Below are 57671 nucleotides of genomic sequence, written 5' to 3'. Positions count from 1 at the left end.
AGATTGAACAATGTAAGCACTGAAAAACTTTCTGCCCCTTAAAGGGAAGTAGTTAGCAATTGCAAGATGATTTGCGAGTGAACTGCTGCTCAGTAATAGAACTGCCCCATTGATCGCCTTCCCATTCTTTCGCTAACTCAAATCCGAATGATTCGTACAACCGTCTTGCCGCGGTCAGTTTATTGAATGTCCATAATTTTAAAGAGGAGAAGCTCTGCTCATCACAAAATCTCATCGCTTCTCCAATGAGTTTTCTACCCAGTCCGCTGCCACGACAACCATCGTCAAGGATGAACCAGCGCAGATGTGCCTCATGACTTCCCAAGTCCTCGCCGTCTATTGCAACTGAGCCGACTATGCGCTCATTCACCATTGCCAGCCAAATCTGATTGCATGGCTTATCCAACCGAGCTGAAAAATCTGCAAGGCCTGCGGCAACCTTGGCTTCAAAGAAATGGCCGAAATTATGCTCTCTGGCGTAATAGCCTCCATGCATTTCGGTAATACGCCCGATCATACCCGCATGATAACCCGTCACTATTTTGAAGTTACTTTCAAATTTCGCTTCGGTATTTTCGCGACTGGATTTCAGTGCGCAGGAATATGAAGAAAGGCTCTGTGATACAGTCTCTTGTGTTAAGGGATCGAGCTTATCTAAAGCTGCCGCGACGCGCTGATCAGCGTAAGCATTGATACTCTGTACTGTCTTTTTGCCCTTCCCAGTGAGGCTTAAAAGCTTCGCCCTTGCGTCATCAGCAGACGTGTTCTCTTCAAGTTCTCCGGCTTCAATGAGCTTAGCGAGCATGCGGCTGACGCTGGACTTCTCAAGCTCTAAAATCTGCACCAGTTGAGCGGCTGTTAATGACCCATGCGTTTCAACTTCAAGTAATGCGTGAACGGCAGAGGGAGGATAATCTGTTGCAGCCAGACTTTGGTTCATGAAGCCCAACTCTCGCACCATTAAACGTGATGCAGCACGGATGTTTTTTATGTTCTGACTCTCTGAAATCATAATGATTGCCCTGTGAGAATGGTTGTATAATACAACCATTCTCACAGGGTGCTTGTCAATCTCTTACTTAATGTCCGATATTCGCTCAAAGCAGACCTCACCTGGCACACCTCTCCGTTGTGTGCCAAAAGCAGACAGGTTAAATATCCGAATCTATAATCGGGAACATCTAAAAAGGGTTCTGCTATGAGGTTTTCGTTATGACGACTTTTCATCAACTTACCGCAACCAGTTTGCAAGGTCAGAACATCTCTATGGCCGACTATGCGGGAAAGCTGGTTTTGGTGGTAAACACTGCCAGTTATTGTGGCTTCACGCCTCAATACGCAGGCCTGGAAACGCTCTACAAGAAGTACGCCGCGCGAGGGCTGGTGGTGCTTGGTTTCCCCTGTAACCAGTTTGGTAAGCAGGAACCCGGCGGCGCGGAGGAAATCGCGCAGACCTGCCACGTTAACTATGGTGTGAGTTTTCCAATATTTGAGAAAGTAGAGGTTAACGGCGCTGCAACGCACCCGGTGTTTCGTTATTTTAAAGAAGAGTTACCCGGCGTGTTGGGTGGGCGTATCCATTGGAACTTTACTAAGTTCCTGATCGGACGCGACGGCAAACCGCTCAAGCGTTTTGCCCCGATCACCACTCCGGAGAAAATGGAAGCCACGATCCTTGCAGCACTTGAAATCTAAGTGTTCCGATAAGTCGATTGTCTCCGTGTGAGGTCAACGTCCGATCCTCTCGCTCACAACTGAACCGTAAATCACTGCAATAAACGTCGTTGATCTTTGCGGTGGCAGGACAGTGTGCGGAAAAACAAAAATGCCCTTTCGGGCATATATATTTTTGTATGCAACTTTCCTGATATCACGGCTTAAAATGCCGCGTTGTTGCACGCGCATTAATGGACAAACAGCGCAATCAGGATAATGATTGGAATGGGTACGCCTAAAAAGAACAGTAATAATGAGCGCATATTTAACCTCTCACATAATTAAAGATTATAAATCACGTTGACGGCCACCGAAGGTCGCACACAGGCTGGCTACGAAGGCACCCGCCAGCAGAGAAATGAATGTCCAGAGCATGAGGTAGCTCGTTGTTTTGCGTGCGGTATCAGCAGCTTGCTGCGCTTTTTCCTTCGCTTCTTTTAATTTAGCCTGGGCTTTGTCGTAGGTAGTCTGTACCCGCTGTTCAGCCTCTTGCTGACTGATACCCGCATATTGAGCGATTAGCCGACCAACATATTGACGATCTTCCTGCGGTAAGGTGCCGGTGGTAATGCTGTTGGCAAAAATACCTGTTACTTCGCCTAGCTGTGCAGGAGGAACGAGTTGATGAGATGCCGGAGCAGAAGTTGACGAAACGGGATCGGTTGCACCGTTTGCAGGTGTGGCAGGATTGTTCGCCCTGAACATTGAGTTAACGAAATAGTCCATTGACGAACCGGGTACTGAAGACGACTTGTTGGCCATACTCGCTGCACCCGCCGCAGTAGTCATCGCAGCACCCCCGGCAACCGTACCCACGATTTTAGCTCCTCCTCCAACAATGGCACCCACCGTGCTCGTTAATAGCGCAGCAGAGACCAGCGCCGCCACAGCCCAGGTTAAAAACCCATGAGCGGTATCGCGGAAGTAAACTTCATCGGTGTGGGTATCGACCCATTTTGTGCGCAATCGTCCGGCTAAATAGCCTCCCATACCCGACGCCACAATTTGAGTGAACGCCAACCAGGCAATGGCGGCGATACCTACTGTATCGGCGTCAAGCCCGCGACTTTCCCATGGCGAAACGGACGTAAGACCTAAACCGGCTCCCAGCATGAGCAAAATTAAAGAGAGGGCTGCCGCTGCTGCCGCACCAGCAAAAATGGCACCCCATGATACGGCGCTGCTACTTGTTGTGGGCACGGGAAGACGGGTATCGGGATACGTAGTGTTAACTGTAGAGTGTTCGTGAATGTGAGCCATAACTGTTTTCCTTTAATTAATCTTTGCGTTCGGAATCAGGGATTGATTGAAGAAACAGGAAGTATTATCACCTTCAATATTAAGGCTGCTGAAGAGCCTGGGATGTTATTTATAAAAAAGGAAGTCTGTAAAACTTAAAGAAATGAACACTAATAATCACTATGGAAACTTATTCCATGTACTAAGGATAGTAGATGATTTGCACTAAATGGATTTTAAAATTTAAAAAAACGTGACTGATTAAGATGGCGAATTTATGGTGAGATTTAGATTTTCCACGCACGCCAGTGATAGGGGCGTTACTGAGCAACGCCGGTTTGACCGTGAGATCCCCAGAACTGGGGGCGGAGCCGTGCCTGGAGCGGACACTGTTCATTGCTCACTCTCTGAGACTGGCAATATATTTTTCACCTGAAAGACGCACGATTTCATCGGCATTCTCTGTTATATCCCTTCCTTCAAAGGCGCCGTAGAGCTTCTTAAATTTCACTCTACTCAGACGCTGGGTAATGTCACTGACCTTCGCGGCAGGCAACGGCAGTAAATTAGGGTAGCTCCACATAAAAGAGACGGCATTTGCTCCAGGGGTGACCTGAACAATGTCTCCGGAAAGCACCACGCCTTCATCTCTCGCCCAGTGTAAAACACAGCCGCCAGCAAAGTGCCCAGCAAGATGTATCACATGAACGTCGCGGGTTAGCTCTAGTGTGTCGCCTTCCCAGAAGGTGACCCAGGGGCTGTCACGCATGACCCACTGACGGTCATTGGCATGAAGGTATATCGGGGCGTTAAATTCTTGAGCCCAATCTTGCATGGTGGTGTAGTAATGAGGATGCGAGATCGCGATGGCCTTAAGCCCGCCCAGAGCAGTGATGAGCATTTTCGTGGCATCGTCGAGCGTGGCAATGCAGTCCCAGAGAATATTGCCTTCCGGGGTGCGTAGAATAAACGCGCGCTGATTAATCGCAAAATCAGGCACGGTGCGGAGGCTGAGCAGTGAGCTGTCATGTTGCTTCCACTTGTTGGTATGCGAAGCACAAAGGCCGGCAAAATCGACCCATTTCTGCCCATCAGCGGGCACATACTGGCGTTCATCTTCGCAGATGTCGCAATGTGCTGGCGGGGTATCGCTTGTCTCGTAGGAAGTACCGCAGGTTTTGCATAAAGTGATCATAGAGTCCTCTTCATTTCTCTAACTACCTGGCGACTTTCTTGCTCTTACCAAACTCGATAATTTGCGTGCAGGGATATTATACGCTGCTGGATATAAAAGCAGTTTTCTGGAATCGGGAGAATGTTGCGAAATGCGAGGGCGCTTCAGAGAAAAATGGATGCGAATGAAACGTTGCAGGGAAGGGATAATGCGCAGGCTTTGATCGGGCTGCTTATGTTGAATAAAGCCTCTTTTTATATATAAGAGGCTTCGTGTTTCACTTTATTAACTCAGCTTTGGATACCCGCCTGCAATATCGCTGCCGGTGAACTGCGCTATCCAGCCTTCGGGGTTATCGAAAATGCGGATCGCGGTGAAGTTCGGTTCTGAGCCCATATCGAACCAGTGCGGCGTGCCGGCTGGCACGGAAATCAGGTCGTTTTTCTCGCACAACACCTGGAACACTTCGTTGCCAATGTGCAGGCAAAACAGCCCCGCGCCTTCGACAAAGAAACGCACTTCATCTTCGCCGTGCGTGTGTTCGCTGAGGAATTTCTCACGCAACGCGTCTTTCTGTGGGTTGTCGGCGCGCAGGCTAATAACATCCCAACTTTGGTATCCTTTTTCCTGCACCAGTTTGTCGATGGCATGCTGATATGCGCCAATCACCGTGTCGGATGTCGGATTCGCGCCTAAATCGCGGTCGGCCTGCCAGCGCTCAAAACGGACACCTTTGCCGTTCAACTGCTGCTGGATTTCATGCCCGTCGGTACTGTGCCAGGTCGGTTTGCTGGCGTCAGAATCAGAGAAAATTGTCAGTGCACTCATGAGGGGATCTGCTCCGGAAGGATATCGTCGAAACGGGAAACCTGATGATGGTGACAGGCGGTGTCGCCGTCGCCACGGATTAACTGCACGGTACGAAACCCGGCCTGCTCGGCTGCATCCAGTTCCTGATGGATATCGGAGAGAAATAAAATCTGTCCGGCAGGTTGCCCGATTTGCTCCGCAATGGTGTGGTAAGACTGCACCTCGCGCTTGGCGCCGACGTGCGTGTCAAAATAACCGCTGAACAAATGAGTAATATCACCTTCGTCACTGTAGCCAAATAACAGTTTTTGCGCAGCCACTGAGCCGGAGGAATAAACATACAGATCAATACCCTGTGACTTCCATTTTTCCAGGGCCGGTAAGACATCCGGGTAAAGATGCCCGGTGAAATCTCCGTTCACGTAACCGTCGTGCCAAATCAGCCCCTGTAAGGCTTTCAGCGCTGTGGATTTACGGTCTTCATCCATAAACGCGAAAAGCGTCTGAGTGAGTTCATCGGCGGTAGCTTGTGGTTGGGCGATTTCTTCTCGCAGCGAATCCAGTGTCGATTTAACCGGTTCGTCAAATTGTTGGGCGCTGATAAACCCCGCCAGACGCTCGCGCGCGTACGGAAACAGCACGTTGTGGACGAAGCGAATATCGCTGGTCGTGCCTTCAATGTCGGTGACAATGGCGCGGATCATGATTTCTCCAGTTGGCGTAAACGCAGTTCACACTCAAATAAAAATTCCAGCCCTTCAAGGTGGCGATGGGCTTCGGCGACGTCACGCCCCCAGCAGGTCAGGCCGTGGCCGCGTAGCAGGAAGCCGTAGTTCAGCGGGCGTTCTGCACTGTAGTGTTCAATGCGGCGGGCGAGGGCGTCAATATCCTGGTCATTATCGAAAATCGGAATGGCGACGCTGTCGAGGTGGCTGGTTTGCCCGCGCAGGGATTTTTGCATTTCATAGCCGCGTAGAACCAGCTCTGCGGCTTTCTCCACGCGTGACAGCACGGTCGCATTGACGGTGTGTACGTGTAACACCGCGCCCGCTTCCGGGAACAGGCGATAAATCAGGGTATGCAGCCCGGTTTCGGCAGAAGGTTTGCGCCCGGATGGGGCCGCGTTGGTGGCAATCTCGACCTGCAAAAAATCCTCGCGGGTTAATCCGCCTTTGTCTTTGCCGGATTCGCTGAGCCAGCAGAGGTGGTCATTTTCCCGCACCGACATATTGCCGCCGGTCGCAGGGGCCCAGCCTTTGGCGCCAATCCAGTGGCAGGCGTCGACGAGGGCGTTGAGTGGCAGGTTTTCGGTCATCTTACCTTTCTCCGGCGGGGCTGGAATATCGTTATCGTTTAGACGTCTAAGCGTCTTGATTGCCAAATACTAACATCGTGTTATAGTGGCAGCAACAACCGTATTACATTCTGGTAAAACGATAATGAGCCATCATCGCCTGATCCCCCAAAGCAAACTCCCTAATCTCGGCACTACCATTTTTACGCAAATGAGCGCGCTGGCGCTGGAACACCAGGCGATTAACCTGTCGCAGGGATTCCCCGATTTTGACGGTCCGCGCTATTTGCAAGAACGTCTGGCGCATCATGTGGCGCAGGGAGCGAATCAGTACGCGCCGATGACCGGCGTTCCGGCGCTGCGTGAGGTGATTGCGGCGAAAACGGCAGAACTTTACGGTCACTTGCCGGATGCCAATACCGATATCACCGTGACGGCGGGCGCGACGGAAGCACTGTACGCGGCGATCACTGCGCTGGTTCGCGAGGGTGATGAGATTATCTGTTTCGATCCGAGTTACGACAGTTATGCGCCCGCCGTTGAACTTTCTGGCGGCATCCTCAAACGTATTGCGCTCCAGCCGCCGCATTTCCGCGTTGACTGGCAGGCGTTTGCTTCGCTGCTGAGTGACAAAACGCGTCTGGTGATCCTGAATACACCGCATAACCCTTCGGCGACGGTGTGGCAGAAAAGCGATTTTGAAGCATTGTGGCAGGCCATTGCGAGGCGTGAAATTTACGTGCTAAGTGATGAGGTGTACGAGCATATCTGTTTTGCAGCCGACGGGCATGCCAGCGTGCTGGCGCACCCGGATCTGCGTGAGCGCGCGGTGGCTGTCTCTTCCTTCGGCAAGACGTTCCACATGACGGGCTGGAAAGTGGGCTACTGTGTGGCTCCGGCGGAAATTAGCGCTGAACTGCGCAAGGTGCATCAATATCTGACCTTTGCGGTGAACACGCCTGCGCAACTGGCGCTAGCCGATATGCTGCGCAACGAGCCGGAACACTATCGTGAACTGCCAGACTTTTACCGTGCGCGTCGGGATCTGTTCATTAATGCACTTGGCGACAGTCGCCTGGAAATTCTGCCGTGTGAAGGCACTTATTTCCTGCTGGCAGACTACAGTGCGATTTCCAGTCTCGACGATGTGAGCTTCTGTCAGTGGCTGACAAAAGAGGTGGGCGTGGCGGCCATTCCGCTGTCAGTATTCTGCGCCGATCCTTTCCCGCACAAACTGATCCGTCTGTGCTTTGCGAAACAGGAATCGACGCTGCTGGCCGCCGCTGAAAGGCTGTGTAAACTGTAGTTATTTCACCGTCCAGGCTTCGGAGAATTGACGGTCGCCGAACATATCGAGCAGACCGTTAATTTGCCGTAAGCGCAGCACCTCATCGGCGTCCATCCCTAGCTCTTCACTGATTTTGACATCCGTCCAGCCGAGTTGGGTAAGTTCGCGCACGATTTCTGACATAGCGTTGATTTGATGGCGGCCTCTGGCGCGGTTGTGGCGAATAGTAGAGGCCATACGGCCTGACACTTCATCTGATTCGCACTGCAAAATACTGACCGGCAGATAACCTTTCAGGCGTGTTTTCAGGGTCTTCTTCGATCGCGCCAACACATGGCGGTGAAAGCCGTCGATAATTTCATACTGCTTGTCGTGCGGCCCGTGAACCACAATTGGCTGCGTAAACCCGTCTGTTTCCAGCGATTTTAGCAGGAGTTTTTTTTCCGGTGGCGCGACGTTATTGGGGTTGTAGTCGTTCGGGGCGATGTCGTCATATTTGACCCACAACACGCAGTCCACAGGATTCTCTTTAAACGGGCTTTCCTGGTGGATGGCCTGGCGAAGCGCGTTAATGCCTTCAATACGTTCCGCTTCTGGCAGACTTTTCAGCCAGGCTGTTACCTGTTCAATTATTTGATTTTTCATAAAATTCCCCATTTCTGACGTTTTTGCGAAATGCGCTGGGTATAGCGCTTATAATGTTGCGATTTTGTCGGGCTAAACGAGAGCATTCGACACCAGTAATCGTTGTTTAACAGCACCTTGCAGATGCGCCGCCAGGACGGGATGTCTTTCGAACCTGTGTCACCTTGTTGGGTATCCGGAATGTCATCCATGCCTTGTTTTGCATACCAGTGAAGATAAACCGCGATTTTGTTGCGATAGTGCTCTGAGGTGGGCGAGGGGATAGTTTCCAGTAAGAACAGCGCGTAGGTTTTCCAACTGTAACCGTCAGGCTTTTCCAGCTTACGATGCCCGTAGAATTGATTGTCGTGTCCGGCATAAATGCCACCGCAATGCACACCGCTGACGCGTTCACACATGGCAGCCCAACGATCGGGTTCGAGCACATGGTAAAGCCAAAGACCTTGGCGTTGCTCTGGGCCAAAGGGTTCACAGATGCGCATATAACGAAGCGGGACCCCAGCCTGATACATCAGGTTATACAGCGGGTTATAGCAAAGCCCGCTACGGGAAAACCAGGTCCAGATATCAGCCGTTTTCCAGTCATAAATGGGGTAGACGTACCAGGCGTGCCCACGAGGAGCCATGCTGGTCCAGGGTTTGTCATCGGCAAACCGCGATTTGCGCTGAGAAGCGACGGCTAAAAACCGGGTGTAGGACTCATCTGCCCGTATGCCAATCGTCACTGCCGCAGGGCGTTTTTGTGAGAACCATTCGGCAAATTCACGCACGAATTGCTCGAATGAGATCCCTGTTTGGTAGAAGGGAAAGAACTCGGGATCGGTGATCGCATCGGCGGGAGGCTGGCGAACCCAAGGGGTATTGGGTTCCCAGCAGCACCATTCGGGAGTGAACTGGGTTAAAGCATTGGGGGTGGTTAACGGCAGCGCAACCCAATAAAACGTTTCTATGACGTCTGCATATTCGGCGCGCATTTTTTCACAATGCTCAATGGTGCTACTGAACTGTGCTTCCCAATCAATAAATAATACGCTGAACTTTTTATTATATTTCCGGGCTAGCATCCCCGTCAGATGCAGCATGACCGTGGAATCTTTTCCGCCGGAAAAGGAGACGCAAACGCGATCAAAATTATTCAGTGTCCAGGTAATTCTTTCGGTGCTCGCTTCCAGTACCGAGTGTTCCAGTGGAAGTTTATACAGCGACATTCCATTTGCCTTCGTGTTTTTAGTTTATTTATCGGATGAAAATATACAAATAAATGATATAAGTAAATGTAATTGTTGAATATTTTAAATATTCACTTAATCTATTTTTAATTGGAATTTATATTATTTGTGAATGTTTTTTAATACTTCCAGTTAATAGGTTTGCTGAATTGAAAATAGGGCAAGGCTTACCAGGATAAGCCTTGCCCATTTTGTTATTTTTCGCCCATCATCGCTTTTAGATTTTCGGCATCAGGTAAACCGACGACTTGCTGGAGCATGTTGTCGTCATTGAGGTAGTAAATTGCCGGAGTGGCATTTGCGCCTAATGCATCCATGAGTTTCTGGTTATTGTTTAATACTTCCATTTGCGCTGGGGCAACGGCAGCAGGAACGTCCAGTTTCAATTTTCCGCCAGATTGCTCGTAATCATGCCAGGTCTTTGCTGGATCTTTGCTTGTCAGGATTGCCGCTGCAGTCGCAGGGCTTTCTGGCTTGATAACGCCGACCATCAGCGTGCGCAGTTGCACTTTGCCGGACTCCACCCACGGGCGCGCCTGCTGCCAGAACTGTTTGCAGTACGGACAGAACGGGTCGGCGAAGACGTAAATTACGCGCGGCGCGGATTTCTTGCCGTCGAGGATCCAGTGCGCTTTTTCCATTTTTTGCCATAGCTCGCGCCCGGCAGGGGCATAAATATCTTTTTGAATCATCTGCTCGCTGAGATTGGTGCCTTTCTCATCGTACATGTAGCCCGAGATGGCCTGTTTGCCGTCCGGCGTAACGTAAATCGTCACGCCCATGTCCTGATATTTACCGAGATAACCTTTCATCCCACCCGGCGCATCGAAGGATTTGATTATCGTAATCCCTTGTTTCTCTATCGCTTTCACGGGCGCGGGCAGTTCTTCCGCGTTCACAGCAAGCGGCAGCAACGTGAGGAAGAGGGCGAGTTTACGCATAATAACTCCTTGTAAAATAAGTGAATGATGCCTGATGAATGGTAGAGCCTATCACAACCATAGAGAAGACCCCGCTGCGGTGCAATTGCTCTTACAGAAAGTGAATGGTCTAATCGCTCCGCTATTACGACCTTGCATGAGGTTCTGTAGAGCGCAACGCACAGCCAGCTTGCTGGCACTGGATTGCCCTTCGGGTTTTTCAGGTAACGGGGCCGCCTGAAAAGGTGGCCTTTTTACGTTCTGGCGGCTTCGCGTTGCCCCGTGAGTTTGTTAGCTATTGCTTATTGATTTGATACAGCAAACGCATTAGCCCAATCAATCGAAGTTGGTTACCTTAGCCCTCAACGACAACACGGAGGAAGTACAGATGTCTTTAATTAACACCAAAATCAAACCTTTCAAAAACCAGGCTTTCAAAAACGGCGAATTCGTAGAAGTCACTGAGAAAGACACCGAAGGTCGCTGGAGCGTGTTCTTCTTCTACCCGGCTGACTTTACTTTCGTTTGCCCGACCGAACTGGGCGACGTAGCTGACCATTACGATGAACTGCAGAAACTGGGCGTGGACGTTTACTCTGTTTCCACCGATACCCATTTCACTCACAAAGCGTGGCATGGCAGCTCCGACACCATCGCTAAAATCAAATACGCGATGATCGGCGACCCGACTGGCGCCCTGACCCGTAACTTCGAAAACATGCGTGAAAACGAAGGCCTGGCTGACCGTGCCACTTTCGTAGTTGACCCGCAGGGCATCATTCAGGCCATCGAAGTCACCGCTGAAGGCATCGGCCGCGACGCGTCTGACCTGCTGCGTAAAGTGAAAGCGGCTCAGTATGTAGCTTCCCATCCAGGTGAAGTGTGCCCGGCTAAGTGGAAAGAAGGCGAAGCGACGCTGGCTCCCTCTCTTGATTTAGTCGGTAAGATTTAAGTCTGTCTGCCCGGCGGCGTAGCGCCACCCGGCGATTAACGGGTGCTCAGGCACCCGTTTCATCCCAAACCCCATGATGCAAGCCGCATTCAGGCAGCCCATAAGGCCGCTTGCATGATGATGTTTTTAGAGAAGGATAACGACATGCTCGACACCAACATGAAAACCCAGCTCAAGGCCTATCTTGAGAAACTGACCAAACCTGTTGAGCTGATTGCCACGCTGGATGACAGCGCAAAATCGGCAGAGATCAAGGAATTGCTGGCGGAAATCGCCGACCTGTCGCCGCAGGTGACCTTTAAAGAAGACAACAGCTCAGCGGTGCGTAAACCCTCTTTCCTGATAACCAATCCTGGTTCCACTCAGGGGCCGCGTTTTGCCGGTTCGCCGTTGGGCCATGAGTTTACTTCTCTGGTGCTGGCGCTGCTGTGGACCGGTGGTCATCCGTCGAAAGAAGCGCAGTCGCTGCTGGAACAAATTCGCGATCTCGACGGCGATTTTGAATTCGAAACCTATTACTCGCTCTCATGCCATAACTGCCCGGATGTCGTGCAGGCGCTGAACCTGATGGCGGTGCTGAACCCACGCATTAAACATACCGCCATTGATGGCGGCGTGTTCCAGAATGAAATCACCGATCGCAACGTGATGGGCGTTCCGGCTGTGTTTATGAACGGTCAGGAGTTTGGTCAGGGCCGTATGACGCTGACTGAAATCGTGGCAAAAGTGGATACCGGCGCGGAAAAACGTGCCGCAGAAGAGCTGAACAAGCGTGATGTTTATGATGTGCTGATTGTCGGTTCCGGCCCTGCGGGTGCGGCGGCAGCGGTATATTCCGCACGTAAAGGCATTCGTACCGGCCTGATGGGCGAACGTTTTGGCGGCCAGGTACTGGACACCGTGGACATCGAAAACTACATCTCCGTTCCGAAAACCGAAGGCCAGAAGCTGGCGGGCGCACTCAAGCAACACGTGTCCGATTATGACGTGGACGTTATTGATTCCCAGAGCGCCAGCAAACTGACGCCAGCCGCGGTAGTTGGCGGGCTGCATCAGATTGAAACCGCTTCCGGCGCGGTGCTGAAAGCGCGCAGCGTGATCATCGCGACCGGCGCGAAATGGCGCAACATGAATGTGCCGGGCGAAGATCAGTATCGCACCAAAGGCGTGACCTATTGCCCGCACTGTGACGGCCCGCTGTTTAAAGGCAAACGCGTGGCGGTGATTGGCGGTGGTAACTCTGGCGTTGAAGCGGCTATCGATCTGGCAGGTATTGTTGAACATGTGACGCTGCTGGAGTTTGCCCCGGAAATGAAAGCCGACCAGGTGTTGCAGGATAAAGTCCGTAGCCTGAAAAACGTCGATATCATTTTGAACGCGCAGACCACCGAAGTGAAAGGCGACGGCAGCAAAGTGATTGGGCTGGATTACCGCGACCGCGAAAGTGGCGATGTGCACCATGTGGCGCTGTCCGGCATTTTTGTACAGATTGGTCTGCTGCCGAATACCACCTGGCTGGAAGGCGCGATTGAGCGCAACCGCATGGGGGAAATCATCATTGATGCGAAATGCGAAACCAGCGTCAAAGGCGTGTTTGCTGCAGGTGACTGCACCACCGTGCCATATAAACAAATTATCATTGCGACCGGTGAAGGCGCGAAAGCGTCGCTGAGCTCGTTTGATTATCTGATACGCACCAAAACGGCGTAATACAAAAAAGTAAGACTCCACCTGCAATGTGAAGAGGCTACCGAAAGGTAGCCTCTTTTTTTGTTTCGAGTTCGTGAATAGCCCAGCGGTGCGTGGCTTGCATGGGCCTACAAAACTGATGATTCATGCATGTTATCGCACGACTAAAACCGGAATATGCGCATGACGGATCACGCTGGATGCGTTCGAACCGAGCAGATGTGTGGCAATGGACGGATTGCGTGAGCCAATCACCACCACATCAGCGTGGAGCTCTTCGGCAAGATCGTTCACCACATCTCGCACACTCCCCATCAGCACGTGCAGTTTGATGCGCGACGGGTCAATGCTGAAATGGTCGACCATGGTTTTCAGGCGGGTTTCCGCTTCCTGATGCAGGTGCTCTTCGAAGCGGCGTAAGTCGGCGGCAAAGCGGCTCATGGTCATACTGGCGGAGCCGGGCAGTACATGTAAAAGGTGGATAATACCTTCCTGCTGAGCCAGAAACTCCGCATGCTTCACGGCCTTGTCGCTCAGCGCCATTTCAAAGACATCTACCGGCATAATGATCGTGTTGTACATATGCTCTCCTCCTTGTGATAGTTGCTTTTATACAAGCATATTCGGCGATTTATTTGTGGAATTCAGGTCGCAAATATCACCCTAAGACGGCAGGGGAAGGGTAAAGTTTTGTCGATGGGATAGAGAAGACGAGAAACGGAAAGAGGATGTGGAGAACATCCTCTGAGAAGACGGGTCAGAAGCGATTAACGGTGAAATTCACCCGCGGCTTCTGGCTGGTAAATCAGCTCCAGCACTTCCAGATGCGTCTCGGTGCCATTCGGCAGCGACCAGTGAATGGTATCCCCGACGCGCAGGCCCAGCAGGGCGGCACCCACCGGAGCCAGAACGGAGAGTTGCGTCGCGCTATCGGTCATGTTGGCCGGGAACACCAGCGTGCGAACACGCTCTTCGTTGGTGCTTAAATCGCGGAACCGCACCTGGCTGTTCATGCTGACAACGTTGTGCGGCATCTCTTGCGGGGAGCACATCTGCGCACGATCCAGTTCGTCATTCAGCGCGCTCGCAACCGGGGAGGTCGCCCACTCGGGCCGTTCCAGCAGGCGGTCAATGCGTTCAGCATCGAACTCATTAATGATAATGGCGGGTCTGGTCATTGTTGACTCCATGTTGTCCAGGTTGAGATCCAGTCGGTTGTTTCCAAAAGAAAACCCTCGTCGTTCAGGACGAGGGTTTAGGGTCTGACCATAGTACTGACTGTGGTCGGATCTTTGAAGTGATTTAGCTCACATTAGAAGATCAAGCTACCAATTAGCGCGAACAGGAAGGCGAGGCCGCCGAGCAGCGTTTCCATTACCGTCCAGGTTTTCAGGGTGGTTTTTTCATCCATTTCGAGGAACCGGCCAACCAGCCAGAAACCAGAGTCGTTCACGTGCGACAGCACCGTTGCGCCACCCGCGATTGCGACCACAATGAAGCACAAATCGAGCTGGCTGATGCCGGTTGTGGCATGGACCATCGGCGCGACCAGTGCGGCGGTTGTGGTCAACGCGACGGTTGCGGAACCTTGTGCCACGCGTAGAGCGGTAGCAATCACAAAGGCGGCGACAATAACCGGCATGCCGGTGTTGGACAACACACCTGCCAGTGCATCACCAATTCCGCTGGCGCGCAGTACGCCACCGAACATCCCGCCAGCACCCGTCACCAGAATGATGCCGCAAATTGGGCCTAACGCGCCGTCGCAGATTTTTTCCAGATGTTTGAGGCTGTGCTGACGGCTAAACACCATCAGGGCGAAGAACACGGTGATCAGCAGGGCGACCGGGGTTTTCCCGAGCATACGCAGGAAGTTAACCAGCGTGTCGTCTTTGGCAACCCAGCCCAGCACGATAGCGGTGTTCAGACCGGTTTCGAGGAAAATCAGCACCAGCGGCATCAAAAGGATGGTCAGGACCATGCCGAATGATGGCGGCTTGTGGTTGGCATCCGCTTCAACCGCGCCGAGGAAAGAAGACGGCAGTTTGATGTCGAATTTTTTACCGGCGTACAGGCCGTACAGATACGCGCCGATGTACCAGGTTGGCAGAGCGATAATCAGACCGACGATGACCAGCAGACCAATGTTCGCGCCGAGCAATTCAGATGCGGCAACCGGACCTGGGTGTGGCGGAACCAGCGCATGCATGACTGCAAACGCACCCGCTGCCGGGAAGGCATATTTCAGCGTGGAGCCACCAAACTGCTTAGCGACGCTGAAGATGATAGGCAGCATCACCACCAGACCGGCATCGAAGAAGATTGGGAAACCAAACAGCAGAGAAGCGACACCCAACGCGAACGGTGCGCGGTGTTCACCAAATTTACCGATTAGCGTATCGGCCAGCACTTTTGCGCCGCCGGACACTTCCAGCAGGCGACCAATCATCGCGCCGAGGCCGACCAGCAGTGCAACGCCTGCCAGCGTGCCACCGAAGCCTGTGAGCAGCGTCGGGACTACTTTATCAAACGGAACTTTTGTCAGCAGAGCGACCACGATGCTGACCAGGGTTAAGGCTAAAAAGGCATGCACTTTGAAGCGCATGATCAAGACCAGCAGCAGCGCGACGGCACCTGCAGCAATACCGAGCAGCGTACCGGCTCCCAATGCGTTCGTAACTTCTGTCATCTTTATATCCTCTGTAACGTGACAGCCAAAGTGTAGTGATAGCCTGGCTAAATCCCTGCGTTTATCACTGATACCGGTAACATGATACGGGTAACAGGGCGGTGGTTGTAAATACGCGATGACACATTTATTAACACTTTGCGACGGGGCTCAAATATCCGGAAGATTTCTCTCTTTGGATAATTTTTATGCGCAAAACGTGATCGATTTCAAATCTGGCATATCCTTGTTAAGCACCGCTGCGCCGTCCGGCGTCAGCATTTTCGAGAAACAGGAGATCCCATGAGTGGTTATGACAAATTGACCCTGAAAGATGGCAGCACGCTCTATTTCAAAGATTGGGGAAGTGGGCAACCGGTGGTGTTTAGCCACGGTTGGCCGTTGACGGCAGATGCTTTCGAAGATCAGATGCTGTTTTTGGGATCCAAAGGCTACCGGGTAATCGCCCACGACAGACGAGGTCACGGGCGATCTTCGCAAACCTGGGATGGCAACAACATGGATCAGTACGCCGATGATTTAGCTGAACTGACCGCGCATCTGAATTTGAAAGACGCGATTCATGTTGGGCATTCTACGGGCGGGGGAGAAGTCGCGCGGTATATCGGGCGTCACGGAACCGACCGGGTGGCAAAAGCGGTGTTAATCAGTGCAGTCACGCCGATCATGGTGAAAACCGATTTTAACCCGAACGGTGTGCCAATTGAGGTCTTCGATGGGATCCGTGACGGCGTGGTGAAAGACAGAGGGGCGTTTTTCCACGAGCTGACGATGGCTTTCTATGGTTATAACCGCGCAGGGGCGAATGTGTCGGAAGCGGTGCGGGCGAGTTTTGTTGCCCAGGGATTACAAGGTTCGATCAAAGGGCTTTATGACTGCATTGAAGCGTTTTCAGAAACGGATCTGCGTGAAGATCTCAAACGGATGACCATCCCGACGTTGGTTATTCACGGTGATGACGACCAGATTGTGCCTTTTGAAACGTGCGGAAAAGTCGCGGCGGAGATATTGCCGCACTCGGAACTGAAAGTGTACAAAGGCGGTTCTCACGGGATTTGTACAACCCACAAACAGCAGATTAACGAAGATTTGCTGGCGTTCCTGAAAGCGTAAATATTCTGCCCGGCGCGTGATGTGCCGGGCAGATATGACGTGTTTTAGTAGCCTGCTTTATCAATCACAAATTGCTGACCACAGTTGCCCGGATGTGGCTGGGGTAACAGCGAGCCTTCGGACAGCGGCGAGTTGATGGCATCCGCTTTAATCGCAATCTGCATTTCGGTCAGATACGCGGGATTACCGTTACAGGTCAGTTTGAAGGCTTTCACGCCGTCGTTACCGTAGCTTTGGGCGACTGCGTCATTGAACGCATTGCGGGACACGGTTTTGCCATAATTTTGCGCCAGGAAGTTGCCTAACGCGCTCTGCTTAATCTCGCCATTCATGCGCACCATGGTGCCAAAATAAGCGTCCGGATCGAAGCCAAAGCACACGCCATGCTTGGCGTATTCGTAGCGTTCCAGACAAGATTGACCGCCGCTTCCCGGCATCACGTTGTTCAGTTTGTTAGCCATTTCGAGCGAAAGTCCCGTTTGTGCGGCGGAACATTTTTGGCTGGCACGGACATCGGGCAAATTCGGCACAGGACGTGTTGCACAGCCGTAGCGCATCCAGCGACGGTTATCGACGCCGCGTGCGGCAATGGATTTTGGCAGACTTGGCCACAGCCCATGAACGGTCAGGTAATTCTTTTTATCCTGCACCTCTTTTTGCAACCGACATTCGTCAGGCTCATTGCGATTGCGTTCCTGCATGCTCTGGCAAAAGCCAGTTTGCCAGGAAAGCGCCAGCACGTAGCTGTCAAAATCACCGTATTTCGTTGCGGTAAGCGGGTCGGCGTGTGCGAGCGGCGCGCCAAGCATCAGCGCGACAGCGCAGAGGGCAGCAATATCCTTCCTGAACATGGTTTATCCTGATATCGGTATGAAAGATTTCAGGAAACATTAAAGCACAAAAAAGGCGCCTCAAGCGCCTTTTCGTTGCTACCCGTGATTAATGGACTATGCCTGCTGGCACCATCAATTCGGTAGCGATGATGACGACAACCAGCCCGACAAGCACGGGAATGGAGGTGCGTTTCACTACTTCAAAGGGCGATATTTTTGCCATCCCGGATACGGCAACCACAACACCAGAAACCGGCGAAATGGTTCGGCCCAGGTTGGACGCTTGCAGCATCGGAATCGACAGATAGGCCGGATTGATGCCAGAACTGTGTGCCAGTTTCGGGATCATTTCGACGAAAGCGTAGAACGGCGCGTTACCCGAGCCGGTGGTCATCGCTGCCAACATCGTCAGCACGACCAGCACCAGCATCAGGATAATGCTTGCAGAGCCGAACGAGGTGGCGATAGAGATCAGGCTATCGATAAAGCCAATGGTGCTCAGGCCCTGGGCAAACACGCCCGCCGCAACCAGCAACATTACAACGCCTGCAAAGGCATCCGCCATGCCGCGATACGCGACTTCGAGACCGGAGAAGACTTTCTGCGTGTTGAATCCGCGGAAAAATTCCAGAATCGCGGCCAGCAGCATGCAGATAACCAGAATAGTGATGATGTGCAGTTCCGGACCCCATTTTCCGTCAAAAATCAGCACGCCGATAATCGGGGTGAAGGGCAGGATCGCATAGAACGACGGCGCGTCGGTGGTGATTTCGCTGACATCGAGCATTTCGTGGGAAATGTTTTCTTTTTTGTCGAGATAACGCTGCCAGAAGAAATGCGCTACCGCCATGCAGACAATTGCGGCGATTGAAATCGGCAGCGTGGTCTTGAAAGCAAAATCGATCAGCGGCATTTCGGCGGCTTTTGCAGCCAGAACCACATCGCCAGACGTTGGCGAGAGAATGATCGCAGCCGGAGAGGCACAAATCGCGGCGGCAGCGCCACGGCTGATACCGACGTTGACCATGACCGGGAACAGCGTCCCCATCAGTAAGACACCAAGGCCCGTAGCGGATGAAACGGCAAGCGACATCAGACATGCCACAAAATAGGCGGCAATCATCAGGATATACGGTGAGTTGATAAGGCGCAGCGGTTTGGAGGTCAGCTTAACCACCATGTCATTTGCGCCGATGTGCGTCATGTAGGCCGCAAATCCGCACAGCATCATAATCATCATACCGAGGTCGCCACCACGGCTCATCAGCAGAATTTTAATGTATTCAACAATATCGGTTGCTGAATAACCCGTGCTGCTGGCACTTGCAGGCAGGATTTTATGCCCCATCAGGGCGCTGGCGATAAGTAACGCCAGACCGCCGACAAACAACACGCCGGTAGCGGAATAGCCTTTGATGATATAGCGGGCAACACCCGCAATGACGACCACTCCGATAAGGAGTTCAAACAACGTTAGCATGATGGATTCCTGTCTTACTGCAGCCCAAAGAAAATTCTGTCAAATAGGTTTATCAAAAAAAAGAAGTCTGGGAATGTGCCCAATAAACGGTCAAGGCTCACTGACTGAAATCAATAAACTGACGACCCCGGCCTTCCTTAAAGCCAAAACATAAGCGGCTATCACATTATATCTATTTATCCTGTGAATGTTTTATGTTCTTTTGATGCGCAATTGCAAAATAAAAGTTAATAAAAATCATCGGTTTTGCTGTGTCGCATAGAGCATTTCGTCTCTGTTTTGCCCGAACCGTTTTACGGTCAAAAAAAGCTCTGTTTGTACTGATGACATGAGAGCCCGGCTCGGCGATGGAAGCGGCAAACATTCCTTCATTTTCTTCATCTCGCCAGAAAATTTAAATATCTGGAATGTACTCTTAAGAAACTTAAATGGTTTTTTAGGGATCGTTTCGGTAAATATATTAAACGTGATGGGCGATTTCCCTATGTATTTCAGAACCGTTTTTGCGGGCACTTGTTGGCGACATGATGCAAGCAAATAGATGTTGCCTTAAAGACCACGGTACATGCGTGGCTTAGCCCTGCATGACATTCAATTATCCTCATAAAATAGGTGCTTACTTTTTGTCGGCAGAGTTTCAACAAAGCCTGGAGGGATGAAGAGTAATCTTAAAAAAGGATTATTCCGGTGTTGTTAAGGTTTTATTAATTTTACGCTGGGTACTCTGTTCAGGTACGAACTCAAGTGGTTATATTCTGTGTTTAAATCCATTAAATATTTAGTGCTTGCGGGCGTGGTTTCATGCCAGTTGATCTTAGCCTCTTTCGCACAGGCGAACATGACGTCCACCGTTAGCGACGCATTTTCCACGCTAGGGGAGAATATTACGCAAACCTGGCACTCACCGGAGCATTACGATTTGTACGTTCCGGCGATAACCTGGCATGCCCGCTTCGCCTATGACAAAGAAAAAACGGACAAGTACAACGAACGTCCTTGGGGGGCGGGGTTTGGTCAGTCCCGGTGGGATGACAAAGGAAACTGGCATGGCCTGTACTTGATGGCCTTTAAAGACTCTTTTAACAAATGGGAACCGATTGGAGGCTATGGTTGGGAGAAGACCTGGCGTCCGTTCACTGACGAGAAGTTCCATTTGGGCCTGGGTTACACGGTCGGGGCGACGGCTCGTGACAACTGGAATTACATTCCAATCCCTGTTGTGCTGCCTCTCGCGTCGGTAGGGTATGGGCCTGTCACTTTCCAGATGACTTACATTCCAGGGACTTATAACAACGGAAACGTCTATTTTGCGTGGATGCGCTTCCAGTTTTAGGGTATAAAAGAGATGATTAACGGCAGTGGTGCCAGAGTCGCGTGTAAAAACAACGACTAAGTCTCAGTTTTATAAAAATTAGCGATTTTTATCACTTTTTCGCTAAGTTAAGCTGGACAAAAGGCACCACAATTGCTGTACTGTTAGCCGACACAGCATTTGTGTCCATTTTCATGTAAAGGTAATATTGATGTCTAAGATTAAAGGTAACGTTAAGTGGTTTAATGAGTCCAAAGGCTTTGGTTTCATTACTCCGGAAGATGGCAGCAAAGATGTATTCGTACATTTCTCTGCAATCCAGTCCAACGGTTTCAAAACTCTGGCCGAAGGCCAGCGTGTAGAGTTCGAAATCACTAACGGTGCCAAAGGCCCATCTGCTGCAAACGTAATGCCTATCTAAGCATTTCGACAGTAGAATACAAAAACCCGTCATTGACGGGTTTTTTTTTGCCTGTTTTTAACGCGCCGCAGAGAAAATCCACATCGCCGCAGCCGTCATGGCGAACGATCCCAGCAGATTGATAGCCACATTCAGCAACGCCCAGCCAAAACGCCCATCCTGCAACAAAAACACCACTTCCGCCGAAAAGGTCGAGAAGGTGGTTAAGCCGCCGCAGAAGCCCGTGGTGATCAGCAGCTTCCACATCGGGTCAATGTGGGTCATCCGATTGAACCACGCCAGCCCTGCGCCAATGATAAATGCGCCCAGCAGGTTAGCGGTTAATGTGCCGATGGGGATCGCATGATGCATCGGGTTCAAACGCATACCGAGCAGCCAGCGCAACACGCTGCCGGTCCCTCCGCCAATAAAAACTGCTAAAAGGATTTGTAACACCGTCAATTCCTGCTATTTGAATACTGAAGAGAATATCTTAGCGCCGGGCTTCGTTGATAGCTACGGTAAGAATCAGAGAGAGGTTTTATGCGCGTCGCTGCCGGACAATTTGCGGTTACTCCAGACTGGCCCACCAATGCCCGCACCTGTGTTTCACTGATGCAGCAGGCGGCAATGGCACAGGCCGCCCTGTTGGTGCTACCAGAGGCTTTACTGGCTCGGGATGATAATGACCCCGATATGTCGGTGAAATCGGCTCAGGGGCTGGATGGTGGCTTTCTACGGCTATTGCTGGATGAAAGCAGACTCAACACAATGACAACGGTGCTGACCGTACATGTCCCCACCACGTCAGGGCGTGCGGCTAATACGCTGGTGGTGCTGCGTGCGGGTGAGATCATTGCGCAGTATCAGAAACTGCATCTGTACGACGCGTTTAACATTCAGGAATCGAAACGTGTTGATGCCGGGCATGCGTTGCCACCGTTGGTTGACATTGATGGCATGAAAATCGGTCTGATGACCTGCTATGATTTACGCTTCCCAGAAATAGCATTGGCTCATGCGTTGCAGGGGGCTGATGTTCTGGTGCTGCCCACCGCGTGGGTGCGTGGGCCGTTGAAAGAGCACCACTGGTCGACGCTGTTGGCTGCAAGAGCGCTCGATACCACTTGCTACATCATTGCGGCGGGAGAGTGCGGCAATAAGAATATCGGTCAGAGTCGCATTATCGACCCGTTGGGTGTCACCCTGGCGGGAGCGGGTTTCGCAGAGCAGTTGATTTATGCTGACCTCGAACGCGGCTTTTTGCAGCAGGTGAGGGAGCAATTACCGGTGCTTAAAAACCGTCGCTTTGCGCCACCTCAATTAATGTGATGTTTTTTTAATCAACGCTTGATTCACCTTGTTACAGATTGCTATTGTGTGCCCTCGCTAAATGACCGTTAATTAGCTACGGTTTTATTGGCGCGTTCTGTAGCTTGTTTTAATCAAGAAGGTATCTATGGGTGAGATTAGTATTACCAAACTGCTGGTGGTTGCCGCACTGATTGTCCTGGTGTTCGGTACCAAGAAATTGCGTACGCTGGGCGGAGACCTGGGGTCAGCAATTAAAGGCTTTAAGAAAGCCATGAATGATGACGATACCAGCGCGAAAAAGAGCGCGGAAGACGACATCCCGGCAGAAAAACTCTCTCATAAAGAGTAATGGCACCGCCAGAAACGACATGCAACGCGCAGGTCATTTCTTACACGCCAACGAGTTAGCCAGAGAGGCCGCAACAGATTCCGTTGCGGCCTCTTGTCATTTTTATCGCCCGATACGCAGAAAGTTGCAACTAACTGTTTCACCGCTGGGTTGAATACGCGTTAGTCCGAACTCCGCTTCATATACAGACCGACATCTGAAAATAAAAAAGGCCGCAGCGGTTAAGCGACGGCCTCTCATTTCTACGGGCGAAGATTACTTCACTTCAAGACCTTTGGCCTGCAGATCGGCGTGGTACGAAGAACGCACGAACGGGCCACAAGCTGCATGGGTAAAGCCCATCGCCAGCGCTTCCGCTTTCATCTCTTCAAACTCATCCGGGCTGACGTAGCGCTGAACCGGCAGGTGATGACGGCTCGGTTGCAGGTACTGACCCAGCGTCAGCATCGTTACGCCATGGCGACGCAGGTCGCGCATAACTTCGATGATTTCAGCGTTGGTTTCGCCCAGGCCCACCATCAGACCCGATTTGGTTGGGATTTCAGGATGCGCTTCTTTGAAACGTTCGAGCAGTTTCAGCGACCAGTTGTAATCAGCACCCGGACGGACCTGGCGGTAGACGCGTGGCACGTTTTCCAGGTTGTGGTTAAACACATCTGGCGGCGTGGCGGTCAGGATTTCCAGCGCTTTGTCCATGCGTCCACGGAAATCCGGGACCAGGGTTTCGATTTTGATGGTTGGATTTTTTTCACGGATAGCTTTGATGCAATCCGCAAAGTGCTGTGCGCCACCGTCACGCAAATCGTCGCGGTCAACGGAGGTGATCACCACATAACGCAACGCCATATCGGCGATGGTCTGAGCCAGTTTCTCAGGCTCGTTGACATCCGGTGCAACAGGACGACCGTGGGCCACGTCGCAGAACGGGCAGCGACGGGTACAAATCGCACCCAGGATCATAAAGGTGGCGGTGCCGTGGTTAAAACATTCCGCGAGGTTAGGGCAGGAGGCTTCTTCGCACACCGAGTGCAGGCCATTTTTACGCATGGCTGCCTTGATCCCCTGAATGCGGGTGGAGTCAGCCGGAAGTTTGATTTTCATCCATTCCGGTTTTCTCAGGAGCGCTTCGCGCTCAGTAGCCACGTTTTTAACCGGGATAAGGGCCATTTTATCGGCGTCGCGGTACTTAACACCGCGTTCCATCACAATGGGTTTACTCATAGCGTGCGTGTTCCAGTTGCGAGTAACGAAGGAAAGCGTTTCAATTCAAGGAAATGTTGTACTTATCAACTATTTTTGAATTTGATGGCTGGCAGTATAGCATCAATCAGGGCGATAAAGCAGCCTGCCAGCTCGGCAAATTGTAAACCAGTTGTTGCTTTATGTGCTTAATGACGTTCAAAGCAGCAGAAAAATGTGGGTTTGCGGTGACTCAAAATGCCTGACGGATAGCCGTGATGACGCTTTGAAGCACCGGATCACGCATGCTGAGTTTGTTGTAATGCAGTGAAAAATCGACGGATTCATCACGAAGCGGCAGAAAGTCGATCACCTTCAAAGGCCAGCAACGTGCAAACAATGTGAAGCAACGAGCGGGCATGAGTCCGACCAGATCACTGCTGCCGATAAGCGCAGCAATCGTCACAAGGTTGTAACTGCTAAAGCTAACACGCCTGTCCGGGAACATCTCATGTACGCGTTTACGCAAGTCGGTGTGCGCCGCGCCTTCCATCATCAGCAGGGTGTATTCATACTGGCTCAATGATTCTGGCGTGTGAGGCGTTTTAAAGACCGGATGCCCTTCGCGGGCGACCAGCACGATCCTGTCGTTGTAGAGCACATGATGGCTTAACGCGCGCGCATTGTGGATGTTGCTGTCGATAACAAGATCGGTCTGGAACTGGCTGAGCTGTAGCCCTACGTCAGTGACCGGAATGTTGCGTATCAGCAACTGAGGGAATTTCTCTTTTATCGTCTGATAAATGGCCGGCATCACCACCGCACCCACCGTGGGTGAAGTCCCAATGGTGATAGTGCGCTGCTTGTCATAGCTTCCCGTGAGATCCAGTGCACCAAGGATAGATTCTAAACCCTGGCTGATGTACTCGTGCAGGTGAGTCGCATAAGCCGTCGGTGTCACGCCCTGGCCTTTACGGATAAAAAGCGGGTCAGGAAATATGGTCCGCAGCTTCTGAATTGACTGACTAATAGCGGATGGGGTGAGATTCAGAATTTTCGCAGCATTAACGATGCCTTTATGTACATATACGGCCTCGAAAATCGTCAGTAAATTGAGGTCAATATTTCGCAATGTTCGAAAAATTTGCGGCGTATCACTCTCAAGGCGAGGATTTATTCGGCTTTCCGGCTGGTCGTTATATTCCACACTTGCACCTCGTATACATTCACAATATGAATGATAGTTGAAAAAGTATTTATTGTTATTATGCTTTCAAGAGGCTTTTTAACGCTAAGACAGGATTTAGTTCACGTTGAACAATGAGTTACATCTTGAGCTGCGGAGCCGTCTCGGTTTTATCGTGGCGCGTTAACGTAAATCTTTGTATGCGACGAAGCCATTTTTCCATCAGGCGGAGAAAAAATATAGAAACTTGTGAATAATGTAAAGAAAAACAAGGCAAAAGGCGCATGGACCCGACAAAATATCAGGTCCAGTGTATTATATATTAAGCCACAATATATTCATGAGGTGGATTGTTTAGCAGTGCTAAAAATTGAGAGACCAGCACGGGGGAAATATTTTCCGTTTTTGCGTCAGAATACCAGTCCTGAATTTGTGCCATTTCCATACCCGCATAGCCGCAGGGGTTAATGCGTAAAAACGGCGATAAATCCATAGCGACGTTCAACGCCAGTCCGTGGAATGAGCACCCTTTGCGGATACGTAATCCCAGCGAACAAATCTTCTTCTCACTCACATAGACACCCGGGGCATCTGCTCGTGGATGTGATTCAATACCGAATTCAGCAAGCGTGTTGATGACAGTTTGCTCAAGCAGGGTGACCAGTTCACGCACCCCGAGTTTGCGCCGCTTTAAATCCAACAAAACGTACATCACCTGCTGGCCTGGCCCATGATAAGTCACTTGACCGCCGCGATCGCTTTGAACGACCGGAATATCACCGGGAACCAGCACATGCTCCGCTTTTCCGGCCTGACCCTGCGTGAAAACGGGATGATGCTCAACCAGCCAGATTTCATCCAGCGTAGTTTCATCACGGTGGTCGGTAAAGTCATGCATAGCCTGCGAAACGGGCTCATAGGGTTGTACGCCAAGCTGGCGAACGAGGAGGGTGTTCAAATCCAAAACGACATCTCCGCGGGACGGGAATACAGGGCGAAGAGTATATCACAGAGCAGAAGAGGTATTGCCCGGAGGGCTCCGGGCAAAGGGATTACAGCACCATTCGAACGATGTCGATATTACCCAACTCTTCGTACAGGGTTTCGACCTGCTCGATATGGGTTGCGTTAATGGTGATGGAAACCGAGTGGTAGTTGCCTTTGCTGCTCGGTTTTACCTGCGGAGAGTAATCACCTGGCGCATGGCGCTGCACCACTTCCACCACCTGGTCAACCAGCTCAGGCAACGCCTGCCCCATTACCTTGTAGGTAAATGAAGTAGGGAATTCAAGCAGTTCGTTAAGTTTGGTTTTCATGTCAGCTCCGGTGGTTTAAAAAGAACTGCTCCCGCGCGAGGCACGGGAGCAGTTATTGTCATGCTTAGTATATGGGGATAGAAATCACACTTTCAAGTGTGTAATTTTTAACCAAACCAGTGGTGGAACATTAATTTAATGTAATCAACCATCTTACCGAAGAAGTTGCCTTCAGGAATTTCCTGCAACACGACCAGAGGGCGCTGTTCAATGGTTTTACCGTCAAGCTGGAAGTTGATGGTACCGACCACCTGGTTTTTCTGCAGCGGTGCGTGCAGTTCAGGATTGTTCAGCACGTAGCTTGCTTTCAAATCTTTCATGCGGCCACGTGGAATGGTCAGGTAAACGTCTTTATCCACGCCCAATGAGGCGCGATCGGTGTCGCCAAACCAGGCAGGCTCAGAAGCAAATTCTTTGCCGACTTTCAGCGGGCTTACGGTTTCAAAGAAGCGGAAGCCCCAGGTCAGCAGTTTTTTACTTTCGGTTTCGCGACCTTTAAAGGTGCGACCGCCCATGACCGCAGACACCAGGCGCATTTGGCCTTCAGTTGCCGACGCAACAAGGTTATAGCCTGCTTTATCCGTGTGACCGGTTTTGATGCCGTCCACGTTCAGGCTGTTGTCCCACAGCAGGCCGTTACGGTTCATCTGACGGATGCCGTTGAAGGTAAATTCTTTCTCTTTATAGATGGTGTATTCGTTCGGCACATCGCGGATCAACGCCTGACCGATCAGCGCCATGTCGCGCGCCGAGCTGTACTGACCATCAGCATCCAGGCCGTGAACAGTCTGGAAATGGGAGTTTTTCAGGCCAAGTGCAGCCACATAGCTGTTCATCAGGCCAACGAACGCATCCTGGCTGCCAGCGACATAATCGGCCATCGCCACACAGGCGTCGTTACCGGACTGGAGGTTGATACCACGGATCAGCTGCGAAACGGGAACCTGCATGCCTGGTTTCAGGAACATCAGAGATGAGCCTTTGAATACCGGGTTGCCGGTCGCCCATGCATCAGTACCGACGGTAACCAAATCGGATTCTTTGAATTTACCCGCCTTCATGGCCTGCCCGATAACGTAGCTGGTCATCATTTTGGTCAGACTGGCAGGGTCGCGGCGGGTGTCAGCATTCTGTTCGGCCAGGACTTTGCCTGAGTTGTAGTCGATCAGAATATAGGATTCAGCATCAATCTGCGGAACGCCTGGGATCATGGTTTTGATGTTCAGGTCATCAGCGTGAGCAGCGGAGGTCAGTGCCGCGACGGACAGAGCCGTGATAAGTAAACGAGCAGAAAAAGAGGTCTTCATGGTCAGAACAACGACATCCGTGATGGAGTGAAAAAAAGTGCCTAACTATAGCAAATGCTCTGAGAGCAGGCATCCTGCAATGCGTATGAGATTGTTAACAGTTTTAACATACGCATTGCATCCGGGATGCCAGGGCCGTTAGTTGGCGTGAGTAATAAATGACTGCAGTTGCGCCTCACTTTGAAGACGCTGTTGTACGGTGCTGGCTTCGTTTTTGCTGCTGAATGGCCCTAACTGGATACGCCAGACGGCCCCATTCTGTGTTACGCGACCAGGAACAGAAAATTGCTGGCTCAGGCGCTGTTGATACTGTTGGGCACGAGCCTGATCGCTCACCGCACCGACCTGAACCACATAGCTGCCGCTGGCGGCCGTTGAAGCTGTAGCTGCAGGGGCGACGGCTGGAGCAACGCTACCCTGAGTTGAACCCGGCGCAGTCACGGGCGCACTCTGCGTAGCCGCTGGCTGCGGGACTGTTGCCTGAACGGCAGGCTGCGCAGCCGGTTGTGCCGCAGGTTCACTGCTTTCCAAAACGCCGCTGTTCAGTGTGGTGGGTGCGCCAAGGAAACCGCTGCTGTTGACGGGCGCCCCGGTGGTGTCTTCGGGTTTCAGCGTATCGTTGCTGATCGCACGTACATCACTTTGTGAGGTTGTCGCTTGCGGAGCAGATGAAGCACTGCCCATTCCGCCATTTAAATCAGGGCGCGCGGGTAACGCGTATGTCTGTTTCGCAATCGTCGTACACGCCGTTCCTGGGCCGGACATTGTACCGTCCTGCGCCACGATAATCGGGTCGATTTTTACTTTGGTATTATTCGAGGTGTTCAGGCGATCCGCTGCGGCGCGAGAGAGTGAGATCACCCGATCGTTGCCGTAAGGACCACGATCGTTGATACGCACAATCAGCATACGACCGTTCGCCATATTGGTGATGCGTGCATAACTTGGCACTGGCAGCGTTGGATGCGCAGCAGTGAGTTGCATCGGGTCAAACGCTTCACCTGAGGCGGTCAGATTGCTGCCTGGCTCAGCATCATAAATGGCTGCGAGACCCGTCTGGCTAAAGTTCGACGGGTCCTGAACAATTTTGAAATTCTTCCCGTCGCGCTGATAGTCTTGATTCACTGACGGATTTTGGGGTTCGTAACGCGGCTCGGCACCGCTTATCTCCACAACAGGGCCATTACAGACTGCCGGCGTCGGCGCGGTGACGGTTTGCTGCGGCACACCATCATCACTCGTACATGCCGTCAGTAAGCTAGCTGCGATGAAGATTCCAGGCCATTGTTTACGCATTAGTGCGCACCCCTTATACGTTTTTCGACAACATTTTTCTGTGTGTGTGTATCGACATTACGATACCAAACCCTGCCATCAAGACGATCAGAGCAGAGCCTCCATAGCTGACGAGGGGAAGCGGTACGCCAACCACCGGCAGGATCCCACTCACCATACCAATATTTACGAAGACATAAACGAATAAAATCAACATTAAGCCCCCAGCCATGACACGGCCAAAGGAGGTTTGAGCCTGTGCGGCAATCCACAGTCCACGCATAATCAGCAGAACATATAATGCGAGCAGCACGATGAAGCCAATTAATCCTAGCTCTTCTGCCAGTACCGCAAAGATGAAGTCTGTATGCCGCTCGGGTAAAAACTCTAGCTGCGACTGAGTACCATGCAGCCAACCCTTGCCGCGCAGCCCACCGGAGCCGATGGCAATTTTAGACTGAATAATGTGATAACCCGCGCCCAGCGGATCAGTTTCCGGATCGAGCAACATCATCACGCGTTGGCGCTGATAATCGTGCATCAGGAAGAACCAGAGTATCGGAATAAAGGCGGCGACCAGCAGCACGGCCACGCCAATCAGACGCCAGCTCAGACCCGCCAGGAACAACACGAACAGACCGGAAAGGGCGATCAGAATCGATGTGCCAAGGTCGGGCTGTGCCGCAACCAGCAGCGTTGGCAGGAAAATCAGTGCCAGCGCGATGGCGGTGTTTTTCAGCGTCGGTGGGCATACATCGCGGTTGATAAAGCGCGCCACCATTAGCGGAACCGCAATTTTGGCGATCTCCGACGGCTGGAAACGCACTACGCCGAGATCAAGCCAGCGCTGTGCGCCTTTAGAAATCGCACCGAAGGCATCAACGGCGACCAGCAGAACAATACAGAAGATATACAGCCACGGTGCCCAGCCTTCGTACACGCGTGGCGGGATTTGCGCCATCACGACCATGATCACGACACCCATCGCAATCTGACCGATCTTGCGCTCCATCATGCCGATGTCCTGGCCGCTGGCGCTCCAGATAACCAGCGCGCTGTAAGTCAGCAGAGCCAACAGAATCAGCAGCATGGTGGGGTCGAGGTGGATTTTATCCCACAGCGATTTTTTGTTCGGATTATCCGTCATTGTTATTGGTCCTCCGCAGCTGCGGTTGCCGGGTTTTCCGTCGGCAGCACGGTGTTGTTATCACCGAGCATAATGTGATCGAGGATCTGACGCATGAGTGTACCGACTGCCGGACCTGCGCCGCCGTTTTCGAGGATCATCGCCACCGCCACTTTCGGGCTGTCATACGGCGCAAATGCGGTCATCAGCTTATGGTCACGCAGGCGTTCAGCGATGCGATGGGCGTTATAGGTTTCATTCGCTTTCAGGCCAAAGACCTGCGCCGTACCGGATTTTGCTGCGACCTTATATGGCGCACTGGTGAAATATTTATGCGCCGTTCCGTTTGGTCGGTTGGCAACACCATACATCCCGTCTTTGGCAATTTCCCAGTAGCCGGAATGCACATCGCCTACTGGCGTTTCATGTGGCTGTTCCCATGCGACCTGTTTGCCGTTTTCGGCGGTGCTCTGCAACAGGTGAGGGACTTTGACGATACCGTCGTTAATCAGGATCATCAGCGCCTTGTTCATTTGAATTGGCGTGGCTGTCCAGTAACCTTGCCCGATCCCAACCGGGATCGTATCGCCCTGATACCACGGCTTCTTAAAGCGTTTCAGCTTCCATTCACGGGTTGGCATGTTGCCGGAGCGTTCTTCCGAGAGATCGATTCCGGTGTAGTGACCGTAACCAAATTTACCCATCCACTCGGAAAGACGGTCAATCCCCATGTCGTAGGCGACCTGATAGAAGAAGGTATCCGCAGACTCTTCCAGCGCTTTGGTCACGTTCAGGTGGCCGTGGCCCCATTTTTTCCAGTCGCGATAACGTTTATCGGAGCCTGGAAGTTGCCACCAACCCGGGTCAAACAGGCCGGTATTGCGGGTAATCACGCCTGCCGTTAGTGCGGAAACTGATACATACGGTTTAACCGTTGACGCCGGAGGATACACGCCCTGTGTGGCGCGATTTACCAATGGCGTATTCGGGTCGTTAAGCAGTGAAGAGTAGTCCTTGCTGGAGATACCATCAACAAACGGGTTCGGGTCATAGCTTGGCATCGAAACCAGCGCCAGGATCCCGCCAGAGCGTGGATCGGTGACCACCACAGCCGCACGACTTCCCGTCAGCAGCGTTTCGATATACTGCTGTAACTTCAAATCGAGAGTGAGATAGATATCGTGTCCGGCCTGCGGTGACACTTCTTTCAACTGGCGAATAACGCGACCACGGTTGTTGACTTCAACCTCTTCGTAACCTGTTTGTCCGTGCAGCACGTCTTCGTAATAGCGCTCAATCCCCAGCTTGCCGATGTCATGCGTCGCGGCATAGTTCGCAAGCTTGCCCTCTTTATCGAGGCGGTCTACGTCTTTATCGTTAATTTTAGAGACGTAGCCGATCACGTGGGTCAGAGCGGAACCATAAGGGTAATAACGGCGCTTATAGCCTTTCACTTCCACGCCCTGGAAACGGTACTGATTCACCGCGAAACGGGCGACCTGGACTTCGGTCAGGTTGACTTTGACCGGAATGGAGGTGAAGCGGTGAGAGCGGGCGCGCTCTTTCTTGAAATTGGCGATGTCATCATCAGTGAGGTCGACAACATTGCGCAGATCGTTCAGCGTTTGCTGGAGATTATCCACTTTTTCCGGCATCAGCTCTAACTGGTAGATAGTGCGATTCAATGCCAGTGGGGTGCCGTTGCGATCATAAATAATGCCGCGGCTGGGTGCGATCGGCACCAGTTTGATACGGTTTTCGTTGGAGCGGGTCTGGTAATCGGTAAAACGCACAATCTGCAGATTATAGAGGTTAACGACCAGCACACCGCTGAGCACTAAAATGCCCAAAAACGCGACTACCGCCCGGCGCACAAACAGCGCGGACTCAGCCGTGTAATCGCGAAAAGAATTCTGTAATTTCATCCGCTGCTTAATCTAACCTGGTCATCATTACTCGCGGTGGTAAGGGTGGTTGGTGGTGATGCTCCACGCCCGGTACAGACTTTCTGCAACCAGCACCCTTACTAACGGATGTGGAAGTGTCAGCGTGGAGAGGGACCAACTTTGCTCTGCGGCGGCTTTACAGGCAGGGGAGAGTCCCTCCGGGCCACCGATCAGCAAACTGACGTCACGACCGTCTTGCTTCCAGCGCTCAAGTTCTTGCGCCAGCTGCGGCGTATCCCACGGCTTACCCGGGATATCCAGCGTGACAATGCGATTTTTGCCGGCAGCCGCCAGCATCAGTTCACCTTCTTTCTCAAGAATGCGTTTGATATCCGCATTTTTGCCGCGCTTACCGGCTGGAATTTCCACCAGTTCGAACGGCATATCTTTGGGAAAGCGGCGCAGGTATTCCGTGAAACCGGTCTGAACCCAGTCCGGCATTTTGGTGCCCACGGCAATAAGCTGCAGCTTCACGCATTAACCCCAGAGTTTTTCCAATTCGTACAGGACACGACTTTCTGCCTGCAGAACATGGACAATCACTTCACCTAAATCAACGACGACCCAATCGGAGACGTTTTGACCTTCGACGCCCAGTGGCAACATGCCAGCCGCGCGAGATTCCTGAATGACGTGATCCGCAATGGACATGACGTGACGGGTGGAGGTACCGGTGCAAATGATCATGCAGTCGGTGATGCTGGATTTACCGTGAACATCGATAGAAACGATATCCTGGCCCTTAAGATCGTCGATTTTGTCGATAACAAAATCCTGGAGTGCTTTACCCTGCAAGTTTCCCCCTGGTCAGGTGAATATGAATATGTTGAACAGCCCGTAAGTATACCTGAAACCAGGACGAAGTCGGACAAATGTGCCAACCGGGCGATACCGGCGAGCTATCATCCCACCCAATGACCCTGAATGCATCGCCATTTTTGTAAAACAATTTCTGTAAATCAGTGTGGTGGGACAAGTCTGGCTGCGGAGAATAGCAGCCTGTCAGGGGGTGTCAATGGTCTGGAGGGGAGTTAGAGCTGAAAATGGGAATATCTCGGGTATTCCACGCCTTTACCCAGGAAAATTATCGGTAAAGACCTTGTTGGTGAATATAGCTCAGCACCGTTTGGGGCAACATCTCTGCGCATGATTCACCCTGCTGGAGGCGTTCGCGGATAAGTGTGGCTGAAATATTGAACCACGGCGTTTCGGCGAGGTAAATTTTGCCTGCGGGCAAACGGTGTAAATCATCGGCGCTGTGCGTCAGGTGGCGATCGAGCCAATTCTGATGCGCTTCCTCTTTCATCGCCATCGGGTAACCGGGACGACGGCATACCAACAGGTGCGCATTATCCAGAATACTTTCATAGTCGTGCCATGACGGGAAGTTGATCAGTGAATCCTGACCGATGATAAAGGCGAGCGGCTGGGTCGCCCCTTGTTCCTGTCGCCATTCGCGCAAGGTTTCTGAAGTGTACGATGGCGTATCACGACGCAGTTCGCGCTCATCGAGTTCAAACAGGGGCTTGTCGGCGATGGCAAGTTCCAGCATATGGGTGCGCTGGGCGCTGGTCGCTTCTGGTTGAGGACGATGCGGCGGAACGTTATTCGGCATGATTATCACCTTTGAAAGGCCAATCAGATTCGCCAGAATCTCGACCGGTTTGAGGTGACCGTAATGCACGGGATCGAACGTGCCGCCGTAGAGAGCCTTTAACGCCGTCATATCATCCTTCGAAATAAATATCGGGCAAACTTTTGTGACACAGCAAAAGGGACAGGCCGTCGAGTTCTGCCCAGACAGACTGACCGTAATCTTGTTTAAGCGTGAGTTCAGTTCGTGCCAGTAAGGCAACAGCGTGACGCAGTTGTTCTGGGCTCAGGCGATTCAACGCTTCGGTAAACAAAGGGCGACGATTCTGCCAGACACGATGCTTATCAAACAGCGTGCGCAGCGGTGTCGAGACGGACTGGCGCTTCATGTTCACCAACAACAAGAGTTCACGTTGCAGGGTTCGCAGCAGAATGACGGGTTCACTTCCTTCCTGGCGCAGTTGCTGAAGAATGTGCAGCGCGCGTTTACTTTTTCCCGCCAGCAGCGCATCCAGCCAGTGAAACGGCGTGAAGTGCGCAGCATCATTGACTGCCTGTTCAACGCGCGGCAACGTCAATTTGCCATCCGGCCATAACAGGGACAGGCGTTCGAGCGCCTGAGCCAGTGCCAATAAATTGCCTTCATAGCAATAACACAGCAATTGGCTCGCGGCGTCGTCAAGCTGCAGATTATGCAGTTTAGCTCGTGTAGCTAACCAGCGTGGGAGCTGTGCCTGTTCGGGAGTCTGACAGGAAACCTGCGCCGACCTGTCGGAAAGCGCGCTATACCAGGCGGCATTTTCCTGCGCTTTGGTCAGCTTATTGCCTCGTACGATCAGCAGCAGATCTTCATGAAGAAGGGCTATCAGTGTAGTCAGTTGCTCGTTGATAGCGGCATTCGGCCCATTTTCGGGCAGCACTAACATCAGCGTCTGTCGACTTGCGAACAGGCTGCGTTCCTGGCTCAACGCAAACAACGCGTTCCAGTCAGTGCTGTTATCAATAGTGACGGTATGGTGTTCATCAAAACCCTGAGCCGCAGCCGCTTGGCGAATAGCATCCTGGCTTTCCTGAAGCAGAAGAGGGTCGTTACCAAGGAGTAGATACGCCGCGCGCAGCCCTTCGGAGAGCTGCGCGCGGAGTTGTTCTGGGTACAACCGAATCATCAGTTACCCAGAGTCGTGGAGACGCGAGGTTCAGCCGGTGCCGCAGGGGTATCCGTGGCAGACTGCTCTTCCTCTTTGGTGGCTTCTGTATCTGCCACCTTGACGCTCGGCAGCTTGCGGATCAGCTGTTGAGCGGCTTTGTCGTACATCTCCTGAATGATGATGTCTTGCTCGGCATCTTTCGCCAGCGCCTGTTGCGGGTTATCGAAGTACGAACGATAAACCTTGGTGCTGATTGGATAGATGTCATGGCCCGGGATCAGCACACTGGCAGAGACGGTCATGACCATCTGGTATTCAGCGGTTCTGCCGTCCTGGAACACCGACGCCGTATCTTTGCCAATGGTAGCGCCACCCAGACGCAGAGACGGAATGTCCTGGCGAATGGACGAAGGTTCCATGATCTCAATGCCATTAAGACGCAACTGGTTACGCACCGAGCGGCTCAACGGGCCATTAGGATCGCTTGAGACAAAAATCATCTTTTTCATATTGTCCGGAACCTGCGTAGAACTACGCAGATGCCAGCCACAACCTGCGGTGACAAGCACCGCCAGGGATACCAATAACGTTGTCAGAAATCGCACGCTTCCTCCCGCGCTTAGCCAACGACCAGGTTGAGCAGTTTGCCCGGAACGTAAATCACTTTACGCACGGTCACACCATCCAGATATTTTGCGACCAGCGTTTCCTGGCCTGCACGTTCACGAACCTGCTCTTCGGTCGCATCTACCGGCACAGTGACTTTACCGCGAACTTTACCATTAACCTGTACCACGACGAGGGTGGTGTTTTCTACCATCGCTTTCTCGTCGGCGACCGGCCACGGTGCGTTGTCGACATCACCTTCGCCACTCAGCAACTGCCACAGCGTAAAGCTGATGTGCGGCGTGAACGGGTTGAGCATACGGACAACAGACTGCAGCGCTTCCTGCATCAGGGCGCGATCTTGCTCGCCTTCGACAGGGGCTTTCGCCAGCTTGTTCATCAGTTCCATGATCGCCGCAATTGCGGTGTTGAAGGTCTGACGACGACCGATATCATCGGTCACTTTAGCGATAGTTTTATGTACATCGCGACGCAGCGCCTGCTGATCTTCGCTCAGGGCATCCACGTTCAGTGCCGTTACCGGGCCTTTCGCCGTGTGTTCGTAAACCAGCTTCCACACACGTTTCAGGAAGCGGTTAGCGCCTTCAACGCCGGATTCTTGCCACTCAAGCGTCATGTCAGCCGGAGAGGCGAACATCATGAACAGACGAACGGTATCTGCGCCGTAACGTTCAACCATTTCCTGCGGGTCGATACCGTTGTTTTTGGACTTAGACATTTTGCTCATGCCGGTATACACCAGCTCATGGCCTGCCTCGTCCTTCGCTTTCACGATACGGCCTTTCTCGTCACGCTCAACGATGGCTTCTTTCGGGGAAACCCAGTTACGCTCACCGCTTGCGCCAACGTAGTAGAAGGCATCTGCCAGTACCATTCCCTGACACAGTAACTGCTTAGCCGGTTCGTCAGAGTTCACCATGCCTGCATCACGCATCAGTTTGTGGAAGAAGCGGAAATAGAGCAGGTGCATAATGGCGTGTTCGATACCGCCAATGTAGATATCAACCGGCAGCCAGTAGTTAGCCGCGTCGGAATCCAGCATGCCTTCCTGATAGTCAGGGCAGGTGTAACGCGCGTAATACCAGGAAGACTCCATGAAGGTGTCAAAGGTATCGGTTTCGCGCAGCGCAGGCTGACCGTTAACGGTGGTTTTCGCCCACTCAGGATCCGCTTTAATTGGGCTGGTGATGCCATCCATGACCACATCTTCCGGCAGGATAACCGGCAGTTGATCTTCTGGCGTTGGCATCACGGTGCCGTCTTCCAGGGTCACCATCGGGATTGGCGCACCCCAGTAACGCTGACGGGAAACACCCCAGTCGCGCAGACGGAAGTTGACTTTACGCTCACCCACGCCGAGTGCTGCCAGTTTGTCAGCAATGGCGTTGAAGCCTGCTTCAAAGCTCAGGCCGCTGAACTCGCCAGAGTTAAACAGCGTGCCTTTTTCGGTCAGCGCCTGCGCGGACAGATCCGGCTCGGAGCCATCAGCGTTCAGAATAACTGGCTTGATAGTCAGGCCGTATTTGGTGGCAAATTCGTAATCGCGCTGATCGTGACCCGGAACGGCCATGACTGCGCCTGTGCCGTACTCCATCAGTACGAAGTTTGCAGCCCATACCGGAATGGCTTCACCCGTCAGGGGATGAATTGCTTTGAAACCGGTGTCGACGCCTTTCTTCTCCATTGTCGCCATTTCAGCTTCAGCGACTTTGGTGTTGCGGCATTCTTCAACGAACGCGGCCAGGGTCGGGTTGTTGAGCGCAGCCTGTTGCGCCAGCGGGTGACCAGCAGCAACAGCGAGATACGTCGCACCCATGAAGGTGTCTGGACGAGTGGTGTAGACGGTCAGCTTGTCAGCGTGATCGGCAACATTGAAGGTGATTTCTACGCCTTCGGAACGACCGATCCAGTTGCGCTGCATGGTTTTCACCGTGTCAGGCCACTGATCCATTTTATCCAGATCGTTCAGCAGTTCGTCGGCGTAAGCGGTGATTTTGATAAACCACTGCGGGATCTCTTTACGCTCAACTTTGGTGTCACAACGCCAGCAGCAGCCGTCGATAACCTGTTCGTTCGCCAGAACGGTCTGATCGTTCGGGCACCAGTTAACGGCAGACGTTTTCTTGTACACCAGGCCTTTTTTATACAGCTCGGTGAAGAACTTCTGTTCCCAGCGATAGTATTCAGGCGTACAGGTCGCCAGCTCGCGGCTCCAGTCATAACCGAAGCCCAGCATTTTGAGCTGGTTTTTCATGTACGCGATGTTGTCGTAGGTCCACGGAGCAGGTGCAGTGTTGTTTTTCACCGCAGCACCTTCAGCCGGAAGACCAAACGCATCCCAGCCAATTGGCTGCAGCACGTTTTTGCCCAGCATACGCTGGTAACGGGCAATCACATCACCAATGGTGTAGTTACGCACGTGGCCCATGTGTAGTCGGCCAGAAGGATAGGGGAGCATCGACAGGCAGTAGTATTTCTCTTTGCTGTTGTCTTCAGTCACTTCAAATGTGCGCTTATCGTCCCAGTGTTGCTGGACTTTCGATTCTATCTCTTCCGGGCGGTATTGCTCTTGCATGGCAGCCAGTGGTCCTGTTTTCAATACAGCTACAAACGTAGCCAATGGATGTGGTCATTCAGATCCGCATAGCATAGCCCAAACGGGCACGTCAAAACAGCCTTTCGCACACACCGGACTGGCGTTTATTTACCGGGTCTGTGGCTAACCTGACAAAGCTATAAGGAAATAAGGTCTATCATTAGAGGACGTTAACCACCCGGGAGATGAAACAATGAACAAGGTTGCTCAATATTATCGAGAACTGGTGACGACGCTAACCGAGCGCTTGCGTAACGGAGAGCGCGATATTGATGCGCTGGTCGAGCAGGCACGCGAACGCGTGAGCCAGACCGGGGAGTTAACCCGAACCGAAGTCGATGAACTCACAAGGGCCGTGCGCCGCGACCTTGAAGAGTTTGCTATCAGCTACGGCGAGAGTCAGGACGAGCTGAAAGACAGCGTGTTTATGCGGGTGATTAAGGAAAGTATCTGGCAAGAATTAGCGGATATTACCGATAAAACGCAGCTCGAGTGGCGAGAGGTTTTCCAGGACTTGAATCATCACGGTGTGTATCACAGTGGCGAAGTGGTGGGGTTGGGGAATTTAGTCTGCGAGAAATGCCATTTTCATCTGGCGGTCTACTCGCCGGATGTATTGCCGCTTTGCCCGAAATGCGGTCACGACCAGTTCCAGCGCAAGGCGTTTGAGCCTTGATCCTCTTTTTTTGTAGGCCGGGCAAGCACCGTGCCGCCCGGCAATTTCCCCGGCCCACAAAACCATTAATGCAGAATTTTCGCGAGGAAATCTTTGGCGCGGTCAGACTGAGGATTATTAAAGAATTCGTCTTTATCAGAATCTTCAACAATCTTGCCTTCATCCATAAAGATAACGCGGTTCGCCACTTTGCGGGCGAAGCCCATTTCGTGGGTCACGACCATCATCGTCATGCCTTCGTGCGCCAGCTCAACCATCACATCCAGCACTTCGTTGATCATCTCAGGATCAAGCGCGGAAGTCGGTTCATCGAACAGCATTGCCACCGGATCCATACACAACGCACGAGCAATCGCCACGCGCTGCTGCTGACCGCCGGAAAGCTGTGCCGGGAATTTATTGGCGTGCGCAGAAAGCCCTACGCGTTCCAGCAGCTTTAGGCCTTTCGTGCGAGCGGCGTTTTTGTCGCGTTTGAGCACTTTGACCTGTGCCAGCGTCAGGTTTTCGATGATCGACAGGTGAGGGAACAGCTCAAAATGCTGGAACACCATGCCGACCTGCGAGCGCAATTTCGCCAGATCGGTTTTCTTGCTATTCACCTGAGTGCCGTTAACCAGAATTTCACCTTTCTGTACGGGCTCCAGACCATTAACGGTTTTGATAAGCGTTGATTTACCGGAGCCTGACGGGCCGCAAACCACCACCACTTCACCTTTTTTCACTTCCGTGGAGCAATCGGTCAGCACCTGAAAGTGACCATACCATTTTGAAACATTTTTCAGGGAAATCATTAGACGGTCCTTTTCTTCAAATAGGTGACCAACAGCGAGGCGCTTAAACTGATAACAAAATAGACGGCTCCCGCGAACAGGATCATCTCAACCTGGGTTCCGTCACGCTCGCCGATGGTCGACGCGGTACGGAAGAAATCGGCAAGGCTCAAGACGTACACCAGCGAGGTATCCTGGAACAGGACGATCCCCTGAGTCAGCAGCAAAGGCACCATCGCACGGAACGCCTGTGGCAGAATAATGAGCTTCATCGACTGCCAGTGGGTCATGCCCAACGCCAGCGCGGCGCTACCTTGCCCACGCGAAATGCTCTGGATCCCGGCGCGAATAATTTCCGAATAGTAAGCCGCTTCGAACATCGAAAACGCCACCATCGCGGAAACCAGGCGGATATCTGCTTTCGGCGACAGCCCAAGCACGTTTTGCAGGAAGCCAGGCACAATCAGATAGAACCATAGCAGCACCATTACCAGCGGAATGGAACGGAAGACGTTCACATACGCAGTGGCAAACCAGGCCAGCGGTTTGAAGGATGACAGACGCATCACTGCCAGCAATGTTCCCCAGACAATCCCGATAATAATCGCCGTCACGGTAATTTTCAGGGTGATAAGCAGCCCTGACATCAGGTAAGGCAGGGAAGGAACGATAGAACTCCAGTCAAACTCGTACATTATTTGCCTCCCATATTGCCAGGCAGGCGAACCTTACGTTCAACCAGATTCATCACCAGCATGATAATCGCGTTAATCAGCACGTACGCGAGCGTAATGGCGGTGAAAGACTCCCAGGCGTGCGCCGAGTAATCCAGCAACTTCCCGGCCTGCGCCGCCATATCGACCAAACCGATAGTCGAGGCGATAGCTGAGTTCTTCACCAGGTTCATCATTTCTGAGGTCATTGGCGGCACAATCACGCGATAAGCGTTGGGCAGCAGCACATAACGATAGCTTTGCGGTAACGTCAGTCCCATCGCCAGGGCTGCGTTTTGTTGGCCACGCGGTAGCGACTGGATAGCGGCACGTACCTGCTCACACACGCGGGCAGCGGTAAACAGCCCAAGACACAGCATCGAAGAAACAAAGAATTGAATGTTGGGATCAAGCTCAGACTTAAACCACGTGCCGATATTTTCTGGTAGCAGCTCTGGAATCACCAGATACCAGGTAAAGAACTGAACGATCAGCGGAACGTTACGGAACAGTTCCACATACAGCGTACCAATCCCGGATAAAAACCGATTGGGTACGGTACGCAGAATGCCGAACAGCGAGCCGACGAAGAACGCGATAATCCAGGCCGTTATCGATAACGCAACGGTGACCTGAAATCCGCTCCACAGCCAGCCAAGATAGGTGGTGTTGCCGAACGGGGCTTGTTGCAGAAAAATACCCCAGTTCCAGTCGATTGACATAAATGGACTCCGAAAAAAAAAGGGTAGCAGGGCTACCCTCTAAGACTGCTAAGGAAACTTTTACACGTCATCCTTCGCGCTGTCTCTTTGTTGGCTGCCGTCGTTCACCCCGGTCACTTACTTATGTAAGCTCCCGGGGATGCACTCCGTTGCCGCCGCGATACAGCACGAATGATTTTGTGTAAGTTATTTCATGTTGAGTGGGGAACGACCATTCAACATAGTGTCTGTCCGTGTTTCCTCACAATCGAGAGGGCAGGTGAACCCGCCCATCGTTGTTTTAATTAGTTAACGGCTTTGTCGTTAGGGGCTTTGAACAGTGCTTTCATGTCGTCAGACAGTTCAAAGTTCATGTTCAGGTTCTTCGGTGGAATTGGGTTTTTGAACCATTTCTCGAACCATTTCGATGCTTCACCGGAGGTCTGCGCCTGAGCGATAGTGTCATCCATCAGCTTTTTGAACTGAGGATCGTCTTTACGCAGCATACAGCCGTAGGCTTCTTTGGACTGCGGCGTGCCAAGGATTTCCCAGTTGTCTGGTTTCTTCGCTTTCGCACGTTCACCCGCCAGCAGGGCGTCATCCATCATAAACGCCACCGCGCGACCGCTTTCCAGCGTACGGAAAGAGTCGCCATGGTCTTTGGCGCTGATGATGCGCATGTCCATTTTCTTGTCGTCGTTCAGTTTGTGCAGCAGCACTTCAGAGGTCGTACCGGACGTCACCACGACCGCTTTGCCTTTCAGGTCGGCGAAATCTTTGATTGGGCCACCTTTCTTGACCAGCAGACGGGTGCCGACCACGAAGATAGTGTCTGAGAACGCTGCTTGTTTCTGACGTTCGAGGTTGTTGGTGGTCGAGCCACACTCGAAGTCAAAGGTGCCGTTCTGCAACAGCGGAATGCGGTTCTGAGACGTAATTGGGATTAGCTTAACCTGCAAGTCCGGCTTGTTGAGCTTCTTCTTGATAGCGTCAACGATGGCGTTGGAGTAATCCTGGGAGTAACCCACGACTTTCTGCTGGTTGTCGTAGTAAGAGAACGGTACGGATGATTCACGGTGGCCGACCACAATCACGCCATTTTTGGCGATCTTGTCGAGCGTGCTGCCAGCCGCAGGTGCGTCTTCTGCATGGACAACGCCAGCGGACATTCCCATCACCAGCATTGCTGTGGCCAGTTTACGTAATTGCATATCCAAACTCCTTATCGCAGCGTCAGGGACGCGCAGATACCCATGTGAGTGTTGTGTTGTTATAGCCTGCCACTTTTGTGTGCAGTGTTAAGCCAGTTTGTTAACATTTAGTCTGGCTTAATGTAAAGATTTTGCTGCGTTATTGTTTGTTTTTGCGAAGTGCGCCGCACCGTTTTAAGGCAAAAATGCTCTCATGCACCAAAAAGGTGCCACCGATGAGCAAGGCTAGTGCGACCGGGTTGCACTGACGCGAAATAACGTAGCTCACTGAATTGATATAGCAATTGGCGTGCCAGAAATGGCATCTGTGCGGAGTCTTACGGGGAAGGAAAAGTAGGCCGGGTCAGCGTAGCGCCACCCGGCGGAGAGAATTAACGACGGCGCTGACGCAGACTCATGACCAGCGCACCAAAGCCAAACAGCGCGGCGAGGATCCACAGCGGCCAGTTGCCGAAGCGTGCATACGGCGTCAGGCCCGTTGTCGGCGTCACCGTGGTGGTCAGCACTTCGCGAGTGAACTGCGGGATCATCGCCTGCACGTCGCCATGCGGATCGATAACCGCAGTGATGCCGTTGTTAGTGCTACGCAGCAGCGGACGCGCCAGTTCCAGCGCACGCATCCGCGCCATCTGGAAATGCTGCCACGGCCCGATGGATTTACCGAACCATGCATCGTTTGAGATGGTCAGCAGGAAATCAGTATCCGGACGGAAATTGTCGCGTACCTGTTCGCCAAGAATGATTTCATAGCAAATAGCGGGTGTCAGTTTCAGGTTATGCGCAGAAAGCTGCGGCTGCACATAAGGCCCACGGCTGAATGACGACATCGGCAGGTCAAAGAACGGCGCTAACGGTCGCAGGATAGACTCCAGCGGCACAAACTCACCAAACGGCACCAGGTGATTTTTGTTGTAGCGATCCGTCGAGTTGTAGCTGTACGGATTGTCTTTGCCAAGCGTGATGATGGTGTTGTAAGTGTCGTAACGGTTTTTGGCGTTAAGACGTGAATCCACCACACCGGTAATCAGCGAGCTGTTTTTGGCGCGCAGCATATCGTCCATCATGCTGAGCAGACGCTGCTGATTGATTTCGAGATCAGGGATCGCTGATTCTGGCCAGATAATCAGTTGAGATTTTCCCATCACTTTTTCAGTGGCATCGAGATAAATTTTCAGCGTATTAATCAGCTCTTTCTCGTCCCATTTCAGCGACTGTGGGATATTCCCCTGGACCAGCGACACCTGAGTGGTGCGGGCAGGCAGCAGTTGATACCACTGGATATAGCGTAGCGGGAAGGGCAGGGCGAACAGCACTATGGCAACAACCAGTGGTCGCCAGTTGCGGGTTGCCAGCGCCAGCGCCAGTAAACCACTGACGATCATCAGCAGGAAGTTGATGGTCTCAACGCCCATCACCGGAGCCAGGCCTTTCAGCGGGCCGTCAATCTGGCTGTAGCCAAACTGTAGCCACGGGAAGCCGGTCAACACCCATCCGCGCAAGAATTCGGTGAGTTGCCAGACGGCAGGCGCGGCAATGGCAACGCGTATCCAGTTGGCTTTCGGCCACAGGCGCGACAGCACACCGGCAAACAGCCCGGTATACAGCGAAAGGTAAGCGGCAAGCAGCACCACAAGGAACACGTTCACCGGACCTGGCATACCGCCAAATTGCGCGATGCTGACGTAAACCCAGTTGATGCCGGAACCGAACAGACCGAGGCCCCAGAAATAGCCAATCCAGGCGCTTTGCAGTGGACGACGATTAAGCGTTAATCCCTGCAACCCGACAAGCGACACAATCGCCGCAGGCCAGAAATCATAAGGGGAAAAAGCCAGCGTTCCGCAGGCACCGAAAAGAAGCGCCAGCAGCAAACGAATGCGCTGGCGTTGAATGAGAGAGGCAAATGCCATTTAGCGTTGTCGTCCCTTAAAAATTAATCGTCCAGATTAGGCTGTGGCGCATCTTCCGGAAGTTTGACGTGAACCTGGATGATACGACGGCTGTCAGCCATCGCAACTTTGAACTGGTAACCATCAATGACAATGGATTCACCGCGAGCAGGCAGATGACCGAATGCCTGCATCACCAGACCGCCGATGGTATCCACTTCGTCATCGTTGAAGTGTGTACCGTACGCATCGTTAAAGTCTTCAATCGAGGCCAATGCGCGAACGGTCCAGGTGTGACGGCTTAACTGACGGAAATTGATGTCGTCTTCTTCATCATATTCGTCTTCAATTTCGCCAACGATAAGTTCGAGGATGTCTTCGATGGTCACCAGACCCGAAACGCCGCCAAATTCGTCAATCACAATCGCCATGTGGTAGCGCTGGGAACGGAACTCTTTCAGCATGCGATCAACCCGCTTGCTTTCCGGCACCACCACCGCCTGGCGTAACACTTTATCCATGCTGAAAGCTTCGGAATCGCTGCGCATAAACGGCAGCAAATCTTTGGCCATCAGAATCCCTTCGATGTGATCTTTATCTTCGCTGATCACCGGGAAACGTGAGTGGGCGGACTCGATAATGACATCGAGGCATTCGTCCAGCGTCTGGTTACGTTTCAGGGTGATCATTTGAGAGCGGGGGATCATGATGTCACGGACGCGTTGGTCTGCAATATCCATTACCCCTTCGAGCATGTCACGCGTATCTTCGTCGATAAGATCGTTTTGCCCGGAATCACGGATCAGCGCCAGAAGTTCATCACGGTTTTTCGGTTCGCCGTGGAAGAGCTGGCTCAGTAAGAGGGAGAAGAATCCCTTTTTGCTGGTTAAGGTGTCGCTACTGTGTGAGTTGTCGTCGCTCATGGCGTCGTGTGGGGTCTCATGTTAATAAATGTTCGCCGTCGCGCGTAAACTCAGCGTCAGACGGCATAAAATGCCAGGGCGGCTTTTAACTGCCGCCCTGGTTACTCTTTCTCGGCAATGTACGGATCATCATAGTTCAGAGCAAGCATTATCTCTGTTTCCAGACTTTCCATCTCTTCGGCTTCTTCGTCTTCAATATGGTCGTAACCGAGCAGATGCAAGCTACCGTGGATGACCATATGCGCCCAGTGGGCTTCGAGCGGTTTGCCCTGTTCTTCAGCTTCGCGTTCCACCACCTGGCGACAGATGATCAGGTCGCCGAGCAACGGCATTTCGATGCCCGGCGGCGCTTCAAACGGGAAAGAGAGCACATTGGTGGACTTGTCTTTGCCACGATAGGTCATGTTCAGTTCGTGGCTTTCGGCTTCATCCACCAGACGAATCGTCACTTCTGACTCTTCCTGGAACGCCGGAATAGTCGCGTCCAGCCAACGCTGAAACTCCGCTTCCAGCGGCAGGCCGTTTTCGTTTTCTGTCGCTATCTGTAAATCTAAAATAACCGAACTCATTTTTGCTCATGCTCCTGCGTTGCCAGCGCTTCGCGTTTGCGCTCGGCGGCCTGCTCGGCTTTACGTTTTTGATCGGCTTCTTCCCACGCTTCATACGCGTTAACGATCCGGGCGACAACCGGATGGCGCACCACGTCTTCGCTGTGGAAGAAGTTGAAGCTGATTTCGTCCACTTCCGCCAACACTTCAATGGCATGACGCAGACCGGATTTCAGGTTACGCGGCAGGTCAATCTGGGTAATGTCACCCGTGATCACCGCTTTCGAGTTAAAGCCGATACGCGTCAGGAACATCTTCATTTGTTCAATGGTGGTGTTCTGGCTTTCATCGAGAATGATGAACGCATCGTTGAGCGTACGTCCGCGCATATAGGCCAGTGGCGCAACTTCAATGACGTTGCGTTCAATGAGCTTTTCGACTTTTTCAAAGCCAAGCATCTCGAACAGTGCGTCATACAGCGGGCGCAGATACGGATCGACTTTCTGACTGAGATCGCCTGGCAGGAAGCCTAATTTTTCACCAGCCTCCACCGCCGGTCGGGTCAGCAGAATACGGCGAATTTCCTGGCGCTCCAGCGCATCGACTGCGGCGGCAACGGCCAGGTAGGTTTTACCCGTACCTGCAGGACCCACGCCGAAAGTGATGTCGTGGTCGAGAATATTGGCGATGTATTGGGCCTGATTTGGCGTACGCGGTTTAATCACGCCCCGCTTAGTCTTGATGTTGATGGCTTTGCCGTAGTCCGGCACGCTGTCAGCACTTTGTTCCAGCACGCGGGCTTCTTTGATAGCCAGGTGAATCTGTTCCGGTTCAATATCCTGAGTCTGGCCGCGCATTGGGGCCGTATCGACGTACAGGCTGCGCAGGATATCCGCGGCTGCGTTAACGCAGATGGCGCGTCCGGTGAGTTTGAAGTAATTATCGCGGCGGTTGATTTCGATACCCAGTCGTCGCTCCAGATGTTTGATGTTGTCATCAAACGGGCCGCAGAGGCTCAGCAGGCGGTTGTTGTCTGCCGGCTCCAGGGTAATTTCACGCGTTTCTGTATTCAAACTGTTCCTCTTTTGCCTATTGCCTCGACGGGCGTTTTTGAACCTGTTCAAAGGAAATTATTCACGCCAGTGTTTAAAGGCGCAAGCATTGCAATTGATCTGGGGGCAGGGCGGGGAAATGCAAGGGCCTGCCCGAAGGGACAGGCCGCTGGAATTACGGCTGGAAGGAACCGACGCCGAGATCGTTTTCTTTGCGGGTACGCGCGATAACGGATTCCGGTGATTCCACCACGCGAAGCCCCATTTCCGCTTCGGTGCGAACCAGTTTGCCGCGCAGAGAGTTGGTATAAACGTCAACGATTTCCACATCGACGAATTTGCCCACCATATCTGGCGTCCCCTCGAAGTTCACCACGCGGTTATTTTCGGTGCGTCCGGTTAACTCCATCACGCTCTTACGCGAAGTCCCTTCGACCAGAATACGCTGCACAGTGCCCACCATACGGCGACTCCATGCCATCGCCTGCTGGTTTAGGCGTTCTTGCAGAATGTACAGGCGCTGCTTTTTGTCTTCTTCCGGAACATCATCGACCATGTCTGCCGCAGGCGTACCCGGACGCGCAGAGAAGATAAAGCTGTAGCTGACGTCCATATTCACATCGGCAATGAGCTTCATGGTCTTCTCGAAGTCTTCATTGGTTTCACCCGGGAAGCCGACGATAAAGTCAGAGCTGATTTGAATGTCCGGGCGCGCTTCACGCAGTTTGCGGATAATGGCTTTGTATTCCAGCGTCGTGTGCGTGCGGCCCATCAGGTTCAGCACGCGGTCTGAACCGCACTGAACCGGAAGATGCAGGAAGCTCACCAGCTCCGGCGTATCGCGATAGACGTCGATGATGTCGTCGGTGAATTCAATCGGATGGCTGGTGGTAAAGCGCAGACGATCGATACCGTCGATGGACGCCACCAAACGCAGCAGTTCGGAGAAACAACCGGTGCTACCGTCGTAGTTCTCACCGCGCCAGGCGTTTACGTTCTGGCCGAGCAGATGAATTTCGCGCACACCCTGCGCCGCAAGCTGGGCGACTTCGAACAGGATATCGTCAGACGGACGGCTGACTTCTTCACCACGTGTGTAAGGCACCACGCAGTAAGTACAGTATTTGTTACAGCCTTCGATGATCGACACATACGCCGTTGGGCCGTCAGCTCGTGGCTCTGGCAGACGGTCAAATTTTTCAATTTCCGGGAAGCTGACGTCGACAATAGGCTTACGGTGATCGCGCATGCCACGAATGTTGGTGATCATTTCAGGCAGGCGGTGCAGCGTTTGCGGGCCAAAAATAATATCGACATAGTGGGCGCGCTGGCGAATCAGTTTGCCTTCTTGCGACGCAACACAGCCGCCGACGCCAATGATCACATCCGGTCTTTTCGCCTTGATGTGTTTCCAGCGGCCCAGCAAATGGAAAACTTTTTCCTGCGCTTTCTCACGAATTGAACAGGTGTTCAGTAGCAGCACATCGGCTTCTTCGGCATTTTCAGTCAATTGATAGCCGTGGGTGGCATCCAGCAGATCGGCCATCTTTGATGAATCGTACTCGTTCATCTGACAGCCCCAGGTTTTAATATGGAGTTTTTTTGTCATCGACTTAGCTCATGCTCAGGAAACGCAGGGCGCGTATTGTAATGCTTTGCAGCGAGTGTGACCAGTATGACCGACCCGGCGCACAAAGGATAAAAAAATCCGGTAAACTTACAGAATTGAAGTTTAAGGATAACGAGCCATGAGCAATCAACATACAGATGTCGCCATCGTGGGCGGCGGAATGGTCGGCGGCGCGCTGGCACTGGGTCTGGCGCAACAAGGCTTCACCGTAACCGTGATTGAGCAAACTACGCCACCTGAGTTTGATCCAGCGAGTCCACCGGATGTGCGGATCTCTGCCATCAGTGCGTCTTCCGTAGGGCTGTTACGCGGCCTGGGCGTCTGGGAGGCCATCCAGGTCATGCGCACTCATCGTTATCGCCAACTGGAAACCTGGGAGTGGGAAAACGCGCACGTGGTGTTTAACGCTGCAGAACTGAAGCTGCCCGAACTCGGATACATGGTGGAAAACAACGTGCTGCAGCTTGCCCTGTGGCAGGCGCTGGAGGCGCATGAAAACATCAGCCTGTGCGTACCTTCTTCACTGGAAACCCTGCTTCACGGCAGTGATGGGTATGTGCTGGGCTTTACCGACGGCAGTGAGCTAAAAGCGAAGCTGGCGGTGGGGGCCGATGGCGCGAACTCTCAGGTGCGACACATGGCCGGGATCGGCGTTCATGCATGGCAATATCCTCAGTCCTGCATGTTAATAACCGTGCAATGCGAAAATGAACCGGGTGACAGCACCTGGCAGCAGTTTACGCCAAACGGGCCGCGCGCCTTTCTACCGCTGTTCGATAACTGGGCCTCACTGGTGTGGTACGACACGCCAGCGCGTATTCGCCAGCTTCAGTCACTTCCGCTCGATCAACTTCAACGAGAGATTGCCAATACGTTCCCATCGCGCTTAGGCAATGTTAAACCTGTGGCCGCTGGTGCGTTTCCACTGACTCGCCGCCATGCGCTGCGTTACGTTCAGCCAAACCTCGCGTTGGTGGGCGATGCGGCGCATACCATTCATCCGCTGGCCGGGCAGGGCGTGAATCTGGGGTATCGTGATGTTGATGTGCTGGTGGACGTACTGGCAAATGCACGTAGCCACGGCGAGGAGTGGTCGAGTTTATCGGTGTTGAAGCGTTATCAGACGCGCCGAATGGCGGATAATTACCTGATGCAATCCGGCATGGATCTGTTTTACGCCAGTTTCAGCAATGACCTCGCACCGCTGAGAATGCTGCGTAATATTGGCCTGATGGCCGCTGAGCGAGCGGGGGGCCTGAAACGTCAGGCATTGAAGTATGCGTTAGGATTGTAGTCAGATTCCCCGGCAGAAGATGTCGGGGATATTATCGAAACGACAAAAACAAAAAAGCCCGCAGAAGCGAGCTTTTTTGTTTTAAGTGGCTGGGGTACGAGGATTCGAACCTCGGAATGCTGGTATCAGAAACCAGAGCCTTACCGCTTGGCGATACCCCAACTGAATTTTTATTTCATGACGATGTTGATGAAAAGTGGCTGGGGTGCAGGGATTCGAACCCCGGAATGCTGGTATCAGAAACCAGTGCCTTACCGCTTGGCGACACCCCATCAGGTGTTCTTTTCAGCTTTTTTACATCGTTTACTAATTGGCTGGGGTGCAGGGATTCGAACCCCGGAATGCTGGTATCAGAAACCAGTGCCTTACCGCTTGGCGACACCCCAAGAATTTGGTGGCTACGACGGGATTCGAACCTGTGACCCCATCATTATGAGTGATGTGCTCTAACCAACTGAGCTACGTAGCCTGAATTTTGATTTGCCAGACTGGCTGGGGTACCTGGATTCGAACCAGGGAATGCTGGTATCAAAAACCAGTGCCTTACCGCTTGGCGATACCCCAATGACTCATAAAAATCATCTAGTCTGGAAAAAGTGGCTGGGGTACCAGGATTCGAACCTGGGAATGCTGGTATCAAAAACCAGTGCCTTACCGCTTGGCGATACCCCATCCGTGCAACGCTTTTTGGAAATGGTGCGGGAGGCGAGACTTGAACTCGCACACCTTGCGGCGCCAGAACCTAAATCTGGTGCGTCTACCAATTTCGCCACTCCCGCAAAAAAAGATGGTGGCTACGACGGGATTCGAACCTGTGACCCCATCATTATGAGTGATGTGCTCTAACCAACTGAGCTACGTAGCCATACTTTTTTAGCGCTACCTTATCGGCGTTGCGGGGCGCATTATGCGTATTGAGCCAATAAGCGTCAACTTTTTTTTCAAGTAAAAGGACCGGAATGTGACTGTTTGGTTAGGTTGCGAACAGCGAGGCGAATTAATCGGCAATAATTGATTCTTACGCCTTTTTCGCAATTCGATGGAGGCCCATAAACGACAAATGGGCCCCGAAGGGCCCATCGTTGAAAACGGGGATTTATTTGTAGGCAGACTGGTGTACGCCGACCGCACGACCTGACGGATCGTTCATTGATTTGAAGGATTCATCCCACTCGATTGCTTTTGCGGAAGAACAGGCAACGGATGGGCCACCTGGTACGCATTCAGCCGCGCTTGGCAGTGGGAACAGCTCTTCAAAGATCTCACGATACAGATACGCTTCTTTAGACGAAGGCGTGTTGTACGGGAAGCGGAAGCTCGCCGTTTCCAGTTGTTTATCGGTGACTTGCTTCGCGGCCACTTCTTTCAGGGTATCAATCCAGCTGTACCCTACGCCATCGGAGAACTGCTCTTTCTGACGCCATGCGACGCTTGCTGGCAGATAGGATTCAAAACATTCGCGCAGAATGTGTTTTTCCATTTTGCCATTGCCACACATTTTGTCCTGAGGGTTGATGCGCATCGCCACATCGAGGAATTTCTTGTCGAGGAACGGCACGCGAGCCTCAACGCCCCAGGCTGACATTGCTTTGTTAGCGCGAGCACAGTCAAACATATGTAACGCCTGCAGTTTACGCACGGTTTCTTCGTGCAGCTCTTTCGCGTTTGGCGCTTTGTGGAAGTACAAATATCCGCCAAACACTTCGTCAGAACCTTCGCCTGAAAGCACCATTTTGATGCCCATCGCTTTGATTTTTCGCGACATCAGGTACATCGGTGTAGAAGCACGAATGGTCGTCACATCGTACGTTTCGATGTGATAAATCACGTCGCGGATAGCATCCAGACCTTCCTGCACGGTGAAGTGAATTTCATGGTGCACAGTCCCTAAATGGTTAGCCACTTCCTGCGCTGCTTTCAGATCCGGGGAACCGTCGAGGCCCACGGCGAAAGAGTGCAGCTGTGGCCACCAGGCTTCTGAACGTTCCTGATCTTCCACACGGCGGGCGGCATATTTCTTGGTGATAGCGGAAATCACGGAGGAATCGAGACCGCCCGACAACAGCACGCCGTAAGGCACGTCAGACATCAGGTGGCTTTTTACGGAATCTTCCAGCGCCTGGCGCAGTTCGTTTTTGTCCGTCACGTTGTCTTTGACTGCATCGTAATCGAACCAGTCGCGCTGATAATAAGGACGAATTTCGCCGTCTTTACTCCACAGGTAACTGCCTGCCGGGAATTCTTTGATAGTGCGGCACACAGGTACAAGCGCCTTCATTTCGGAAGCCACATACAGGTTGCCGTGTTCGTCATGGCCCATATACAGCGGGATGATACCGATGTGATCACGACCAATCAGGTACGCATCTTTTTCACTGTCGTAAAGCACAAACGCAAACATACCTTGCAGATCGTCGAGGAACTCCGGACCTTTTTCCTGATACAGCGCGAGAATGACTTCGCAGTCGGAGCCGGTCTGGAAGTGATAGCGATCGCCATATTCTGCGCGCAGTTCCTGATGGTTATAGATTTCACCGTTTACGGCCAGCGCATGGGTTTTCTTTTCGTTGTACAGCGGCTGGGCGCCTGCATTGACGTCGACAATCGACAGACGTTCATGGCAGAGAATGGCTTTATCACTGGCGTAAACGCCGGACCAGTCTGGCCCGCGATGGCGCATCAGACGAGACAGCTCGAGCGCTCTTTTACGCAGTTCAACCGCGTCCGTTTTGATATCCAGTACACCGAAAATAGAACACATAGCGACTTCTCCGTTAATTCTGTTGCGTGTTGTTGTGGCGTTGCATGCATTAAAAAATGCCGTAAAGCGGGTCACTACGCAAGGGAATTACGGTGATGAAAGCAAAAAGTGCAATGGGGATTAGTGAATAGTGAAAAACACGTAGATTTGGAACGTCATTATTGATGATTGTGTAATTTATTTCGTTTTTTATTAGATTGACTCTCGCTTTACAGGAGCGAAAATGAAAAACCACGCCAGAGGACGTGGTTTTGACTCAGATAACGTCGATTTCGGCGACTGACGGGTAAATCCACGATGGTCGGAAGGGCATATCGTCAATGTCATCCATCGTCGAAACACCGGAAAGCACAAGTATCGTTTCAAGTCCGGCCTGAAAACCGGCCAGAATATCGGTGCGCAGATTATCACCCACGATCACCGTCTGCTCGGAATGGGCCTGCATTTTGTTCAATGCGGCGCGGATGATCCACGGACTCGGTTTCCCCACCACAAAAGGTTTGCGACCCGAGATTTTTTCGATACCGGCGCAAAGCGCGCCACATGCAGGATAAAAACCACGACCGTGGGTGTCCGGATTGGTTGCGATAAAGCGTGCGCCATTGGCCACAAAGAAAGCGGCTTTGTGCATCATTTCCCAGTTAAAGGAGCGGGTTTCACCGACGATCACGAAATCAGGATTTACATCGGTAATGGTAAATCCGGCTTTATATAATTCATGGATCAGCGCGCCTTCACCCACGACATAGGCTTTTTTGCCTTCCTGACGACGCAGAAAATCGGCGGTCGCCATTGCGGAGGTGTAAAACACGCTATCGGGTACGTCGACACCGGCAGTGGCGAAGCGGTTAGCCAGATCCTGGCCGGTCTGCGAAGGATAGTTGGTCAGCAGTACCAACGGCATGCCTTTTTCGAGCACTCGGTTTAAAAACGCTGCCGCACCGGGCACCGCTACGTTGTCGTGCATCAGCACGCCGTCAATATCACAAATGATGTTCTGAAGGGTCATGGACTGTCCGACGTCGTATTTAAGAAAGGCGTAATTATACACATTATCCTCCCGTCTGCCTGTGGGCGCGGGAGGAGGAGAGGGGCGTTAACCTTCCAGCAGATGCTGGAGCAATAAGCCGTTGAGCATGGAGCGTTTAACGAGGGCAAACGCGCCGATGGCAGAGCGATGATCCAGTGCGGAACGTACTACGGGCAGATTTTGGCGGAACGCTTTCAGTGCCTGAGTATTGATGCAGCCTTCAATTGCGGGCAACAACACTTTCTCGGCTTCGGTAATTTCACCCGCGATCACCACTTTCTGCGGATTAAACAAGTTGATGGCGATGGCGATGGTTTTACCGAGATGGCGACCCACCTGTTCAATCACTTCGCTCGCCAGCGCATCGCCTTTATTGGCCGCTTTGCAAATAGCTTTGATGTTGCATTCTTCCAGCGTGACTTTGCTCTGGTAGCCTTTTTCCAGCAGCTGGCGTACGCGCTGTTCGATGGCGGCATTCGCGGCGACAGTTTCCAGACAGCCAAAGTTACCGCAGTGGCAACGTTCACCCAGCGGATCGACCTGAATATGCCCGATTTCACCTACGTTGCCGTTACGACCAATAAAAATGCGGCCATTGGAGATAATCCCGGCCCCCGTTCCGCGGTGGACTCGCACCAGAATGGAGTCTTCACAGTCCTGAGTTGCACCGAAGTAGTGCTCGGCGAGCGCCAGACTGCGAATATCGTGACCGACAAAGCAGGTGACGTTGAAACGTTTTTCCAGCGCGCCGACTAATCCCCAGTTTTCCACCGGAATATGTGGCATATAGCGGATCACACCGCTTTCGGGATCGACAAGGCCGGGCAGGATCACCGAGATCGCAATCAATTCACGGATCTTACGCTGACAGCTCTCCATAAAAATGGCGATGGTGTTGAGCAGCGCATGTTCCAGGGTTTCCTGAGTGCGTTGCGGCAGCGGGTAATGCTCTTCGGCGATGACTTTTGTGCTCAGGTCGTACAGTGTGAGCGTGGTGTCGTGTCGGCCAAGACGCACGCCGATGGCGTGAAAATTGCGGGTTTCGGTGACAATAGAAATAGCGCGGCGGCCCCCGGTGGAGGCTTGCTGATCGACTTCTTTGATCAGGCCGCGTTCAATTAATTGGCGCGTGATTTTGGTCACGCTGGCAGGAGCAAGCTGGCTCTGTTCGGCAATCTGAATGCGCGAAATAGGCCCGTGCTGATCAATCAGGCGGTAAACAGCCGCGCTGTTAAGCTGTTTTACGAGGTCAACATTACCAATTTGAGCTTGTCCGCCTGATGTCATTCTTTACTTACTCAAGTTAACGACCTCGTTGCCATTAACGATGGTCTTGGTGATTTTATAATCGCGGGTGAACGCCGTCAGGTTTGCCACCATGCCTGGTGCAATGCTGCCCAGCTGTTTATCAACGCCGATAGCACGGGCCGGGTAAAGTGTTGCCATACGCAGCACTTCATCCAGTGCTAACCCGCAATGTTCTACCAGGTTACGCACGCCTTCGATCATGGTCAATGCCGAACCGCTTAAGGTGCCGTTCTCATCAACGCACAGTCCATCCCGGTAGTATATTGTTTTACCAGCAAAAATGAACTCTTCAATCTCAGCACCTGCCGGAGCCGTTGCATCAGTTACGAGGCACAGCTTGTCGCCTTTCAGGCGTTTAGCGTTACGGACGTTGGCGTAATCGACGTGCAAACCGTCAACGATAATGCCGCAATAGACATCAGCTTCATCGAAAATCGCACCCGCCAGGCCCGGCTCACGTCCGGTGATGTACGGCATCGCGTTATAAAGGTGCGTAGCGAAAGTAATCCCGGCGCGGAAGCCGACTTTGGCTTCTTTCAGCGTGGCGTTGGAATGACCCGCAGACACCACAATGCCAGCATTAACCAGACGAGTGATCACTTCCGCAGGCACCATTTCCGGGGCCAGCGTGACTTTGGTGATGACATCGGCATTAGCACAGAGGAAATCGACCAGTTCGTGGTCTGGCTTACGCACGAAATCCGGGTTGTGGGTGCCTTTCTTCACCATATTCAGCCACGGGCCTTCAAGATGCAGGCCGAGGGCTTGATTCGGGTACTTCGCCAGGTATTCACGCATCACGTGTATACCTTGCTTCATTAATTCGTCGCTTGAGGTAATCAGCGTTGGCAGATAGCTGGTGCAGCCAGAGCGCTCATTGGCCTTCTGCATGATTTCCAGCGTTTCAACGGTGACCGCATCGGGGCTGTCGTTGAACTGTACGCCGCCGCAGCCGTTCAGCTGGACGTCAATAAAACCGGGAGCGAGGATAGCGCCATTTAACGAGCGTTGCTCAATCCCGGACGGCAAATCGGCCTGTGGACAGATACGTTCAATCAGGCCATTGGCGATAACAATCGCATGGTCATCCAGAATTTCGTGGCCGGTATAAATTCGGCCTTGGGTTAATGCATACATACGACCCCCGGTCTTTACACATCATCCTTCAAGCTGCCTCTTTGTTGGCTGCCTTCCTTCACCCGGGTCACTTACTCAAGTAAGCTCCCCGGGATTCACTCAGTTGCCGTCGCGATGCAGCGTGAATGATTTGTGTAAACTGAAAATGGTTTGTCCCGCAACGCATTACGAGACAATGATTGTCTTACAGGCCTTTAATATTTTCGGCTTCTAATTCGTTGAAGTACTTCAGCGTCTTCACTTTCAGTTCCATGGTGGACGGCTCGTCGCATACCATCACCGCTTTCGGGTGAAGTTGCAGACAGCTGATGGTCCACATGTGGTTGACGTTACCTTCAACGGCAGCCTGCAGAGCCTGTGCCTTCTGATGGCCCAGCACAAGAATCATCACTTCTTCTGCATCCAGCAGCGTACCCACACCCACGGTCAGTGCGTATTTAGGAACCTGAGTCACGTCGCCGTCGAAGAAACGGGAGTTCGCCACGCGAGTGTCATGGGTCAGGGTTTTAATACGGGTACGGGAAGAGAGAGAGGAAGCCGGTTCGTTGAACGCGATGTGGCCATCGTTACCCACGCCGCCCATGAACAGGTTGATTTTACCGTAAGAGCGGATTTTTTCTTCGTACTGACGGCATTCTGCATCGATATCTGGCGCGTTGCCATCCAGCAGGTTAATATTTTCAGCAGGAATATCAACGTGATCAAAGAAGTTGCGGTGCATAAAGCTGTGGTAGCTTTCCGGATGCTCTTTTGCCAGACCGACATATTCGTCCATGTTGAAGGTGACAACATGTTTGAAGCTAACCTGGCCCGATTTGTGCATTTCAACCAGAGCTTTATAGGCAGTCAGTGGCGTGCCGCCAGTTGGCAGACCCAAAACGAACGGACGGTCCGCAGTAGGTTTAAACGCATTGATGCGGTTGACGATATGACGAGCGGCCCATTTGCCTACCTGTTCTGCTGTTGCCAGGGGAATCAGTCTCATTGTTCACCTCAATAGTTAATATAAACGTTGGCGGATTGGCGCCCAATCTCTGTTAAGCGTAACCTGGTTTGGCGCGAGAGGCGGCAATCCGTCCTGATTTTTCGAATGATAAAATAAGTTTTCGCTGTTAGCCAGTCGGAAGAGGGAGGGAAGGCAATATTTGGTGATAAAAGTCACAAAAAAGGTGCTTTTAATTTGCGAGGCGAATTAATTTCTCACACACTCTGCTTGCGAGTGATATGTCGCTGTGCTTTTAAGATAGTCACACTATAAAAAAACGGCTTTAAATAAGTCGATTCGGGGTCTCATAGGGGGAGTTAAAGTGAGTATTCTAGGTTATTTGCAAAAAGTGGGCCGCGCACTGATGGTGCCAGTGGCCACACTGCCAGCCGCAGCCATTCTGATGGGTATCGGCTACTGGATTGACCCGGTGAGTTGGGGCGGTGATAACGCTCTGGCTGCACTATTGATTAAATCAGGCTCTGCCATCATCGACCACATGTCCGTGCTGTTTGCGATCGGTGTGGCTTATGGCATGTCTAAAGATAAAGACGGCGCAGCCGCGCTGACCGGCTTTGTCGGTTTCCTCGTGTTAACCACGCTCTGCTCTCCGGCAGCGGTGGCAATGATCCAAAAGATCCCATTAGAGCAGGTTCCGGCTGCGTTTGGTAAAATCGAAAACCAGTTTGTCGGTATCCTCGTCGGTATCATCTCCGCTGAACTGTACAACCGTTTCAGCGGCGTTGAGCTACCAAAAGCGCTGTCCTTCTTCAGCGGTCGTCGTCTGGTGCCAATCCTCACGTCGTTCTTAATGATCGTTGTGGCCTTCATCCTGATGTACATCTGGCCGGTTATCTTCGATGCGCTGGTGAACTTCGGTGAGCACATCCAGAAACTCGGTTCTGCGGGCGCAGGTATCTATGCCTTCTTCAACCGTTTGCTGATCCCAGTCGGTCTGCATCACGCGCTGAACTCCGTGTTCTGGTTTGACGTTGCCGGTATCAACGATATTCCTAACTTCCTCGGCGGCGCGCAGTCTATCGCAGCAGGCAAGGCAGAAATTGGTATCACCGGTCGTTATCAGGCGGGCTTCTTCCCGATCATGATGTTCGGTCTGCCGGGTGCAGCACTGGCGATTTACCACTGTGCGCGTCCAGAAAACAAAGCCAAAGTGCTGGGTATCATGATGGCGGGCGCGTTCGCGGCCTTCTTCACCGGTATTACCGAACCGCTGGAATTCTCCTTCATGTTCGTGGCACCGGTTCTGTATTTCATCCACGCAGTGTTGACCGGTCTCT

At 52.3% G+C, this 57671-nt stretch carries 55 protein-coding genes and 8 tRNA genes (1 of these 63 cut by a window edge); 12 read left to right on the top strand and 51 right to left on the bottom strand.

Annotation, left to right across the window (positions count from 1 at the left end):
* Positions 1-52 precede the first annotated feature (52 nt).
* Positions 53-1012, bottom strand: a complete 960-nt coding sequence (locus VH187_RS09945) for a bifunctional helix-turn-helix transcriptional regulator/GNAT family N-acetyltransferase (RefSeq protein WP_329701284.1) — start codon at positions 1010-1012, stop codon at positions 53-55.
* 200 nt (positions 1013-1212) lie between these two features.
* Between VH187_RS09945 and VH187_RS09940 the strand changes: the two genes are divergently transcribed.
* Positions 1213-1695 carry a glutathione peroxidase gene (locus VH187_RS09940; RefSeq protein WP_329701283.1) on the top strand — a complete coding sequence of 161 codons (483 nt, stop codon included), beginning with the start codon at positions 1213-1215 and terminating at the stop codon, positions 1693-1695.
* A gap of 309 nt (positions 1696-2004) precedes the next feature.
* Here the strand turns inward: VH187_RS09940 and VH187_RS09935 are convergent, their stop codons facing one another.
* From VH187_RS09935 to VH187_RS09915, 5 genes are all read right to left on the bottom strand, one after another.
* On the bottom strand, positions 2005-2976 hold the full coding sequence (locus VH187_RS09935) for a hypothetical protein (RefSeq protein ID WP_329701282.1): 972 nt from the start codon (positions 2974-2976) through the stop codon (positions 2005-2007).
* A 379-nt stretch (positions 2977-3355) separates the two neighbouring features.
* Positions 3356-4150, bottom strand: a complete 795-nt coding sequence (locus VH187_RS09930) for an MBL fold metallo-hydrolase (protein ID WP_329701281.1) — start codon at positions 4148-4150, stop codon at positions 3356-3358.
* Between the two features lie 264 nt (positions 4151-4414).
* Positions 4415-4957: a 1,2-dihydroxy-3-keto-5-methylthiopentene dioxygenase gene (locus VH187_RS09925; protein ID WP_329701280.1), complete on the bottom strand. Its 543-nt coding sequence runs from the start codon at positions 4955-4957 to the stop codon at positions 4415-4417.
* Positions 4954-5643, bottom strand: coding sequence for an acireductone synthase (mtnC, locus tag VH187_RS09920; RefSeq protein ID WP_329701279.1), 690 nt, complete (start codon positions 5641-5643; stop codon positions 4954-4956). The genes VH187_RS09925 and mtnC overlap by 4 nt, the downstream gene beginning before the upstream one ends.
* Positions 5640-6254 carry a methylthioribulose 1-phosphate dehydratase gene (locus VH187_RS09915; RefSeq protein WP_329701278.1) on the bottom strand — a complete coding sequence of 205 codons (615 nt, stop codon included), beginning with the start codon at positions 6252-6254 and terminating at the stop codon, positions 5640-5642. The genes mtnC and VH187_RS09915 overlap by 4 nt, the downstream gene beginning before the upstream one ends.
* A gap of 124 nt (positions 6255-6378) precedes the next feature.
* On the opposite strand from VH187_RS09915, the gene VH187_RS09910 reads away from it, so the two are divergent.
* Positions 6379-7539: a pyridoxal phosphate-dependent aminotransferase gene (locus VH187_RS09910; protein WP_329701277.1), complete on the top strand. Its 1161-nt coding sequence runs from the start codon at positions 6379-6381 to the stop codon at positions 7537-7539.
* On the opposite strand, the gene VH187_RS09905 is transcribed toward VH187_RS09910, so the two are convergent.
* The 3 genes from VH187_RS09905 to dsbG form a co-directional block, all read right to left on the bottom strand.
* A complete protein-coding gene (locus tag VH187_RS09905; RefSeq protein WP_414713918.1) occupies positions 7540-8178 on the bottom strand; it encodes an IbrB-like domain-containing protein in 639 nt (212 codons plus the stop codon).
* The gene (locus VH187_RS09900; RefSeq protein ID WP_329701275.1) at positions 8163-9374 is read right to left on the bottom strand and encodes a phosphoadenosine phosphosulfate reductase; all 1212 of its coding nucleotides are present in this window, start codon (positions 9372-9374) and stop codon (positions 8163-8165) included. The genes VH187_RS09905 and VH187_RS09900 overlap by 16 nt, the downstream gene beginning before the upstream one ends.
* A gap of 215 nt (positions 9375-9589) precedes the next feature.
* Positions 9590-10336 carry a thiol:disulfide interchange protein DsbG gene (dsbG, locus tag VH187_RS09895; protein ID WP_329701274.1) on the bottom strand — a complete coding sequence of 249 codons (747 nt, stop codon included), beginning with the start codon at positions 10334-10336 and terminating at the stop codon, positions 9590-9592.
* Between the two features lie 367 nt (positions 10337-10703).
* Here dsbG and ahpC point away from each other — a divergent pair, with 367 nt between their 5' ends.
* The gene (ahpC, locus tag VH187_RS09890; protein ID WP_329701273.1) at positions 10704-11267 is read left to right on the top strand and encodes an alkyl hydroperoxide reductase subunit C; all 564 of its coding nucleotides are present in this window, start codon (positions 10704-10706) and stop codon (positions 11265-11267) included.
* Positions 11268-11411: 144 nt separating this feature from the next.
* Positions 11412-12977, top strand: coding sequence for an alkyl hydroperoxide reductase subunit F (gene ahpF / locus VH187_RS09885; RefSeq protein WP_329701343.1), 1566 nt, complete (start codon positions 11412-11414; stop codon positions 12975-12977).
* 132 nt (positions 12978-13109) lie between these two features.
* Here ahpF and uspG read toward each other — a convergent pair whose 3' ends face one another.
* From uspG to VH187_RS09870, 3 genes are all read right to left on the bottom strand, one after another.
* Entirely contained in the window at positions 13110-13538 is a 429-nt protein-coding gene (gene uspG / locus VH187_RS09880; protein ID WP_329701272.1) for a universal stress protein UspG, read from the bottom strand.
* 185 nt (positions 13539-13723) lie between these two features.
* The gene (gene rnk, locus VH187_RS09875) at positions 13724-14134 is read right to left on the bottom strand and encodes a nucleoside diphosphate kinase regulator (RefSeq protein WP_329701271.1); all 411 of its coding nucleotides are present in this window, start codon (positions 14132-14134) and stop codon (positions 13724-13726) included.
* A gap of 134 nt (positions 14135-14268) precedes the next feature.
* On the bottom strand, positions 14269-15645 hold the full coding sequence (locus VH187_RS09870) for a GntP family permease (RefSeq protein ID WP_329701270.1): 1377 nt from the start codon (positions 15643-15645) through the stop codon (positions 14269-14271).
* Between the two features lie 282 nt (positions 15646-15927).
* Between VH187_RS09870 and VH187_RS09865 the strand changes: the two genes are divergently transcribed.
* Positions 15928-16758 (top strand): alpha/beta fold hydrolase, encoded by an 831-nt coding sequence (locus VH187_RS09865; RefSeq protein WP_329701269.1) that lies wholly within the window; start codon positions 15928-15930, stop codon positions 16756-16758.
* Between the two features lie 44 nt (positions 16759-16802).
* On the opposite strand, the gene rna is transcribed toward VH187_RS09865, so the two are convergent.
* Both rna and dcuC read right to left on the bottom strand, forming a co-directional pair.
* On the bottom strand, positions 16803-17609 hold the full coding sequence (gene rna, locus VH187_RS09860) for a ribonuclease I (RefSeq protein WP_329701268.1): 807 nt from the start codon (positions 17607-17609) through the stop codon (positions 16803-16805).
* A gap of 88 nt (positions 17610-17697) precedes the next feature.
* Positions 17698-19071, bottom strand: coding sequence for an anaerobic C4-dicarboxylate transporter DcuC (gene dcuC, locus VH187_RS09855; RefSeq protein ID WP_329701267.1), 1374 nt, complete (start codon positions 19069-19071; stop codon positions 17698-17700).
* Positions 19072-19852: 781 nt separating this feature from the next.
* Here dcuC and pagP point away from each other — a divergent pair.
* Together pagP and cspE are read left to right on the top strand one after the other, a co-directional pair.
* Entirely contained in the window at positions 19853-20404 is a 552-nt protein-coding gene (pagP, locus tag VH187_RS09850; protein WP_414713921.1) for a lipid IV(A) palmitoyltransferase PagP, read from the top strand.
* A 190-nt stretch (positions 20405-20594) separates the two neighbouring features.
* The gene (cspE, locus tag VH187_RS09845; protein WP_004100146.1) at positions 20595-20804 is read left to right on the top strand and encodes a transcription antiterminator/RNA stability regulator CspE; all 210 of its coding nucleotides are present in this window, start codon (positions 20595-20597) and stop codon (positions 20802-20804) included.
* A gap of 57 nt (positions 20805-20861) precedes the next feature.
* Here cspE and crcB read toward each other — a convergent pair whose 3' ends face one another.
* On the bottom strand, positions 20862-21239 hold the full coding sequence (gene crcB, locus VH187_RS09840; protein WP_329701266.1) for a fluoride efflux transporter CrcB: 378 nt from the start codon (positions 21237-21239) through the stop codon (positions 20862-20864).
* A gap of 87 nt (positions 21240-21326) precedes the next feature.
* Between crcB and VH187_RS09835 the strand changes: the two genes are divergently transcribed.
* Positions 21327-22115: a deaminated glutathione amidase gene (locus VH187_RS09835; protein WP_329701265.1), complete on the top strand. Its 789-nt coding sequence runs from the start codon at positions 21327-21329 to the stop codon at positions 22113-22115.
* A gap of 127 nt (positions 22116-22242) precedes the next feature.
* Positions 22243-22446, top strand: coding sequence for a twin-arginine translocase subunit TatE (gene tatE / locus VH187_RS09830; protein ID WP_329701264.1), 204 nt, complete (start codon positions 22243-22245; stop codon positions 22444-22446).
* 255 nt (positions 22447-22701) lie between these two features.
* Here tatE and lipA read toward each other — a convergent pair whose 3' ends face one another.
* The 14 genes from lipA to leuS form a co-directional block, all read right to left on the bottom strand.
* Positions 22702-23667: a lipoyl synthase gene (gene lipA / locus VH187_RS09825; RefSeq protein ID WP_329701263.1), complete on the bottom strand. Its 966-nt coding sequence runs from the start codon at positions 23665-23667 to the stop codon at positions 22702-22704.
* A 211-nt stretch (positions 23668-23878) separates the two neighbouring features.
* Positions 23879-24832, bottom strand: a complete 954-nt coding sequence (locus VH187_RS09820) for a YbeF family transcriptional regulator (RefSeq protein WP_329701262.1) — start codon at positions 24830-24832, stop codon at positions 23879-23881.
* Positions 24833-25133: 301 nt separating this feature from the next.
* Positions 25134-25775 (bottom strand): lipoyl(octanoyl) transferase LipB, encoded by a 642-nt coding sequence (gene lipB / locus VH187_RS09815; RefSeq protein ID WP_329701261.1) that lies wholly within the window; start codon positions 25773-25775, stop codon positions 25134-25136.
* A gap of 88 nt (positions 25776-25863) precedes the next feature.
* Entirely contained in the window at positions 25864-26127 is a 264-nt protein-coding gene (gene ybeD, locus VH187_RS09810; RefSeq protein ID WP_329701260.1) for a DUF493 family protein YbeD, read from the bottom strand.
* A 107-nt stretch (positions 26128-26234) separates the two neighbouring features.
* On the bottom strand, positions 26235-27434 hold the full coding sequence (gene dacA / locus VH187_RS09805) for a D-alanyl-D-alanine carboxypeptidase DacA (RefSeq protein WP_329701259.1): 1200 nt from the start codon (positions 27432-27434) through the stop codon (positions 26235-26237).
* Between the two features lie 138 nt (positions 27435-27572).
* Positions 27573-28730 carry an endolytic peptidoglycan transglycosylase RlpA gene (rlpA, locus tag VH187_RS09800; protein WP_329701258.1) on the bottom strand — a complete coding sequence of 386 codons (1158 nt, stop codon included), beginning with the start codon at positions 28728-28730 and terminating at the stop codon, positions 27573-27575.
* Positions 28731-28743: 13 nt separating this feature from the next.
* Positions 28744-29856, bottom strand: a complete 1113-nt coding sequence (mrdB, locus tag VH187_RS09795) for a peptidoglycan glycosyltransferase MrdB (protein ID WP_329701257.1) — start codon at positions 29854-29856, stop codon at positions 28744-28746.
* A gap of 2 nt (positions 29857-29858) precedes the next feature.
* On the bottom strand, positions 29859-31760 hold the full coding sequence (gene mrdA / locus VH187_RS09790) for a peptidoglycan DD-transpeptidase MrdA (protein ID WP_329701256.1): 1902 nt from the start codon (positions 31758-31760) through the stop codon (positions 29859-29861).
* A gap of 27 nt (positions 31761-31787) precedes the next feature.
* Entirely contained in the window at positions 31788-32255 is a 468-nt protein-coding gene (rlmH, locus tag VH187_RS09785; protein ID WP_329701255.1) for a 23S rRNA (pseudouridine(1915)-N(3))-methyltransferase RlmH, read from the bottom strand.
* Positions 32256-32258: 3 nt separating this feature from the next.
* Positions 32259-32576 carry a ribosome silencing factor gene (gene rsfS / locus VH187_RS09780; RefSeq protein ID WP_329701254.1) on the bottom strand — a complete coding sequence of 106 codons (318 nt, stop codon included), beginning with the start codon at positions 32574-32576 and terminating at the stop codon, positions 32259-32261.
* Between the two features lie 289 nt (positions 32577-32865).
* Positions 32866-33507 carry a nicotinate-nucleotide adenylyltransferase gene (nadD, locus tag VH187_RS09775; protein ID WP_329701253.1) on the bottom strand — a complete coding sequence of 214 codons (642 nt, stop codon included), beginning with the start codon at positions 33505-33507 and terminating at the stop codon, positions 32866-32868.
* A 1-nt stretch (position 33508) separates the two neighbouring features.
* Positions 33509-34540, bottom strand: a complete 1032-nt coding sequence (gene holA, locus VH187_RS09770; RefSeq protein ID WP_329701252.1) for a DNA polymerase III subunit delta — start codon at positions 34538-34540, stop codon at positions 33509-33511.
* On the bottom strand, positions 34540-35127 hold the full coding sequence (gene lptE / locus VH187_RS09765) for an LPS assembly lipoprotein LptE (RefSeq protein WP_329701251.1): 588 nt from the start codon (positions 35125-35127) through the stop codon (positions 34540-34542). Before lptE ends, holA begins: the two co-directional genes overlap by 1 nt.
* A 14-nt stretch (positions 35128-35141) precedes the next feature.
* Positions 35142-37724, bottom strand: a complete 2583-nt coding sequence (gene leuS / locus VH187_RS09760; protein WP_329701250.1) for a leucine--tRNA ligase — start codon at positions 37722-37724, stop codon at positions 35142-35144.
* A 214-nt stretch (positions 37725-37938) separates the two neighbouring features.
* Here leuS and VH187_RS09755 point away from each other — a divergent pair, with 214 nt between their 5' ends.
* The gene (locus tag VH187_RS09755; protein WP_319626954.1) at positions 37939-38421 is read left to right on the top strand and encodes a zinc ribbon-containing protein; all 483 of its coding nucleotides are present in this window, start codon (positions 37939-37941) and stop codon (positions 38419-38421) included.
* A 65-nt stretch (positions 38422-38486) separates the two neighbouring features.
* Here the strand turns inward: VH187_RS09755 and VH187_RS09750 are convergent, their stop codons facing one another.
* From VH187_RS09750 to miaB, 9 genes are all read right to left on the bottom strand, one after another.
* Positions 38487-39212 (bottom strand): amino acid ABC transporter ATP-binding protein, encoded by a 726-nt coding sequence (locus VH187_RS09750; RefSeq protein ID WP_329701249.1) that lies wholly within the window; start codon positions 39210-39212, stop codon positions 38487-38489.
* A complete protein-coding gene (gene gltK / locus VH187_RS09745; protein ID WP_329701248.1) occupies positions 39212-39886 on the bottom strand; it encodes a glutamate/aspartate ABC transporter permease GltK in 675 nt (224 codons plus the stop codon). Before gltK ends, VH187_RS09750 begins: the two co-directional genes overlap by 1 nt.
* Entirely contained in the window at positions 39886-40626 is a 741-nt protein-coding gene (gene gltJ / locus VH187_RS09740; RefSeq protein ID WP_329701247.1) for a glutamate/aspartate ABC transporter permease GltJ, read from the bottom strand. Before gltJ ends, gltK begins: the two co-directional genes overlap by 1 nt.
* Positions 40627-40910: 284 nt before the next feature.
* On the bottom strand, positions 40911-41816 hold the full coding sequence (locus tag VH187_RS09735; RefSeq protein ID WP_329701246.1) for an amino acid ABC transporter substrate-binding protein: 906 nt from the start codon (positions 41814-41816) through the stop codon (positions 40911-40913).
* A 371-nt stretch (positions 41817-42187) separates the two neighbouring features.
* A complete protein-coding gene (gene lnt / locus VH187_RS09730; protein ID WP_329701245.1) occupies positions 42188-43726 on the bottom strand; it encodes an apolipoprotein N-acyltransferase in 1539 nt (512 codons plus the stop codon).
* A 23-nt stretch (positions 43727-43749) separates the two neighbouring features.
* Complete coding sequence (corC, locus tag VH187_RS09725; protein WP_329701244.1) at positions 43750-44628, bottom strand: CNNM family magnesium/cobalt transport protein CorC; 879 nt, start codon at positions 44626-44628, stop codon at positions 43750-43752.
* Between the two features lie 101 nt (positions 44629-44729).
* Positions 44730-45197: an rRNA maturation RNase YbeY gene (gene ybeY / locus VH187_RS09720; protein ID WP_329701243.1), complete on the bottom strand. Its 468-nt coding sequence runs from the start codon at positions 45195-45197 to the stop codon at positions 44730-44732.
* Positions 45194-46249 (bottom strand): PhoH family protein, encoded by a 1056-nt coding sequence (locus tag VH187_RS09715; RefSeq protein WP_329701242.1) that lies wholly within the window; start codon positions 46247-46249, stop codon positions 45194-45196. The genes ybeY and VH187_RS09715 overlap by 4 nt, the downstream gene beginning before the upstream one ends.
* Positions 46250-46403: 154 nt before the next feature.
* Complete coding sequence (miaB, locus tag VH187_RS09710) at positions 46404-47837, bottom strand: tRNA (N6-isopentenyl adenosine(37)-C2)-methylthiotransferase MiaB (protein ID WP_329701241.1); 1434 nt, start codon at positions 47835-47837, stop codon at positions 46404-46406.
* A gap of 139 nt (positions 47838-47976) precedes the next feature.
* On the opposite strand from miaB, the gene ubiF reads away from it, so the two are divergent.
* A complete protein-coding gene (gene ubiF / locus VH187_RS09705) occupies positions 47977-49152 on the top strand; it encodes a 3-demethoxyubiquinol 3-hydroxylase (RefSeq protein WP_329701240.1) in 1176 nt (391 codons plus the stop codon).
* 86 nt (positions 49153-49238) lie between these two features.
* Here the strand turns inward: ubiF and VH187_RS09700 are convergent.
* The 13 genes from VH187_RS09700 to nagB form a co-directional block, all read right to left on the bottom strand.
* A tRNA-Gln gene (locus VH187_RS09700) sits at positions 49239-49313 on the bottom strand.
* A gap of 36 nt (positions 49314-49349) precedes the next feature.
* Positions 49350-49424: transfer RNA gene (locus VH187_RS09695), tRNA-Gln, on the bottom strand.
* A 39-nt stretch (positions 49425-49463) separates the two neighbouring features.
* A tRNA-Gln gene (locus tag VH187_RS09690) sits at positions 49464-49538 on the bottom strand.
* Positions 49539-49544: 6 nt separating this feature from the next.
* Positions 49545-49621: transfer RNA gene (locus VH187_RS09685), tRNA-Met, on the bottom strand.
* Between the two features lie 20 nt (positions 49622-49641).
* Positions 49642-49716, bottom strand: a tRNA-Gln gene (locus VH187_RS09680).
* 33 nt (positions 49717-49749) lie between these two features.
* Positions 49750-49824: transfer RNA gene (locus VH187_RS09675), tRNA-Gln, on the bottom strand.
* A 22-nt stretch (positions 49825-49846) separates the two neighbouring features.
* A tRNA-Leu gene (locus tag VH187_RS09670) sits at positions 49847-49931 on the bottom strand.
* A gap of 9 nt (positions 49932-49940) precedes the next feature.
* A tRNA-Met gene (locus tag VH187_RS09665) sits at positions 49941-50017 on the bottom strand.
* A gap of 231 nt (positions 50018-50248) precedes the next feature.
* A complete protein-coding gene (gene asnB, locus VH187_RS09660; protein ID WP_329701239.1) occupies positions 50249-51913 on the bottom strand; it encodes an asparagine synthase B in 1665 nt (554 codons plus the stop codon).
* A gap of 256 nt (positions 51914-52169) precedes the next feature.
* Positions 52170-52922: an HAD-IIA family hydrolase gene (locus tag VH187_RS09655; RefSeq protein WP_329701341.1), complete on the bottom strand. Its 753-nt coding sequence runs from the start codon at positions 52920-52922 to the stop codon at positions 52170-52172.
* An 87-nt stretch (positions 52923-53009) separates the two neighbouring features.
* Positions 53010-54230, bottom strand: coding sequence for a DNA-binding transcriptional regulator NagC (gene nagC, locus VH187_RS09650; RefSeq protein WP_329701238.1), 1221 nt, complete (start codon positions 54228-54230; stop codon positions 53010-53012).
* A 3-nt stretch (positions 54231-54233) separates the two neighbouring features.
* Positions 54234-55388, bottom strand: a complete 1155-nt coding sequence (gene nagA / locus VH187_RS09645; protein ID WP_329701237.1) for an N-acetylglucosamine-6-phosphate deacetylase — start codon at positions 55386-55388, stop codon at positions 54234-54236.
* 184 nt (positions 55389-55572) lie between these two features.
* The gene (nagB, locus tag VH187_RS09640; RefSeq protein ID WP_329701236.1) at positions 55573-56373 is read right to left on the bottom strand and encodes a glucosamine-6-phosphate deaminase; all 801 of its coding nucleotides are present in this window, start codon (positions 56371-56373) and stop codon (positions 55573-55575) included.
* 322 nt (positions 56374-56695) lie between these two features.
* On the opposite strand from nagB, the gene nagE reads away from it, so the two are divergent.
* Positions 56696-57671 carry the 5' portion of an N-acetylglucosamine-specific PTS transporter subunit IIBC gene (gene nagE / locus VH187_RS09635; RefSeq protein ID WP_329701235.1) on the top strand. The gene runs 1046 nt beyond the window's last position, so only the first 976 of its 2022 coding nucleotides appear in the window; its start codon is at positions 56696-56698; the stop codon falls past the right edge of the window.

The sequence above is a fragment of the Scandinavium sp. genome, assembly GCF_036271055.1.
GTDB lineage: Bacteria > Pseudomonadota > Gammaproteobacteria > Enterobacterales > Enterobacteriaceae > Scandinavium.
Note: the sequence above shows the minus strand (reverse complement) of the source record. Positions and strands in the feature narration are given on the sequence as shown.

Bases quoted from the DNA above. Each gene is read 5' to 3' on its own strand.
- VH187_RS09945 (WP_329701284.1), bottom strand. From the start codon at position 1,012: ATGATTTCAGAGAGTCAGAACATAAAAAACATCCGTGCTGCATCACGT.
- VH187_RS09940 (WP_329701283.1), top strand. From the start codon at position 1,213: ATGACGACTTTTCATCAACTTACCGCAACCAGTTTGCAAGGTCAGAAC.
- VH187_RS09935 (WP_329701282.1), bottom strand. From the start codon at position 2,976: ATGGCTCACATTCACGAACACTCTACAGTTAACACTACGTATCCCGAT.
- VH187_RS09930 (WP_329701281.1), bottom strand. From the start codon at position 4,150: ATGATCACTTTATGCAAAACCTGCGGTACTTCCTACGAGACAAGCGAT.
- VH187_RS09925 (WP_329701280.1), bottom strand. From the start codon at position 4,957: ATGAGTGCACTGACAATTTTCTCTGATTCTGACGCCAGCAAACCGACC.
- mtnC (WP_329701279.1), bottom strand. From the start codon at position 5,643: ATGATCCGCGCCATTGTCACCGACATTGAAGGCACGACCAGCGATATT.
- VH187_RS09915 (WP_329701278.1), bottom strand. From the start codon at position 6,254: ATGACCGAAAACCTGCCACTCAACGCCCTCGTCGACGCCTGCCACTGG.
- VH187_RS09910 (WP_329701277.1), top strand. From the start codon at position 6,379: ATGAGCCATCATCGCCTGATCCCCCAAAGCAAACTCCCTAATCTCGGC.
- VH187_RS09905 (WP_414713918.1), bottom strand. From the start codon at position 8,178: ATGGGGAATTTTATGAAAAATCAAATAATTGAACAGGTAACAGCCTGG.
- VH187_RS09900 (WP_329701275.1), bottom strand. From the start codon at position 9,374: ATGTCGCTGTATAAACTTCCACTGGAACACTCGGTACTGGAAGCGAGC.
- dsbG (WP_329701274.1), bottom strand. From the start codon at position 10,336: ATGCGTAAACTCGCCCTCTTCCTCACGTTGCTGCCGCTTGCTGTGAAC.
- ahpC (WP_329701273.1), top strand. From the start codon at position 10,704: ATGTCTTTAATTAACACCAAAATCAAACCTTTCAAAAACCAGGCTTTC.
- ahpF (WP_329701343.1), top strand. From the start codon at position 11,412: ATGCTCGACACCAACATGAAAACCCAGCTCAAGGCCTATCTTGAGAAA.
- uspG (WP_329701272.1), bottom strand. From the start codon at position 13,538: ATGTACAACACGATCATTATGCCGGTAGATGTCTTTGAAATGGCGCTG.
- rnk (WP_329701271.1), bottom strand. From the start codon at position 14,134: ATGACCAGACCCGCCATTATCATTAATGAGTTCGATGCTGAACGCATT.
- VH187_RS09870 (WP_329701270.1), bottom strand. From the start codon at position 15,645: ATGACAGAAGTTACGAACGCATTGGGAGCCGGTACGCTGCTCGGTATT.
- VH187_RS09865 (WP_329701269.1), top strand. From the start codon at position 15,928: ATGAGTGGTTATGACAAATTGACCCTGAAAGATGGCAGCACGCTCTAT.
- rna (WP_329701268.1), bottom strand. From the start codon at position 17,609: ATGTTCAGGAAGGATATTGCTGCCCTCTGCGCTGTCGCGCTGATGCTT.
- dcuC (WP_329701267.1), bottom strand. From the start codon at position 19,071: ATGCTAACGTTGTTTGAACTCCTTATCGGAGTGGTCGTCATTGCGGGT.
- cspE (WP_004100146.1), top strand. From the start codon at position 20,595: ATGTCTAAGATTAAAGGTAACGTTAAGTGGTTTAATGAGTCCAAAGGC.
- VH187_RS09835 (WP_329701265.1), top strand. From the start codon at position 21,327: ATGCGCGTCGCTGCCGGACAATTTGCGGTTACTCCAGACTGGCCCACC.
- tatE (WP_329701264.1), top strand. From the start codon at position 22,243: ATGGGTGAGATTAGTATTACCAAACTGCTGGTGGTTGCCGCACTGATT.
- lipA (WP_329701263.1), bottom strand. From the start codon at position 23,667: ATGAGTAAACCCATTGTGATGGAACGCGGTGTTAAGTACCGCGACGCC.
- ybeD (WP_329701260.1), bottom strand. From the start codon at position 26,127: ATGAAAACCAAACTTAACGAACTGCTTGAATTCCCTACTTCATTTACC.
- dacA (WP_329701259.1), bottom strand. From the start codon at position 27,434: ATGAAGACCTCTTTTTCTGCTCGTTTACTTATCACGGCTCTGTCCGTC.
- rlpA (WP_329701258.1), bottom strand. From the start codon at position 28,730: ATGCGTAAACAATGGCCTGGAATCTTCATCGCAGCTAGCTTACTGACG.
- mrdB (WP_329701257.1), bottom strand. From the start codon at position 29,856: ATGACGGATAATCCGAACAAAAAATCGCTGTGGGATAAAATCCACCTC.
- mrdA (WP_329701256.1), bottom strand. From the start codon at position 31,760: ATGAAATTACAGAATTCTTTTCGCGATTACACGGCTGAGTCCGCGCTG.
- nadD (WP_329701253.1), bottom strand. From the start codon at position 33,507: ATGACGGCGTTAAAGGCTCTCTACGGCGGCACGTTCGATCCCGTGCAT.
- holA (WP_329701252.1), bottom strand. From the start codon at position 34,540: ATGATTCGGTTGTACCCAGAACAACTCCGCGCGCAGCTCTCCGAAGGG.
- leuS (WP_329701250.1), bottom strand. From the start codon at position 37,724: ATGCAAGAGCAATACCGCCCGGAAGAGATAGAATCGAAAGTCCAGCAA.
- VH187_RS09755 (WP_319626954.1), top strand. From the start codon at position 37,939: ATGAACAAGGTTGCTCAATATTATCGAGAACTGGTGACGACGCTAACC.
- VH187_RS09750 (WP_329701249.1), bottom strand. From the start codon at position 39,212: ATGATTTCCCTGAAAAATGTTTCAAAATGGTATGGTCACTTTCAGGTG.
- gltK (WP_329701248.1), bottom strand. From the start codon at position 39,886: ATGTACGAGTTTGACTGGAGTTCTATCGTTCCTTCCCTGCCTTACCTG.
- gltJ (WP_329701247.1), bottom strand. From the start codon at position 40,626: ATGTCAATCGACTGGAACTGGGGTATTTTTCTGCAACAAGCCCCGTTC.
- VH187_RS09735 (WP_329701246.1), bottom strand. From the start codon at position 41,816: ATGCAATTACGTAAACTGGCCACAGCAATGCTGGTGATGGGAATGTCC.
- lnt (WP_329701245.1), bottom strand. From the start codon at position 43,726: ATGGCATTTGCCTCTCTCATTCAACGCCAGCGCATTCGTTTGCTGCTG.
- corC (WP_329701244.1), bottom strand. From the start codon at position 44,628: ATGAGCGACGACAACTCACACAGTAGCGACACCTTAACCAGCAAAAAG.
- ybeY (WP_329701243.1), bottom strand. From the start codon at position 45,197: ATGAGTTCGGTTATTTTAGATTTACAGATAGCGACAGAAAACGAAAAC.
- miaB (WP_329701241.1), bottom strand. From the start codon at position 47,837: ATGACAAAAAAACTCCATATTAAAACCTGGGGCTGTCAGATGAACGAG.
- ubiF (WP_329701240.1), top strand. From the start codon at position 47,977: ATGAGCAATCAACATACAGATGTCGCCATCGTGGGCGGCGGAATGGTC.
- asnB (WP_329701239.1), bottom strand. From the start codon at position 51,913: ATGTGTTCTATTTTCGGTGTACTGGATATCAAAACGGACGCGGTTGAA.
- VH187_RS09655 (WP_329701341.1), bottom strand. From the start codon at position 52,922: ATGACCCTTCAGAACATCATTTGTGATATTGACGGCGTGCTGATGCAC.
- nagC (WP_329701238.1), bottom strand. From the start codon at position 54,230: ATGACATCAGGCGGACAAGCTCAAATTGGTAATGTTGACCTCGTAAAA.
- nagA (WP_329701237.1), bottom strand. From the start codon at position 55,388: ATGTATGCATTAACCCAAGGCCGAATTTATACCGGCCACGAAATTCTG.
- nagB (WP_329701236.1), bottom strand. From the start codon at position 56,373: ATGAGACTGATTCCCCTGGCAACAGCAGAACAGGTAGGCAAATGGGCC.